At 70.2% G+C, this 56,518-nt stretch carries 55 protein-coding genes and 3 pseudogenes (2 of these 58 cut by a window edge); 26 read left to right on the top strand and 32 right to left on the bottom strand.

Annotated elements, in window-relative coordinates; genetic code table 11:
- A protein-coding gene (locus tag AB0F17_RS26450; protein WP_358027619.1) for an alpha-galactosidase crosses the window boundary here: on the bottom strand, positions 1-1,507 show its 5' portion. 617 nt of this gene lie to the left of the window's left edge; 1,507 of the gene's 2,124 nt are visible here — the first part of the coding sequence; its start codon is at positions 1,505-1,507; its stop codon lies beyond the left edge, outside the window.
- 225 nt (positions 1,508-1,732) lie between these two features.
- Between AB0F17_RS26450 and AB0F17_RS26445 the strand changes: the two genes are divergently transcribed.
- The 6 genes from AB0F17_RS26445 to AB0F17_RS26420 all read left to right on the top strand — a co-directional run bounded on the left by AB0F17_RS26445 (position 1,733) and on the right by AB0F17_RS26420 (position 6,735).
- Positions 1,733-2,467: a ThuA domain-containing protein gene (locus tag AB0F17_RS26445; RefSeq protein WP_358027616.1), complete on the top strand. Its 735-nt coding sequence runs from the start codon at positions 1,733-1,735 to the stop codon at positions 2,465-2,467.
- Entirely contained in the window at positions 2,464-3,456 is a 993-nt protein-coding gene (locus tag AB0F17_RS26440) for a Gfo/Idh/MocA family oxidoreductase (protein ID WP_358027613.1), read from the top strand. The genes AB0F17_RS26445 and AB0F17_RS26440 overlap by 4 nt, the downstream gene beginning before the upstream one ends.
- 5 nt (positions 3,457-3,461) lie before the next feature.
- Positions 3,462-4,292, top strand: a complete 831-nt coding sequence (locus AB0F17_RS26435) for a sugar ABC transporter permease (RefSeq protein ID WP_358027610.1) — start codon at positions 3,462-3,464, stop codon at positions 4,290-4,292.
- A gap of 83 nt (positions 4,293-4,375) precedes the next feature.
- Positions 4,376-5,197: a carbohydrate ABC transporter permease gene (locus AB0F17_RS26430; RefSeq protein ID WP_358027608.1), complete on the top strand. Its 822-nt coding sequence runs from the start codon at positions 4,376-4,378 to the stop codon at positions 5,195-5,197.
- Complete coding sequence (locus AB0F17_RS26425) at positions 5,194-6,417, top strand: extracellular solute-binding protein (protein ID WP_358027606.1); 1,224 nt, start codon at positions 5,194-5,196, stop codon at positions 6,415-6,417. Before AB0F17_RS26430 ends, AB0F17_RS26425 begins: the two co-directional genes overlap by 4 nt.
- A 51-nt stretch (positions 6,418-6,468) precedes the next feature.
- On the top strand, positions 6,469-6,735 hold the full coding sequence (locus AB0F17_RS26420; protein ID WP_358027885.1) for a hypothetical protein: 267 nt from the start codon (positions 6,469-6,471) through the stop codon (positions 6,733-6,735).
- Positions 6,736-6,783: 48 nt separating this feature from the next.
- Here the strand turns inward: AB0F17_RS26420 and AB0F17_RS26415 are convergent.
- The 9 genes and pseudogenes from AB0F17_RS26415 to AB0F17_RS26375 all read right to left on the bottom strand — a co-directional run.
- A pseudogene (locus AB0F17_RS26415) lies at positions 6,784-7,020 on the bottom strand (cytochrome C oxidase subunit IV family protein); the annotation flags it as partial.
- A gap of 4 nt (positions 7,021-7,024) precedes the next feature.
- Positions 7,025-7,654 (bottom strand): cytochrome c oxidase subunit 3, encoded by a 630-nt coding sequence (locus AB0F17_RS26410; RefSeq protein ID WP_358027603.1) that lies wholly within the window; start codon positions 7,652-7,654, stop codon positions 7,025-7,027.
- Complete coding sequence (locus AB0F17_RS26405) at positions 7,651-8,370, bottom strand: hypothetical protein (protein WP_358027600.1); 720 nt, start codon at positions 8,368-8,370, stop codon at positions 7,651-7,653. Before AB0F17_RS26405 ends, AB0F17_RS26410 begins: the two co-directional genes overlap by 4 nt.
- Before the next feature lie 107 nt (positions 8,371-8,477).
- The gene (locus AB0F17_RS26400; RefSeq protein WP_358027598.1) at positions 8,478-9,353 is read right to left on the bottom strand and encodes a glucose 1-dehydrogenase; all 876 of its coding nucleotides are present in this window, start codon (positions 9,351-9,353) and stop codon (positions 8,478-8,480) included.
- On the bottom strand, positions 9,316-9,513 hold the full coding sequence (locus tag AB0F17_RS26395) for a ferredoxin (protein ID WP_358027595.1): 198 nt from the start codon (positions 9,511-9,513) through the stop codon (positions 9,316-9,318). The genes AB0F17_RS26400 and AB0F17_RS26395 overlap by 38 nt, the downstream gene beginning before the upstream one ends.
- Complete coding sequence (locus AB0F17_RS26390) at positions 9,513-10,733, bottom strand: cytochrome P450 (RefSeq protein WP_358027593.1); 1,221 nt, start codon at positions 10,731-10,733, stop codon at positions 9,513-9,515. The genes AB0F17_RS26395 and AB0F17_RS26390 overlap by 1 nt, the downstream gene beginning before the upstream one ends.
- 329 nt (positions 10,734-11,062) lie before the next feature.
- A complete protein-coding gene (locus AB0F17_RS26385; protein ID WP_358027590.1) occupies positions 11,063-11,377 on the bottom strand; it encodes an iron-sulfur cluster assembly protein in 315 nt (104 codons plus the stop codon).
- Complete coding sequence (locus AB0F17_RS26380; RefSeq protein WP_358027588.1) at positions 11,374-12,450, bottom strand: amidohydrolase family protein; 1,077 nt, start codon at positions 12,448-12,450, stop codon at positions 11,374-11,376. The genes AB0F17_RS26385 and AB0F17_RS26380 overlap by 4 nt, the downstream gene beginning before the upstream one ends.
- The gene (locus tag AB0F17_RS26375; RefSeq protein WP_358027585.1) at positions 12,447-13,070 is read right to left on the bottom strand and encodes a TetR/AcrR family transcriptional regulator; all 624 of its coding nucleotides are present in this window, start codon (positions 13,068-13,070) and stop codon (positions 12,447-12,449) included. Before AB0F17_RS26375 ends, AB0F17_RS26380 begins: the two co-directional genes overlap by 4 nt.
- Before the next feature lie 58 nt (positions 13,071-13,128).
- Between AB0F17_RS26375 and AB0F17_RS26370 the strand changes: the two genes are divergently transcribed.
- The 3 genes from AB0F17_RS26370 to AB0F17_RS26360 all read left to right on the top strand — a co-directional run bounded on the left by AB0F17_RS26370 (position 13,129) and on the right by AB0F17_RS26360 (position 16,099).
- Positions 13,129-14,700, top strand: a complete 1,572-nt coding sequence (locus tag AB0F17_RS26370) for an AMP-binding protein (protein ID WP_358027583.1) — start codon at positions 13,129-13,131, stop codon at positions 14,698-14,700.
- A gap of 89 nt (positions 14,701-14,789) precedes the next feature.
- Positions 14,790-15,908 (top strand): aromatic ring-hydroxylating dioxygenase subunit alpha, encoded by a 1,119-nt coding sequence (locus tag AB0F17_RS26365; RefSeq protein WP_358027581.1) that lies wholly within the window; start codon positions 14,790-14,792, stop codon positions 15,906-15,908.
- Complete coding sequence (locus tag AB0F17_RS26360; RefSeq protein ID WP_358027578.1) at positions 15,905-16,099, top strand: ferredoxin; 195 nt, start codon at positions 15,905-15,907, stop codon at positions 16,097-16,099. The genes AB0F17_RS26365 and AB0F17_RS26360 overlap by 4 nt, the downstream gene beginning before the upstream one ends.
- Positions 16,100-16,169: 70 nt before the next feature.
- On the opposite strand, the gene AB0F17_RS26355 is transcribed toward AB0F17_RS26360, so the two are convergent.
- Positions 16,170-17,306 carry an acyl-CoA dehydrogenase family protein gene (locus AB0F17_RS26355; protein WP_358027575.1) on the bottom strand — a complete coding sequence of 379 codons (1,137 nt, stop codon included), beginning with the start codon at positions 17,304-17,306 and terminating at the stop codon, positions 16,170-16,172.
- Positions 17,307-17,476: 170 nt separating this feature from the next.
- On the opposite strand from AB0F17_RS26355, the gene AB0F17_RS26350 reads away from it, so the two are divergent.
- The 11 genes from AB0F17_RS26350 to AB0F17_RS26300 all read left to right on the top strand — a co-directional run bounded on the left by AB0F17_RS26350 (position 17,477) and on the right by AB0F17_RS26300 (position 27,633).
- A complete protein-coding gene (locus AB0F17_RS26350) occupies positions 17,477-18,679 on the top strand; it encodes a CoA transferase (protein ID WP_358027572.1) in 1,203 nt (400 codons plus the stop codon).
- Entirely contained in the window at positions 18,676-20,415 is a 1,740-nt protein-coding gene (locus AB0F17_RS26345; RefSeq protein WP_358027570.1) for an AMP-binding protein, read from the top strand. Before AB0F17_RS26350 ends, AB0F17_RS26345 begins: the two co-directional genes overlap by 4 nt.
- 11 nt (positions 20,416-20,426) lie before the next feature.
- Entirely contained in the window at positions 20,427-21,626 is a 1,200-nt protein-coding gene (locus AB0F17_RS26340) for an FAD-dependent oxidoreductase (RefSeq protein WP_358027567.1), read from the top strand.
- Positions 21,623-22,072 carry a nuclear transport factor 2 family protein gene (locus tag AB0F17_RS26335; RefSeq protein WP_358027565.1) on the top strand — a complete coding sequence of 150 codons (450 nt, stop codon included), beginning with the start codon at positions 21,623-21,625 and terminating at the stop codon, positions 22,070-22,072. Before AB0F17_RS26340 ends, AB0F17_RS26335 begins: the two co-directional genes overlap by 4 nt.
- 32 nt (positions 22,073-22,104) lie before the next feature.
- Positions 22,105-22,860, top strand: a complete 756-nt coding sequence (locus AB0F17_RS26330) for an enoyl-CoA hydratase/isomerase family protein (RefSeq protein WP_358027563.1) — start codon at positions 22,105-22,107, stop codon at positions 22,858-22,860.
- The gene (locus AB0F17_RS26325; protein WP_358027560.1) at positions 22,857-23,369 is read left to right on the top strand and encodes a MaoC/PaaZ C-terminal domain-containing protein; all 513 of its coding nucleotides are present in this window, start codon (positions 22,857-22,859) and stop codon (positions 23,367-23,369) included. Before AB0F17_RS26330 ends, AB0F17_RS26325 begins: the two co-directional genes overlap by 4 nt.
- Positions 23,362-24,549, top strand: coding sequence for a thiolase family protein (locus tag AB0F17_RS26320; protein WP_358027558.1), 1,188 nt, complete (start codon positions 23,362-23,364; stop codon positions 24,547-24,549). The genes AB0F17_RS26325 and AB0F17_RS26320 overlap by 8 nt, the downstream gene beginning before the upstream one ends.
- The gene (locus tag AB0F17_RS26315; protein WP_358027556.1) at positions 24,546-24,983 is read left to right on the top strand and encodes an OB-fold domain-containing protein; all 438 of its coding nucleotides are present in this window, start codon (positions 24,546-24,548) and stop codon (positions 24,981-24,983) included. The genes AB0F17_RS26320 and AB0F17_RS26315 overlap by 4 nt, the downstream gene beginning before the upstream one ends.
- Positions 24,980-26,155, top strand: coding sequence for a thiolase family protein (locus tag AB0F17_RS26310; protein WP_358027554.1), 1,176 nt, complete (start codon positions 24,980-24,982; stop codon positions 26,153-26,155). The genes AB0F17_RS26315 and AB0F17_RS26310 overlap by 4 nt, the downstream gene beginning before the upstream one ends.
- 3 nt (positions 26,156-26,158) lie before the next feature.
- Positions 26,159-26,965 carry an enoyl-CoA hydratase-related protein gene (locus tag AB0F17_RS26305; RefSeq protein ID WP_358027552.1) on the top strand — a complete coding sequence of 269 codons (807 nt, stop codon included), beginning with the start codon at positions 26,159-26,161 and terminating at the stop codon, positions 26,963-26,965.
- A gap of 62 nt (positions 26,966-27,027) precedes the next feature.
- Positions 27,028-27,633, top strand: coding sequence for a TetR/AcrR family transcriptional regulator (locus tag AB0F17_RS26300; RefSeq protein ID WP_358027550.1), 606 nt, complete (start codon positions 27,028-27,030; stop codon positions 27,631-27,633).
- A gap of 53 nt (positions 27,634-27,686) precedes the next feature.
- Here the strand turns inward: AB0F17_RS26300 and AB0F17_RS26295 are convergent, their stop codons facing one another.
- Entirely contained in the window at positions 27,687-28,379 is a 693-nt protein-coding gene (locus tag AB0F17_RS26295) for a TetR/AcrR family transcriptional regulator (protein WP_358027548.1), read from the bottom strand.
- 185 nt (positions 28,380-28,564) lie between these two features.
- Between AB0F17_RS26295 and AB0F17_RS26290 the strand changes: the two genes are divergently transcribed.
- Genes AB0F17_RS26290 through AB0F17_RS26280 form a run of 3 tightly spaced genes read left to right on the top strand, consistent with a single transcriptional unit; the run spans position 28,565 to position 31,361 of the window.
- Complete coding sequence (locus tag AB0F17_RS26290; protein WP_358027546.1) at positions 28,565-29,497, top strand: sugar phosphate isomerase/epimerase; 933 nt, start codon at positions 28,565-28,567, stop codon at positions 29,495-29,497.
- Positions 29,494-30,516: a Gfo/Idh/MocA family oxidoreductase gene (locus AB0F17_RS26285; RefSeq protein ID WP_358027544.1), complete on the top strand. Its 1,023-nt coding sequence runs from the start codon at positions 29,494-29,496 to the stop codon at positions 30,514-30,516. Before AB0F17_RS26290 ends, AB0F17_RS26285 begins: the two co-directional genes overlap by 4 nt.
- Positions 30,513-31,361: a hypothetical protein gene (locus AB0F17_RS26280; RefSeq protein ID WP_358027542.1), complete on the top strand. Its 849-nt coding sequence runs from the start codon at positions 30,513-30,515 to the stop codon at positions 31,359-31,361. The genes AB0F17_RS26285 and AB0F17_RS26280 overlap by 4 nt, the downstream gene beginning before the upstream one ends.
- Positions 31,362-31,535: 174 nt before the next feature.
- Here the strand turns inward: AB0F17_RS26280 and AB0F17_RS26275 are convergent, their stop codons facing one another.
- From AB0F17_RS26275 to AB0F17_RS26265, 3 genes are read right to left on the bottom strand one after another with little or no spacing between them, the layout of a single operon-like run.
- Entirely contained in the window at positions 31,536-32,426 is an 891-nt protein-coding gene (locus tag AB0F17_RS26275; protein ID WP_358027539.1) for a dioxygenase, read from the bottom strand.
- A complete protein-coding gene (locus tag AB0F17_RS26270; protein ID WP_358027536.1) occupies positions 32,423-33,505 on the bottom strand; it encodes a maleylacetate reductase in 1,083 nt (360 codons plus the stop codon). The genes AB0F17_RS26275 and AB0F17_RS26270 overlap by 4 nt, the downstream gene beginning before the upstream one ends.
- A gap of 33 nt (positions 33,506-33,538) precedes the next feature.
- Positions 33,539-34,759, bottom strand: coding sequence for an FAD-dependent monooxygenase (locus AB0F17_RS26265; RefSeq protein WP_358027534.1), 1,221 nt, complete (start codon positions 34,757-34,759; stop codon positions 33,539-33,541).
- A 192-nt stretch (positions 34,760-34,951) separates the two neighbouring features.
- On the opposite strand from AB0F17_RS26265, the gene AB0F17_RS26260 reads away from it, so the two are divergent.
- Positions 34,952-35,659: an IclR family transcriptional regulator gene (locus tag AB0F17_RS26260; protein WP_358027532.1), complete on the top strand. Its 708-nt coding sequence runs from the start codon at positions 34,952-34,954 to the stop codon at positions 35,657-35,659.
- A gap of 16 nt (positions 35,660-35,675) precedes the next feature.
- Positions 35,676-35,897, top strand: a complete 222-nt coding sequence (locus tag AB0F17_RS26255; RefSeq protein WP_358027529.1) for a hypothetical protein — start codon at positions 35,676-35,678, stop codon at positions 35,895-35,897.
- A gap of 52 nt (positions 35,898-35,949) precedes the next feature.
- Here the strand turns inward: AB0F17_RS26255 and AB0F17_RS26250 are convergent, their stop codons facing one another.
- The 9 genes from AB0F17_RS26250 to AB0F17_RS26210 all read right to left on the bottom strand — a co-directional run bounded on the left by AB0F17_RS26250 (position 35,950) and on the right by AB0F17_RS26210 (position 44,591).
- A complete protein-coding gene (locus AB0F17_RS26250; protein ID WP_358027527.1) occupies positions 35,950-37,191 on the bottom strand; it encodes an Nramp family divalent metal transporter in 1,242 nt (413 codons plus the stop codon).
- Between the two features lie 31 nt (positions 37,192-37,222).
- Positions 37,223-38,122: a PDR/VanB family oxidoreductase gene (locus AB0F17_RS26245; protein ID WP_358027524.1), complete on the bottom strand. Its 900-nt coding sequence runs from the start codon at positions 38,120-38,122 to the stop codon at positions 37,223-37,225.
- A gap of 38 nt (positions 38,123-38,160) precedes the next feature.
- Entirely contained in the window at positions 38,161-39,051 is an 891-nt protein-coding gene (purU, locus tag AB0F17_RS26240) for a formyltetrahydrofolate deformylase (protein ID WP_358027881.1), read from the bottom strand.
- A 46-nt stretch (positions 39,052-39,097) separates the two neighbouring features.
- Positions 39,098-40,591 carry an aldehyde dehydrogenase family protein gene (locus AB0F17_RS26235; RefSeq protein ID WP_358027522.1) on the bottom strand — a complete coding sequence of 498 codons (1,494 nt, stop codon included), beginning with the start codon at positions 40,589-40,591 and terminating at the stop codon, positions 39,098-39,100.
- Positions 40,592-40,665: 74 nt separating this feature from the next.
- Entirely contained in the window at positions 40,666-42,093 is a 1,428-nt protein-coding gene (locus AB0F17_RS26230; protein WP_358027519.1) for an FAD-dependent oxidoreductase, read from the bottom strand.
- Between the two features lie 165 nt (positions 42,094-42,258).
- Positions 42,259-43,170 (bottom strand): MFS transporter, encoded by a 912-nt coding sequence (locus AB0F17_RS26225; RefSeq protein WP_358027516.1) that lies wholly within the window; start codon positions 43,168-43,170, stop codon positions 42,259-42,261.
- 12 nt (positions 43,171-43,182) lie between these two features.
- Positions 43,183-43,509: an MFS transporter gene (locus tag AB0F17_RS26220; RefSeq protein ID WP_358027513.1), complete on the bottom strand. Its 327-nt coding sequence runs from the start codon at positions 43,507-43,509 to the stop codon at positions 43,183-43,185.
- A 244-nt stretch (positions 43,510-43,753) separates the two neighbouring features.
- Positions 43,754-44,149 (bottom strand): VOC family protein, encoded by a 396-nt coding sequence (locus AB0F17_RS26215; protein WP_358027510.1) that lies wholly within the window; start codon positions 44,147-44,149, stop codon positions 43,754-43,756.
- Positions 44,150-44,168: 19 nt separating this feature from the next.
- The gene (locus tag AB0F17_RS26210; RefSeq protein WP_358027507.1) at positions 44,169-44,591 is read right to left on the bottom strand and encodes a Rieske 2Fe-2S domain-containing protein; all 423 of its coding nucleotides are present in this window, start codon (positions 44,589-44,591) and stop codon (positions 44,169-44,171) included.
- 613 nt (positions 44,592-45,204) lie between these two features.
- On the opposite strand from AB0F17_RS26210, the gene AB0F17_RS26205 reads away from it, so the two are divergent.
- Positions 45,205-46,023 (top strand): IclR family transcriptional regulator, encoded by an 819-nt coding sequence (locus tag AB0F17_RS26205; RefSeq protein WP_358027505.1) that lies wholly within the window; start codon positions 45,205-45,207, stop codon positions 46,021-46,023.
- On the opposite strand, the pseudogene AB0F17_RS26200 reads toward AB0F17_RS26205, so the two are convergent.
- The 8 genes and pseudogenes from AB0F17_RS26200 to AB0F17_RS26165 form a co-directional block, all read right to left on the bottom strand.
- A pseudogene (locus AB0F17_RS26200) lies at positions 45,996-47,161 on the bottom strand (thiamine pyrophosphate-dependent enzyme). The gene AB0F17_RS26205 and the pseudogene AB0F17_RS26200 sit on opposite strands and share 28 nt — an antisense overlap.
- 335 nt (positions 47,162-47,496) lie before the next feature.
- Positions 47,497-48,651 (bottom strand): acyl-CoA dehydrogenase family protein, encoded by a 1,155-nt coding sequence (locus AB0F17_RS26195; protein ID WP_358027503.1) that lies wholly within the window; start codon positions 48,649-48,651, stop codon positions 47,497-47,499.
- Positions 48,652-48,730: 79 nt separating this feature from the next.
- Positions 48,731-49,765 (bottom strand): LLM class flavin-dependent oxidoreductase, encoded by a 1,035-nt coding sequence (locus AB0F17_RS26190; RefSeq protein WP_358027500.1) that lies wholly within the window; start codon positions 49,763-49,765, stop codon positions 48,731-48,733.
- Positions 49,762-51,216 (bottom strand): amidohydrolase family protein, encoded by a 1,455-nt coding sequence (locus tag AB0F17_RS26185; RefSeq protein ID WP_358027498.1) that lies wholly within the window; start codon positions 51,214-51,216, stop codon positions 49,762-49,764. The genes AB0F17_RS26190 and AB0F17_RS26185 overlap by 4 nt, the downstream gene beginning before the upstream one ends.
- Complete coding sequence (locus AB0F17_RS26180; RefSeq protein WP_358027495.1) at positions 51,213-51,431, bottom strand: nitrilase-related carbon-nitrogen hydrolase; 219 nt, start codon at positions 51,429-51,431, stop codon at positions 51,213-51,215. The genes AB0F17_RS26185 and AB0F17_RS26180 overlap by 4 nt, the downstream gene beginning before the upstream one ends.
- Positions 51,432-51,507: 76 nt before the next feature.
- A pseudogene (locus tag AB0F17_RS26175) lies at positions 51,508-53,622 on the bottom strand (molybdopterin cofactor-binding domain-containing protein); the annotation flags it as partial.
- 203 nt (positions 53,623-53,825) lie between these two features.
- On the bottom strand, positions 53,826-54,755 hold the full coding sequence (locus tag AB0F17_RS26170) for a hydroxymethylglutaryl-CoA lyase (protein ID WP_358027493.1): 930 nt from the start codon (positions 54,753-54,755) through the stop codon (positions 53,826-53,828).
- A gap of 77 nt (positions 54,756-54,832) precedes the next feature.
- Positions 54,833-56,518 carry the 3' portion of an ATP-binding protein gene (locus tag AB0F17_RS26165; protein WP_358027491.1) on the bottom strand. 660 nt of this gene lie beyond the right edge of the window, so the window shows 1,686 of its 2,346 coding nt (coding positions 661-2,346); its start codon lies off the right edge, out of view; its stop codon occupies positions 54,833-54,835.

Here is a 56,518-nt window from a genome sequence, read left to right as displayed (position 1 = left end):
CGGTGTGCTCCAGGACCCCGAGGTCGACGCGGGCGCCCCCGGAGGAACACGACTCGATCTCCAGCCCGGGGAACGCGGCGCGCAGCTCGTCCATCAGCCGATAGGCGGCCAGCGTCTGCCGGTGGACGCCGGGTGCCTCGATCAGGTCGCGGTTGTGGTCCCATTTGAGGTAGCCGACGCCGTACTCGGTGATGACCGCGGACATCCGCGCGAGCACGTGGTCGAACGCCTTCGGATGGGTGAGGTCGAGCACCTGCTGCCCGCGCGAGGCCGGTGGCAACTGGGGCCGCGCCCGCATGATCCATTCGGGGTGCGCGACCGCGAGCTCCGAGCGCGGGCTGACCATTTCCGGCTCGAACCACAGCCCGAACGTCATGCCGAGCTCCTTGACCCGATCGACCAGCGGATGCAGCCCGTCCGGCCAGCTCTGCTCGTCCACGAACCAGTCGCCCAGCCCCCGATCCGGCCCGTTCCTGTGGTGGAACCAGCCGTCGTCCAGCACGAACCGCTCCACGCCGATCGCGGCCCCCCGCTCGGCCAGGGTGAGGAGCGTGGCAAGGTCGTGATCGAAGTACACGGCCTCCCACACGTTGAGGCCCACCGGCCGAGCGGACCCGGGATGGTGCGGCCGTTCTCTGAGGTGCCGGTGAAACCGGGAGGCGAGCTCGTCGAGTCCGTCCGCCCATCCGAAGAACAGCTCGGGCGACTCGTAGGTCTCTCCCGGCCGCAACACGATCTCCCCGGGCAGCAGGGACTCGCCGCCGCCCAGCGTTCTGAAGCCCTCACCCGTACGCTCGGCCCAGGTGCGATGGTTGCCGCTCCAGGCCATGTGCACCGCCCACACCTCCCCCGACCGGAACCCGAACCCAGCGATCCCCGCCACCACCACGGTCGCCGCGTCCGCCCCGGTGCGGCCCCGCCGCCCTTCGCGAAGATGCACCCCCATGGTGAACGGGCCCCGCTGCGGCTGTCGCTCTCGCGACCAGCGCCCGGCCAGGTCGAACAACTCTCCCGCCCGCTCGGGCACCGGCAACACGGCCGACACCGCGTCGACCCGATAGGCGTCATCCCCGTCATTCCGTACGGCCGTGCGCAACCGGACCAGCCCGCTGCCGGTCAGCTCGATGGTGAGTCGTAGCCCGAGCGCGATGCTCGGATCGGCCGCCTCGACGGTGAGCCGCCGCGCCTCCTGGACGGCCGTGTTCACGGTGAAGCGAGGTGCCCACGCCACACCCCCTCGGGAGCCGGACAGTCCGGGGATGCCGAACCAGCCGGTGTGGCTCTCCGGCAGCACGGAGTGCGAGACCGGGCCGTCGATGAGGTTGTCGACGTGCGGTGGGACGGCGGCCTCGGCCATCGCGTTGAGCTCGGCCTGGTCGCACGGGCCCGGGTCGGCGCCCCAGTGCACGACGGTGGGGAGCCCGGCGGACCGGAGGTCGAGGATCAGGGCGACGCCGGCGGATCGTAGCTGAACGACGCGCCGCGCGGCGTCGGAAGACTCTGTCATCCTGACCTTTCTCATCTGTCATCGGATGTATCAAACATAGATCATCGCAGTGTGAGCAATCTTCGCACTCCCGCCAATCTCAAAGTCTGAGACGTTTTCCCTTGCAGCAGGCCAACTCTTGTCTTGCTTAACATCGCATCCTATTATGTCGAGAGCTTACATAAGTAGGCACGACTTCCTGCGATACATCCTATGTATCGGCTTGGCGGATGGGTGCGAGAACGAATGAACGTGACCGTGTGGAACGAGTTCTTCGAGGAGAAGACGTATCCCAGCGTTTCGTCGGTGTATCCCGACGGGCTGCACGTCGTGCTCAGACAGGCGCTGGTCGAACACCTCGGCCCCGAGGCCGACGTGCGCGTCGCGCTCCAGGAGGAGCCCGACCACGGTCTCGGCCAGGCCGTGCTGGACGACACCGACGTGCTGCTGTGGTGGAGTCATCTCAAGGACGACGAGGTCTCCGACGAGGTGGTCGAGCGGGTCAGGCAGCGCGTGCTCGCCGGCATGGGCCTGCTCATCCTGCATTCCGCCATCGGATCGAAGATCGCCAAGGCCCTGCTCGGCACGTCCGGCGCGATGACCGGCTGGCGTCACGGCGACAGTGAGCTGCTCTGGACGATCCTGCCGGGCCACGACATCGTCCGCGGCGTCCCCAACCCCGTCGTCATCCCCGCGGGTGAGATGTACGGCGAGCCCCTCGACATCCCCACGCCGGACGAGCTCGTCTTCATCAGCTCCTACCAGGGCGGCGAGGTGCTGCGCAGCGGCTGCGCCTTCCAGCGGGGCAGGGGCCGGATCTTCTTCTTCGCCCCCGGGCACGAGGAGTCCCCGATCTACTTCCAGCCCGAGATCAGGCGCGTGCTGGCCAACGCCGTGCAATGGGCCGCCCCGCCCGTACAGGCCCAGCCGAAGGCCACCAGACAGGGCGAGTACCCGAAGAACTGGTGGGTCCAGGCATGACCGATCTGATCCAGATCGGCCTCGGCCCCTGGGGGACCGACTGGGCCACCAACATCATTCCGCAGTTGGCAGACGCCAGGGTGACCGGCTGGGTGGACGCCTCCTCCGACGCGCGTGCGGCGTTCGTCGCCGCGACCGGCGCCGACCCGGGCACCGTGTTCGCCACCGTGCGGGAGGCGTTCGAGGCGACCGGGGCCGTGGCCGCGATCGCCCCGGTCGCGATCGGCGCGCACGCGGCTGTCGCCAAGCAGGTGCTGGAGGCCGGTGCGCATCTGCTGCTGGAGAAGCCGTTCGCGCTGGACGCGGCCACCGCCCGGGAGCTCGCCGACCTCGCCCGGGAGCGCGGCCTGGTCTTCGGCATCGACCAGAACTACCGGATCTTCCCCGGCGCCCCGGTCGTCCGCGCCCTGCTCGAACGGCGGGCCGTCGGAACCATCCGCCGGGTCTCGCTCGAATGGCATCGCGACCATTCAGGCGTCAGGGACGCCAATTCCCTGGTCGAGCTGGCCATCCATCATTTCGATCTGATGCGGTACCTGTTCGGGCGCGACGCGGTGGCGATCACGTGCGTGCCGGTGGCGCCGGTGCGCTCGGCTCAGGACCATACGCCGGGAGCGAGCCTCATCGTCGAGCTGGACGGCGGGCTCACTGTCGACTACGTGCTGTCGAGTCAAGGGATCGACGCGCAGACGCCCTGGCCCGGGGTGTGGCGGATCTCCGGTGACGAGGGGCTCATCAGGTGGGGGGCCGCGCCCGACGACCACCGGGCCGTGTCGATCACCGATGGAGCCGGGAACGTGACCCCGGTCGAGGTGCCCGAGCTGCCGCTGTTCGAGCGGGCCGGGGTGCTGCGGGCGTTCATCGACGCGGTCGAGGGCTCGGGCGTGCCGACCTCGCCGGCCGCCGACAACGCGCACAGCGTCGCGATGCTGGAGGCCGCGCTGACCTCGGCGTTCACCGGGGAACGAACGCGGGTCGAACGATGGTGACGGCCGTGGCCGACCGGGTCGCGGCGCGCCAACGGCGGCAGAGCGGTGGCAGCACACTGTTCGGTCGCAGAACCATGCTGTTCCTGCTGCCGGGAGCCGTCTATCTCGCGGTGCTGTCGGTCTACCCGCTCATCGATCTGTTCCGCACGGCGTTCTCCGACGTGAGCGCCGCGAACCTGCTGGGAGAGCGGCCGTTCAACGGCCTCGACAACATGTGGCGGGTGATCGGCGATCCGTCATTCGGTCACGTGGTGCTGCAGACGCTGGTCATCGTCGTGATCGTGCTCGTCGTCGGGCTGGCCGGCGGGTTCGCCGCCGCCCTGGTGCTGCGCCCGCGGACCCGGCTGAGCGGCGTGACGCTCGGCGTGATGGTGTTCGTCTGGACGCTGCCGGCGGTGGTCGCCGGGAATCTGTGGAAATTTCTGTTGGAGTCGGGCGGTCCGGTCAACTCCGTACTGGTCTGGCTGCACGTGATCCAGCAGCCGGTCCCCTGGCTCGCCAACGGCACGCTGGCGATCGTCGTGCTCGGGCTGGTCAACGCCTGGATGGTGGTGCCGTTCTGCGCACTCGTGCTGCGCGCGGCACTGCTCGACGTCTCTCAGGAACTGCTGGAGGCCGCCGCGCTCGATGGCGCGGCCGGCTGGAAGGTGACCAGGCACATCGTGCTGCCGCTGCTGCGGCCCGTCATCTCGATCCTCGGCGTGCTCGTCGTGATCAACGCCTTCCGCTCGTTCGACCTCATCTTCGTGATGACCAGCGGTGGGCCCGGCACCGCCACGACGACGCTGCCGTTCCTGGGCTACCAGCAGGCTTTCAAGTTCTTCGAGTTCGGGTAGGGCTCGTTCACCGCGACGTTGTCGCTGGTCATCGTGCTCTTTCTGGGCGCGGTCTACCTGCGGATGAACCGGCGGGAGGGCTGATGACCGACGCCAGGCGCAACACCACGGTCACCGTGCTCGGCTGCGTCGTCCTGCTGGCGATCTACGCGCTGCCGCTGTACTGGCTGCTCGCCACCTCGTTCAAGAGCCTCAAGGACGTGTTCGCCGGATCGGCGGCCGTGATCTTCACACCGACCCTGCAGGCGTACGTCGACGTGTGGAACGGCGGCTTCGCCACCTCGGCGGCCAACTCCGTGATCATCGCCGTGTCCACCACCGTCATCGTGCTCGTCATCGCCGTGCCCACCTCCTACGGCCTGGCCCGGCTCAGCGGCGCCGTGGTGACCGGCGGGCTGGCCGTACTGATCATCCTGCAGATGGTGCCGGCGACCTCGACCCTCATCCCGCTGAACCGGCTGCTGGCCCAGTGGGGGCTCACCGGCAACCTGTACGGCGTGGCGATCGCGATCGCCGCGACCAACCTGCCGTTCAGCATGCTGCTCCTGCGGCCGTTCTTCGCCGGCGTGCCGATCGCCATCGAGGAGGCCGCAGCCAGCGACGGCGCGAGCAGATGGCAGCGGTTCGTGAAGATCGTGCTGCCGATCACCCGCAACGGGATCGCCACCGTGGCGACCCTCACCTTCATCGGTGCGTGGGGCGAGTTCCTGTACGCGATCACCTTTCTCAACGACCCGGGCCAGTACCCGGTCAGCGCGCTGCTCGCCCAGCAAATGTCCTCCTACGGGGTGAACTGGCCGGGCCTCATGGCGGTCTCCGCCCTGGTCTCGGTCCCGACCGTACTGATCTACCTGTTCGGGCAGCGGCTGCTGGTCGGCGGCATCACGATGGGAAGCGTCCGTTGATTTCTGCAAAACTCCGCAGCGTCGCCGCTGCGGTGGCCCTCTGCGCCCTCGCCGCCTGCGGAACCTCCGGTTCCGGCGGTTCGGGCAACGTCAACCAGGTCACGTTCTGGCACTACTACGCCCAGGGCATCCCCGCCACCGCGAAGTTCACCAAGGACCTCAACGACATCTACGCCAAGGCCAAGCTGCCCAAGCCGCTGAACAGCGTCTACGTGCCCGGTGAGCAGCTCACCCAGAAGGTCATCGCCACGGCGGCCAGCAAACAGGGCCCCGACATCTTCGTCCAGGGCGGCGCCGACCTGCTCCAGCTCATCAAGGCCGGCGCGATCACCGATTTCACCGCCCAGTACGACAAGTTCAAGGACAAGGACCAGATCCCCGACTCGGCCGTCATCAGGCAGGACGGCAAGGTCTACGGCGTGCAGGGCTTCAGCAACACGACCGCTCTCTGGTACAACAAGAAGATCCTGGCCGAGTTCGGCATCGCGCCGCCCGCCACGATGGACGAGCTGACCGCCGCCCTGGAGAAGATCGGCAAGAAGTACATCGGCATCGGCCTGCCCGGCCAGGGCGATCAGGACGTCAATCCCTTCTCCTTCATCACCGCGTACGGCTTCGACTACGCCAAGCCCGACGCGGCCGCCCTGGAGAACGCGTTCAAGCTGGTCGGCGGCTGGGCCGAGAAGGGCTACGTGCCCAGGGACGCCGCCACCTGGACCCCCGACGTCGCCTTCCAGAAGTTCGCCGCCGGCGGCATGGCCTTCGTGCTCGGCGGCAACTGGCAGTACGGCAACGCCAAGAAGACCGCGTCCTTCGAGTACGGCGTCGTGCCCGTGCCCAACGGGACCGCCCCGGCCAAGGTCTACCAGTTCGGCGACAACGTCCACATGAGCGCGTTCACCAAGGACAAGGACGCCGCCTTCAACGCCATCGCCGCCATGTTCCTCAGCAAGGACGGCGAGCTGGCCGCCCTTGAGGCGGGCAGCATGCCGGTGCGCAAGGACCTGGCCGACACCAAGGGCATGCAGGACCCGATTTACAGCCAGTTCCTCAAGGCCCTGCAGAACGGCGTGCCGTACCTGCTGCCGGGGTTCGGCACCGAACTGACGCAGATGCGCACGCCGGTGACCGAGGCGTGGAGCGCCGTCCTCGCGGGACAGTCCGCCCCGAAAGACGCCGCCGCCACCGCGGTCGCCGCCATCCAGCGCGCCGCCAAGTAGGGCCCCGCGACGCTGCGCCTGGAAAGCGACGAGGTGCTCGACCAGGTCGGCGTGCGACCGCGACCGGGCGACCGGGTGTTCATGCGGGAGGCCGAGGACTCACGCAACAAGATCGGTGAGGCCGGGATCACCAACTGCGCGGCCTGCTCGGGCGGGCAGAAGGTACGCAACATCGGCGGCGGACCGGACCAGGGCAGCGTGCCGGACGCGTATGTGCTGTTCGAGGACGTCACGGTCCCGGAGGCGAGGACGTACACGCTGTACATCGACTTCACGGTCAACGGCAGCCGCTCGTACGATCGCGTCTCCCTTGGGTGAGGCCGAGTCACCGATGTCCGTGAGGATGAACATCGCTATGAGGATCACGCACACCACCACGGTCCACCCACCGAACAACAGGTGCAGCGCTCGGGGGGCCTCCCTCAGTTCCATGAAGTACCGTCCGACGAGGTAGACCTTGACGAACGCCAGGACGAGCACGACCACGGTGGCGAACTGGCGGGTCCCGTGGCCGTCTCCGAGGTACCAGGAGGTCGCGGTCGCGCCCATGAGGACGAGCCAGGCGACTATGGCCCTGTTCCTGCCGCTGGAGGTCGTGGGCAACTCTTCACCTCATCAGGTAGAGCAGGGCGAACAGGACGATCCAGAGCAGGTCGATGAGGTGCCAATAGCATGCTCCGGCCTCAAGGTGGCGAAGGTCCCTTCTGCTCAGGACCGGCTTGCCGGCGATCCGGTACATGATCGCCAAAGCGACCATGCCGAGCAGGAGATGCAGCAGGTGGATGCCGGTGAGGACGAAGTAGTACATGTAAAAGCTGTTCGTCGACGGCGTATGGCCGGCTTCGATCGCGCTCGAGTACTCCAGGAACTTGTTCACGACGAAGCCGGCACCGCACAGCAGGGTCACCAGGATCATTCGTGAGCCGCGGACAGAGGCTCCATGGCGCGACGCGTTCAGGCTCAGCGCGACGAACATCGAGCCGGTCAGCAGCAGGAGCGTGTTCCCCGCGCCGAACGCGAGGTTCATGTGCTCTCGGGCCTGCTCGAAGAGCTCGGCCGCCCGTGACCGCTCATAGACGAACACACCGAAGAACACGGCGAAGATGAGCATGTCTCCAAAGATGAAGACCCAGATGCCGATCTCGCCTGGTACGTGGCCGGGCCCCCGAAGACGCCGGCCGGGCGCCGTCGGGGGCTTGGCCGCGAACGGATCCGCCGACCAGGCATGCATGGTCATGAATCGGTGGCCGGCTCTTGCTCGTTGACGAAGCCACGCCTGACGTTCTGCATCGACAGGTAACTGAAGTACAGCACCCAGATGCCGAACACGACGAACGGGATCCACAGGCACACCACACCGGTCCAGCCGAACGGCCCCTCCTTGAAGAACCAGACCGTGCCGCCCGGGATGAAGCACACGCCGGCCCAGATACTGAAGTAGCCCGTCCACCGGGGGAACACCGGAGCGTCGGTCTTGTCCAGCAGGATGTTCAGCCCGAGCGCGATGGCCCAGATCGTGAACGGCATCCAGGTTCCGAGCAGGATGATGTACCCCGCGTCGTTGAACGCCTGGGTGATCTCCGGCGACACTTCGCCCGCGCGGAAGGCGGCGGTCGCCCACAGGCCGCAGTTCACCACGATCTGCGCGGTGCCCGCGGCCATGCAGGTCAGCTGGACGTACGTCAGCGCCGGGTAGAGCCCCTCCTTACGCCGCGTCTGGACGGCCATGCAGACCCCCCAGACGCCCATCAGCGCGTACGCCAGACAGGAGAAGACCAGCCCGATGCGGATGGAGGTGGCATTCTCCTGGTAGAACCGCGCGACCTGCTGTGCGGAATCGCTCGGGTGGATCGCGGGCGGGAAGTATCTGGCGAGCCAGACGCTCCCGATCAGGAACAGGACCACGATGGCCGGGCCGCACCATGCGATGAGCAGTTGCGAGTTGCGGCTCATGCTGCGACGGTCGGCCTCCGTCGGGACAGATAACCCTGGGCCCGTTCCTGTGGAGGTCGGGGCTACATCGGCAGCGCTCACGAGCTTCTCCTTCCCTCGATCGACTGTTACTGCGCGGTCAGCGCTCCGTCGATGACGTGCTCCTGACCGGTGATGTACGACGAGTCGTCGCAGGCGAGGAACAGCACCAGGCTGGAGACCTCGTCCGGATCGGCCATGCGCCGCAGCGGGACCTGCTCGGCGATGCCACCGCCGCTCTCGTCGGTGGCGGCGACCATCATGGGCGTCTTGATGTAGCCGGGATGCACCGAGTTGACCCGGATGTTGTCGGGGCCGTACTGGACGGCGACGTGCTTGGTCATGCCCCGGGACGCGAACTTGCTCCCCACGTACGCCAGGTTCGGTGTGCCGACGATGGAGACCAGGCCGGCGATCGACGAGATGTTGACGATCGCGCCGCCGCCGGCCCGCAGCATCGACGGTATGACGGTCTTCATGCCATAGAACTGGGAGTGCTGGTTGACCGCGCACACGGTGAGGTAGTCGGCCTCGTCGAGCTCCGCCGTCGCGGCGATCGGGCCGATGATCCCCGCGTTGTTCACCAGGATCGTCACCGTCCCGAAAGCGCTTTCGGCCTGCCGCAGCACCTCCTGCCATTCGGCCAGGGACGTCACGTCGTGCCGGAGGAACAGCGCGTTCTCCCCCAGCTCCTTGGCGATCAGCTGCCCGCGCTCCTCGTTGATGTCGGTCAGCACGACCTTCGCGCCTTCGGCGACGAACCGCCGCGCGTGCGCCTCGCCCATGCCCTGCGCGGCGCCGGTGATGATGGCGACCTTGCCGTCGAGCTTGCCCATGATGATGTCCTTCCTTGCCAGGTCGCGGGCCGCCCCGTTGGCGGGCGGCCCCTTCCTGTCGGTGATGGTGGAGTGTGAGGTGGTCTGGCGATCACGCGTGCAGGGTGATGGCCCGTTCAGGGCATCCATGGGCCCCGGTCCTGGCCGGGGCCTCCCGGCCGGCGGGAACCTCGGCGGGCTCGTCGAGGTGGAGGTTGAACCCGTCGTCGTCGGACTCGTAGACCTCCGGCGCGAGCAGGTAGCAGCGGCCGTGCCCGGAGCAGAGCGACCCGTCAACGGTGTACTTCATCAGCTCGCGTCGTCCCGGCGGCCGGGCTGGAAGACCAGAGGGAGGTTGTTCATCGCGCGGGTGAGACCAGTGGTGTAGGTGACCTCGGCTCCCGGCTTCAGCGAGAAGTCGGGCATGCGCCGCAGGAGCTCCCGCATGACGACCTTGCCCTCGAGCCGGGCGAGGTGGGAGCCGATGCACCGGTGGGGGCCGAACCCGAAGGCGGCGTTCACCGGGAGGTCGCGGTCGAGGTCGACCGCCTTCGGGTTGTCGTAGAAGCGGGGATCCCGGCAGGCGGCGGCGTAGTTCAGCATCACCCAGTCACCCTTCTTGAAGGTGTGCCCGCCGACCTCGACGTCCTGCCTGACGATTCGGCCGAGTGCCACGACCGGCGCGTAGACGCGGACGAACTCCTCGGTCGCCTTGTCGTGCAGGGCGGGATCCGCGGCGAGCCGGGCGCGGTCCTCGGGGTGCGTCGCGAGGTGGTGGGTCATGCCGGCGAGCAGGTAGGTCGTCGTTCCCAGGCCGCCGGCCAGGAGGTCGGTCACGACACTGACCTTGTGCTCCCACGGGCACGGCTCGCCGCTGTCGAGCTCCACCCCCTTCAGCACCGCGTCGACGAAGTCGCCCCGTGGTTCCTCCCGCAGGCGTCGCTCCAGGTAGGCGTTGATGTAGCCCAGCGCCGTGCCCCAGCCCTGGGCGCGGCCCTCCAGCGGGCCGAACAACGCCTCGTCGATCGCCTTGATGAGGGGCGGCAGGTCGTCGATCGGCACGCCCATGTAGCTCGAGAAGAAGACGCGGCCGGGCAGGGTGGCGGCGAAGTCGGTGACGAAGTCGCACTCCCCGCGCTCGATGAACTGATCGATCAGGTGGTTGGCGTGCTCCCGGACGGAGCCTTCGTAGGACCGCACGGCGCGGGGACTGAAGTAGCCGTTGAGGGCGGCGCGCCACCGGTTGTGGTAGGGCGGGTCGGACTCCTCGGGATACATGAACGGCATTCCCTCGGGGCGGTTCGGCTGGAAGCCCTCGGCGCTGCTGAACGTCTCCCAGCTCTGGCCGACCGTACGGACGTCCTCCTGCCTGTTGACGACGTAGTAGCCATGCCCGACGTTGCTCCTCGCGACGGGGCAGTGCTGCACCAGATCGTCGATGACCTCGACGAAGTCCTCGTTGAACTCCGGGGAGTCGAGATCGAAATCGTGGAAGTGGTCTCGGGTCGAGTGTGGTCGAGTCGCGGTCACGGGGAGGCCTCCGTGGGTTCTTGACAGGGAGATGCCGGTGCTCGACGCCCCGATCGCCCCGCCGACGGTAGCGGCCAGGGGGTGTGGCGGGCGTCACACGCTCAAAACAAATGTTTGTCTACTGTGAGGAAGGTGTCAATAGCGCCGGATGATTGGACTCCACGAAAGACCAGCGAGCGACGCCGGATCAAGGCGCATGCCATGACGATGACCTGCTCTTTTATCGCGAGAATCGCGGATCGAGCGACGGCTTTCGCCAGGCTCGGCGCCGCGCGCCGCCGCCGTCCAGGCCGTCGGCGGGCCGAGGTTTAACAATCAGTTGTTTGTTCTCAGGCCGAACCGGGCCGCCGGAGACGGTCGGGGGTCCACAGGGTGGTCGTCGAGGCCACGACCTCGACGGTCTCGACCCCGGGCAGCTCGCGCAGGACGTCGACGATGTAGCGGCGCAGGCCGGTGAAGTGCACGCATGACGAATCCGTCAGCACCAGCTCGATCCGGACGCGGCCGTCCGCGCACTCGACCTTGTCCACCAGCCCCATCTGGCAGATGTCCAGCGGCGAGCGCATGAGAATCCCGCAAGGCTCGGGGATCTTGCTCAACTGGGCGCGGATCGTCTCCTCCGACGGCGTCGCCCTGGTGGTCACCGCCCGCTCCGAACACGGAGCCGGCTCCACGGCTCAGGAGTGACCGCCGCCGCCCGCCGCACGGCGAACTCGTCGGCCGCCACCCGCTCACGCACCTCGCCCTCGTCGAGCCCGAGCATCCGCATCGCGTTGCCGCCGAGGATCTTTCTCCGGTCGGCGGCGGTCAGCTGCGGGATGCCATGCTCGGCCAGCACGTGCTCGGGGAACTCGTAGCCGTCGAACGCGGCCAGCAGTGGCGCGGGGTGGCTGAGGTTGGCGCCGCTCGCGTACAGCAGCTGGCCGACGCCGGCCGTGCCGATGAGCGTGGCGAGGATCTTGGCGAACGCGTCCGGCCGGACCACCGCATAGGCGAACACCGATTCCAGCGTCGCGTACAGGTTGGGGTGGCGGGCCAGCAGCGCCGCCGTCTTGTCCAGGAACGCCGCACCGGCATGCACGATCTGGAACGTGAGCTCGGGAAAGCGCGCCGGCGCGGCCTCCAGGTCGTCCACGTCGAACGCGCCGCGCGGCGCCGGCGGCAGCCAGAGCGCCTTGTGCACGGCCACGTGGCGGACGCCGAGATCGCGCGCCGCCTCCAGCAGGGGTGTCGCGAAGTCGGGCCCGTCGATCCGCCAGCCCTCCGCCCTGCCGCCGTAGAAGAACGCGGGGTAGAGCTTCAGCCCGTCCACACCGAACTCGCGAACCTGCCGCTCCAACTGGGCGATCGCCGCGTCGGTCACCGGGGTGTCCACGGTGGCGTACAGCCGGAACCGGTCCGGGTGGCGGTCGCGGTAGGCCGCGGCCCGCTCCGGGTCGGTCACGTGCCCCTTCGCGAAGCCGAGGTTCGGCAGCGCGTGGATGACCGCCAGGTCGCCCGGGCTCTCCACGAACAGCGCGTCCGCGATGGCCTCGTACGGGAAGTCCGCGAAGAACTCCTCCCGGCTGAGCTGGAACTCCCGGTGTTCCTCGCCGGTGGCGAGCAGATGCGCGGCGTACACCGACTCCAACTGCTCGCGGCCGAGCGGGTCCTGGTTGGCGGGCGCGAGGTTGTACGGATGCACCACCGCGTCCACCACGACACCGTCGTCGATCATCTGTCCTCCTGAGGGTCGGCCCGGATCAACGGCCCGTTCAGCAGCGCGTCCGCGAGCTTGTCGCCGATCTCGTCCGCCGTCGCGGGACCGTCGGGTGAGAACCACTCCGGTGTCCAGTTGAGGGCGCCGAGCAACCCGAACACCACCATGCGCCCGTCGAGGCCGGCGTCGAACACCCCGGCACGCACACCGTCACGCAGCGTCTCGGTGAAGAACCGCTCGTAGCGGGCGCGCTTGTCCAGCAGTCGCGCCCGGTTCTCGTCACCGAGGTAGCGCCACTGGTGGAACACGATCAGCGTCCGCTCGGGGTTCTCGGCGACCACGCGGACGTGCGCCTTGATCGCTTCCCGCAGCAGGACGCGAGGATCGTCGCTGATCGCGCGCACCTCTTCGAGCATCTGGTTGAAGTGGTCGACGCCGCCCTCGATGATGGCGAACAGCAACGACTCCTTGCTGACGATGTGCGCGTACAAGCTTCCCGGGAGAATCCCGACGGCCCTGGCGATGTCGCGCATCGAGGTGCCGGTGTAACCCCGTTCACCGAACAGTCGGGTCGCCTCCCGGAAGATCGTCGCGTATCCGTCGGATTCCTGCTCCCCTGCCGCAACCGTTTCCTGCACAAACAAATGTTTGTATAGTCACTTCGCTGGTGTCAAGATGAGACGGGAGTGAGCGCCGATGAAGCATGTCAGCGCGCGTCACGCGATCACCGCGGCGCAGGTCCTCTGGACCGGGGCCGAGCTCTTCGCGGACCGGGCGTGCGTGACCGATCTGGACGCCACGGCCGCGGGCGAGTCCCTCGGCTACGAGGCCGTGGCGGTCCGCGCGGCGGCCACCGGGGGCGCGCTGCGCGCGCTCGGCCTGCGGCGCGGCGACCGCGTGGCCATCCTGCTGCACAACGGCCAGGCCTACGTCGACGTCTTCCTGGGCGCGCTCGCGGCGGGGTTGATCGTCGTCCCGCTCAACGTCCGGCTCACCCGCGAGGACTACCTGCACATGCTGACCGACTCCGGCTCGCAGGTCCTCGTCACCACCGCCGAGTTCGGCGATCGGCTCCCCCGCGACGGGGAGGTTCACGGCCTCACCGTCGTCCTCGCCGGACCTGCGGGGTCCGGATCGCTCCACGATCTGGCGGCGGACGCGACCCCCCTTCCCGGGCCCGAGCCGGCCGGGGAGAGCGAGGTCGCCAGCCTGATGTACACCTCCGGCACGACCGGTTCGCCCAAGGCCGTCATGCTCACGCACGCCTCGTGGCGCAGCGTCGCCGCCACGGCCATCGACGTGCTCGGGTTCGCCGACGGAGAGGTGACGCTGCACGTGGCCCCGCTGACGCACGGCGCGGGCTTCCTCTTCCTGCCGACGCTGATGACCGGCGGCCACAACCTGCTCTGCCGCTCCTTCGACGCCGCCCGTACCGCCGCCCTGATCGACGGCCATGGTGTCACCGGGATGTTCGTCGTTCCGTCGATGATCAGGATGCTGCTGGACGCCGTGCCCGCCGGGTTCACCGCCCCACCCTCCTTCCGCCGCCTGTACTACGCGGGTTCCCCCATCGACCCCGAGACGTTGCGCGAGGCGACCGCGGCGTTCGGCGGGCGCGTCGTCCAGTCGTTCGCGCAGATGGAGTCACCCATGTTCGTCACGGTGCTCGACCAGGAGGACCACCGCCGCGCGCTCGGCGACCCGGACCTGCCGCTGGTGCGCTCGGCGGGCAGGGTCCTGCCCGGCGTCGAACTCCGCGTCGCCGACGACGCCGGCGCGCCCTTGCCCGCCGGCGAGCCCGGCGAGATCCTGGCGCGGGCCCCGCAGGCGATGGCGGGCTACTGGAGGCGGCCCGAGGCCACGGCCGCGGCCCTGCGCGACGGCTGGCTGCGTACCGGGGACGTCGGCTACCTCGACGAGGACGGCTACCTGTTCCTGGTGGACCGCAAGAAGGACATGATCGTCACCGGCGGCTCCAACGTCTACGCACGGGAGGTCGAGGAGGTCCTGCTCGCCCTGCCCGGCGTGCGCGAGGCGGCCGTCGTCGGGCTGCCGCACCGCATCTGGGGCGAGGCGGTGACCGCCGTGCTCGTCGCCGACGGCGTTCCGCGCGGCGAGGAGGAGATCATCGCGGATTGCCGCGCGACGCTCGCCGGCTACCGGGTCCCCAAACGGGTCGTGTGGGTGAACGAGCTGCCCCGCAACGCCTACGGCAAGGTCCTCAAGCGCCGGCTGCGCGAGGAACTCTCCGCCTCGGACCCGCATTGACACCCGGATCGGCCTGGGGAATAGTTGAAACAAATGATTGTTTGTTGATCTAGGCGTGCCAGAGCCCGGACGTGAGGAGTGGGCAACCTGTGTCCCAGAACACCGAGTTGACTCCGGCCGAACAGCAGTATCCGTTGCCGCCGAGCCTGCTCGACAAGTCCGTCTACACCGACCCCGGCCGGTACGAGCGCGAGCTCACCGAGGTCTTCCACCACGCGTGGTTCCCCGTGCACCCGTCATCGGACGTGGCCCGTCCGCGTGACTACGTGGTCTGGGATCAGATCGGGCAGTCGGTCGTGATCACGAGGCTTCCCGACGGCACGGTCAGCGCCTGGCACAACGTGTGCCAGCACCGCGGCGCCCGGCTGGTGAACGGCTCGGGCAACTGCGGCACCGCACGCTTCACCTGCCCTTGGCACGGCTTCGTGTACGGGTTGGACGGCGCGGTGGGCAGCGTGCCGCTGCGCGGCAGCTTCGACGCGGCCGAGCTGGACGGCCTCCGGGCGCCCGCGGTCCGGAACGAGGAGTGGGGCGGGTGGATCTGGCTCTGTTTCTCCGATGACGTGCCGCCCCTGCGCGAGTACCTCGGTGTGATCGGTGACGAGCTCGCCGGATACGGGCTGGAGGGGTTCACCACCAAGTTCCGCACGTCGGTGCGGCTCACGGCCAACTGGAAGATCGTCGTCGACGGGTTCAACGAGACCTGGCACGTGCCCTTCACCCACAAGGACACGCTCGCCGGGCTCGTGATGTGGCGGGACGCCGTTCTCAAGATCACACCGCCGCACACCTGGATGACCCTGCCGATCCGCGGCTTCACCGACAAGGCCGCGCACAACGGAGATCATCGCACTTCGCATCTCTGCCACTACCTGGTGTTCCCCAACACGATCTTCAGTTGCTTCCCCACGCATCTGCAGATGTGGAGCGCGTGGCCGATCTCGGTCGGCGAGACACTGCTCTGCGCGTACGAGGTGGTCGGCCCGCCACCGAACGGCATGCCGGCCGAGAAATGGGAGCGCCACAACCAGCGGGACTGGGACCAGTTCCTCGAGGTGCTCGGAGAGGACTCCGAGGTCATCAACGACTTCGCCACCGTGATCGGCTCGCTGGGCTTCACCCGGAACATGTTCAACACGGCGGAGAGCAGGCTGACCGCCTTCCACGAGGAGATCGCCAAGCGGCTCGGAGAGGGAGCGCCACGATGACCCTGATCAAGGTGGACCGCTCGACCTGTCAGGGGTACGGCAACTGCGTTCTCGCGCTGGCGTCGGTCTTCGACCTCGACGAGGAGGGGCTCGTCGAGCTCAAGCGCGACGACGTCGAGCCGGGCGAGCTGGACGGGCTGCGGCGGGCGGCCTACGACTGCCCGACCGAATCCATCACGTTCGTCGAATAGCGCGGCAGGAGCCATCGTGGCCACGTCCCGCCTCGGGACGTGGCCACGGACTGGCGTCAGAGGGCCCCTCCTACAGACCCATCTCCTTGGCGATGATGCTGCGCTGGATCTCGTTGGCGCCGCCGCCGACCATGGCGTGCTTGGCCTCGCGGAAATAGCGCTCCATGTCGTACTCGGGCAGTTGGGCGTATCCCCCCAGGGCCTGCATGCCGTTGAAGGAGGTCTTGAACGCGGTGTCGGCGGCGAACACCTTCGCCATCGACACCTCCTTGAGCGCCCGCTCGCCCCGGGCCATCTTCGTCGCCGCGTTGTAGACCAGCAGCCGCGCCGCCTCGACCTCGCACTCGTTCTCCGCCATCCGATGCTTGAGCACCTGGAAGGAGGACAACGACCGGCCGAACTGGGTCCGGTCCTTGGTGTAGCGAATGGTGTCGTCCAGCGCGGTGCGCGCGTTGCCGACGTAGGACGCCGCCAGGCTCAGCCTCTCGTACTCGAGGTGCTCACCGATGTAGGCCCACCCGGTGCCCGGCTCGCCGATGATGTTCTCCCTCGGCACGCGGACGTCGGTCAGGAAGATCTCGGTGGTGCCGAGACTGCGGCGCACGATCGTGTTCAGCTTCCGGATGTCCACGCCCGGCGCCGTGTTCGGCACCAGGATGAGGCTCAAGCCCTGGTGCTTGTCCGGGCCGGTCCTGGCCAGCACCGTGATGATCGTGTTCGGGAGGTGGGCGCCGGAGCAGAACACCTTGTTGCCGTTGAGCACCCAGTGGTCGCCGTCCGCGACCGCCTTCGTCTGCAGGCTCGCGGCGTCCGACCCGGCGCCCGGTTCGGTGATGGAGATGCTGAACTTCGTGCGGCCCTGCAGGAACCCCGGCAGGTACGTCTCCCGCTGCTCCTCGGTGCCGTGGTTGGCGATGTTCGTCGCGGTGAACATCGACGTCATCACCGCCGCCGCGAAGTCGAGGCTGTACTTGGCGATCGCCTCGCAGAAGATCGCGTACATCACCGGGTCGGCGGCCAGGCCGCCGTACTGCTCGGGGATCAGCAGGCCGAGCCAGCCACGGTCGGCGATCTTCTGGTACGCCTCGTCCGGGAATTCGCGGGACTCGTCGTGCTTGCGGATGTACTCCCGGCCGACCTCGCGCTCCATGAAGCTGTGCAGCGTATCGCTCCACAGCTGCTGCTCTTCGGTGAACCGGAAGTCCATCCTGGGCCCCTTCGCCTGTCGTCTCGCGTGGTCACGCCCGCGGCACGCGGGCCATGGCCTTCCACGCTAAACCCGGGCGACGTCGCATAACAAGTGTTTGTTTTCATTCGGCGATCGTCTATGGTGAGGCACGAGCACTGGCGGTCACCACACTGTCCCGGAGCTGCACTGTGAGCCTGGAACACACCTATCGCGCCCTTCGCGTCCTGGACCTCAGCGAGAACATCGCGGGGCCACTGGCGTGCATGGTCTTCGGCGACCTGGGCGCCGACGTCGTCAAGGTCGAACGCCCGGAAACCGGCGAGGCCACCCGTGACCTACCGCCCCGGTGGGACGGCGAAAGCACGGTCTTTCTCACCATGAACCGCAACAAACGCAGCGTCGCCCTGGACATCCGGACGCCGGAGGGCCGGGACGCGGTGTTGCGCGTGGCCCGCGGCGTCGACGTCGTCGTGGAATCCTTCCGTCCGGGCGTGGCGGACCGGCTGGGGCTCGGCTTCGAGGACTTCCGCCGGGTGAGCCCGAGCGTGGTGCACTGCTCGGTGAGCGCCTTCGGCGAGCGTCCACTCGGTCACGACCGGCCCGGCTACGACGCCCTCATCCAGGCGTTCACCGGCATCATGGCGATGACGGGCGAGCAGGACGGCCCCCCGGCCAGAGCGGCGCCGTCGATCGTGGACATCTCCACCGGGCTCTGGTCCACCATCGCGATCCAGGCCGCGCTCGCGCGGCGCACCGACGGTCGCGCCGAGCACCTGCGGGCGAGCCTGGTGGACAGCGGGTTCTTCCTCCTGTCCCACCAGATCATGGGATATCTGGGCAGCGGCGCCTTCCCCGGCCGGCTGGGCTCCGCCGCGCCGAGCACCGCACCGTACGAGGCGTTCGGCACGGCCGACGGCTCGATCATGGTGGCGGCCGCGACCGACCGCCTGTTCGCGCGGCTGTGCGCGGCGCTCGAACTCGACCACCTCGTGACCGACGACCGGTTCCGCACGGTGGCGGACCGGGTCGTGCACCGGTCCACGCTGAGCGAGATCGTCGAAGACCGGCTCCGTACGGCGGGTTCGGCGCACTGGCTGGAGCGGATCGCGGCCGCGGGCGTGCCGGTGGGGCCGGTCAACGACCTCGCCGCCGCACTGGCCCACCCCGTGACCAGCGAGCGCGGCATCGTCCAGGACGCCCTCGACGGACGGATAGCCGGGCTCAAACAGGTCCGGTTGCCCATCGACGAGGACGCCCGATGCGCGATGCGCCAGCCCCCGGCGCTGGGCGCGCACACCGAGGAAGTCCTCGCCGAGGCCGGACTGTCCGAGGCCGAAATCGATCGACTCCATGTACCGAAGGTGATGAAAAGGACGGTGCGCCAGGGATGAGCAGTGTTGCCCCCGCCGCACGACGAGCGGCGCTCGAAGCCCGGCACCCGGTGTGGGTTCCGCGCACGACCGCCCAGCAGCTCGACGTGACCGCGGCCGCGTTCCCCGACCGGCCCGCGATTCTCGGCGACCACGTGTACACCTACGCCGAACTGCGGGACTGGACGGTCCGGCTGGCCGCCGGACTGCTCGCGACCGGGGTGGAACCCGGTGATCACGTGGCCGTCGACCTGGCCAACTTCCCGGAGGCCGTCGCCCTCAAGTACGCGGTGGCCAGGGTCGGAGCGGTGTCGGTGTCGATCAACTTCCTGCTCCGCCATGAGGAGCTGCGATACGTCCTGCACCAGTCGAACTCCATGACGCTGGTCACGATGGACCGCTTCCGCGACCTCGACTACCTCGACGCGCTCGACCGCATCGCGCCCGGCTGGGAACGTAACGGCGGGGGCGCGGCACTGCCGCGGCTGCGCGCGGTCTTCGTCCTGGGCACGGAGGGGCCACCGGCCCGCGGCAGGACGCTGGCCGACCTCATCGCCCTCGGCGCGTCCGTCCCGGACGAGACGGTGCTGCGGCGGAGCGCCGCGGCCGACCCGTTCGCCGCCTCGGACCTGCTGTACACCTCCGGCACGACCGGGAAGGCCAAGGGCGTGCTGCTGCAGCACGACGCCGTCCTGCGGACCGCCTATGCCAGCGCGTACACCCGTGCCTTCCAGGATGGGCGGCGCATCCTGTTCGCGCTGCCGATCTATCACGTCTTCGGGTACATCGAGGCGACCGTCGCCGCCTTGTTCGTCGGAGGGGCGGTCTGCCCCCACACGGTGTTCGACGCCGACCGGATGCTCCGGGCCGTCTCCGACCATCGGATCGACGAGCTGATCTGCGTGCCCGCGATGACCACGGTCGTGCTCGACAAGGCGCGCTCCGGCGACTACGACCTCAGCTCGCTCACCACCATGTTCTCCTCGGGCGCGGCCCACCACCCGGCGATGTGGCAGGAGATGGTGGACGTGCTGGGCGTCGACGAGCTGTTCACCGCCTACGGTCAGACCGAGACGAGCGCGTCCACCCTGTGCACGCAGCCCGGTGACCCGCTCGACCGGTTGCGGTGGACCAACGGGTGCGTGAAGCCGGCGGGCGTGGCCGGCGAGCCGGCACTCGGCGGTGTACTCGGCGTGTACCGCGTCATCGACCCGGGCACCGGTGCCGAACTGCCCCGCGGTGAGATCGGTGAGCTGGTGGTGCGGGGGCCGCTGGTGACCCAGGGCTACTACGACATGCCCGAGGAGACGGCCGCGTCGTTCACCGCCGACGGCTGGTTGCGCACCGGCGACCTCGGCCGCTTCGACGAGCAGGGCTACCTGGTGCTCACCGGGCGCCGCAAGGAGTCCTACCGGTGCGGGGGCGAGCTCGTCGTCCCCGGCGAGGTCGAGGCGGTGCTCGCCGAGCACCCCGCCGTGCTCGCCGCGCACGTGGTGGGCATCCCGCACGAGCGCATGGGCGAGGTGGGCTGCGCGTGGATCGTCGCGGCGACCGCGGAACCACCCGATCCCGAGGAGCTCATCGACCACTGCAAGCAGCGGCTCGCCCGCTTCAAGGTGCCGGCCTCGGTCCTGTTCACCGAAGCGGACCAGGTGCCGACCACGGTCACCGGACGGGTCCGGAAGTTCCAGCTCGCGGAGCGCGCGGTGCTCGAACTCCGCGCTCGGGCGGCGGTCACCCCAGCGGCACGGCCGTGAACGGCCCGCACGTGAACGGGCCTCACGCGAGCGGCTCGCACGTGGTCATCGTCGGCGGCGGCCTGGCCAGCGTCCGGACCGCGCAGGCCCTGCGCGACCTCGGCCACCGCGGCCGGGTCAGCCTCGTGTCCGAGGAACCCGACGAGCCCTACGACCGGCCGCCGCTGTCGAAGGAGTACCTGCTCGGCACGCGCGGCGCCGCCGACATCCGCCTCGCCGACCCGGACGAGTACGCCCGGCGGGACATCGAACTCCTCCTCGGCCGCGCGGTGGCCGGCATGGACCTGCGCACCCGGACGCTGACGTTCGCCGACGGCGGCGAGATCGGCTACGAGCGGCTGGTCGTCGCCACCGGCGCCCGGCCGCGCCGGCTCCCGGACCTGCCGGAATCGGGCAGGGTGCACTATCTGCGGACCGCCGCCGACTCCCGGCGGCTGGCCGGCGTGCTCACCGACGGCGCCCGGGTGGCCGTGATCGGCGCCGGGTTCATCGGCCTGGAGGTGGCCTGCGCCGCGCGGCTGCGGGGCTGCCGCGTCACCGTCGTCGAAGCCGCGGCGCAGCCGATGGCACCGATCATCGGCGCCGAGCCGGCGGCCTGGCTACGACGCTGGCACTCCGGGCGGGGCCTGGAGTTCCGCTGCGGCACCACGGTCGAAAAGAGCGAGGAGCGGCCCGGCGGGCGGCTCCTGTGGCTCGGCGACGGCACCGTCGTCGAGGCGGACGTCGTGGTCGTGGGCGTCGGGGTCGTCCGCGACACCGCCTGGCTGGCCGCCGCCGGGCTCGAAACCCACCACGGCCTGGTCTGCGACGAGACCGGGCGCACCTCGGCGGCGGACGTCTTCGGGGCGGGCGACATCGTCTGCCGGCACACGGCGGGTCGGTGCCGGCCGACAGGCCACTGGACCGCCGCCTCCGACAGCGCGGCCAAGGTGGCCGCGGCACTCCTCGGTGTGCCGCCCCCCGACCTCGGCGAGGACGGGTTCTTCTGGTCCGACCAGGCGGACCTGAGACTCCAGTTCGTCGGCGCCGCTCCCCCGACGGCGACGGCGACGGTCGTGTCCGGAGACTTCGACAGCGGGAAGTTCGTCGTCCACTACACCGAGGGCGACCGGCTGACCGGAGTGTTCGCGGCCAACGCGCCACGCGACTTCCTCCGCGGCCGTCTCGCCCTTCGCGCCATCCGGCCGGCCATCGACGAGGTACGGACATGACACCGACGACGTCCCCGCTCACCACCGAGCAACGCCAGGAGATCACCGACCTCTACGCGCGTTACTCCCACGCCTTCGACGAGTGCCGGGCGGACGAGCTCGCCGCGCTGTTCACCGAGGACGGCGTCTTCGCGCGCGAGGGCGCCGCGCCCGTCGCCGGCAGGGAGAGCCTGGCCGCGCTGGTGCGCGCGGCGGCCGAGCGTGCGCCTGGAATGCGGCACGTCGTCAGCAACGTCCTCGTCGAGGCGGCCGCGGGCGGCGCCGTGGGGCGGGCGTACGTCGTCGCCCTCGTCGTGGGCGACACCGATCTGCGGCTGGCGACCTTCGGCCGCTACGACGACGAGTTCGTGCCCACGCCGGAGGGCTGGCGGCTGCGCGTCCGGCGGTTCACGCCGTTTGTCCCCGCGGTGTTGGCGAACGCCGTCCTTGCTGTTACCGTTCCTTGAAACAACTGTTTGTTTTTGGCGGAGGTTGCCCCATGGCCAGGATCAATCCGTCGTTCGACGAGTACTCCAAGAGATATGAGAACGTCCGCCTCGAGCGCGAGAACGGCATTCTCCAAGTAACCCTCCACACCAACGGCGACAGTCTCGTGTGGACCAGCCACGCGCACGACGAGCTCGCCTACGCGTTCACCGACATCGCCTGCGATCCGGAGAACAAGGTCGTGCTGCTGACCGGCGCGGGCGACGCCTTCTGCGCGGAGATCGACTTCTCCAGCTTCAACCTCGGCACCGCCGCCGACTGGGCGCACATCATGTTCGAGGGCCAGCGGCTGCTCACCAACATGATGAACATCGAGGTGCCGGTCGTGGCCGCGATCAACGGGCCGGCGCTGATCCACCCGGAGATCCCGATCCTGTCCGACATCATCGTCGCGGCGGACACGGTCAGGTTCAAGGACGGCCCCCACTTCCCGTCCGGCATCGTGCCCGGCGACGGGGCCCACCTCGCCTGGACGCACGTGCTCGGCTCGACCCGCGGCCGCTACTTCCTGCTGACCGGCCAGGAACTGGACGCCCGGCTGGCCCTGGACTACGGCGTGGTGAACGAGGTCGTCCCCGCCGACCACGTGCTCGCGCGCGCTCGCGAACTCGCCGCGGACATCGCCGCGAAACCCGACCTGGCCCGCCGGTACGCGCGCGCGGTGCTCACCCGGGAGATCAAGCGGCTGATCCACGACCAGCTCGGGTACGGCCTCGCGCACGAGGCCCTGGCAGCGCTGAGCCTGTGAGCGCCACCACCTTCAACCGGCTGCGGCACCACTTCGAGGACTTCTCCGTGGGCGACATGGTGGTCTCCCCGGGCCGGACGGTCGACATCTCGGACATCTCCGCGTTCGCCGGCCTCACCGGGGACCATTACCCCCTCCACGTCGACGAGGAGTACGGCCGCGGCACCCGCTTCGGCGGCCGGATCGCCCACGGCCCTCTCACGTTCAGCCTGGCCGTGGGCCAGATCGCCCTGTCCGGCTTCCTCGGCGACGCGATCGTGGCCTTCCTCGAATGCCAGAACATGCGGGCGCTCGCGCCGGTGTTCCCCGGCGACACCATCCGGGTGCGTGCCGAGGTCGCCGAGGCCGAGGCCGGCAAACCCAAGTACGGCGTGCTCCGACTCGACTACACCGTCCTGAACCAGAAGGACGAGGAGGTCATGCGCTTCCGCATGGTGCTGCTCGCCCGCCGCACAGCGCCCGCCCCCGCAGAGCCCGCCCGCAGCGAGCAAGGAGGCCCTGGTGAGTGACGCTGACGAGGCCGCGTTCATCGGGGTCGGCGAGCTGCCGTCGGGCCGGTACCCGCACCGGCCCTTCATGGGGTCGCTGGTCGACGTCGCCGTGGCGGCGGTGCGGGACGCGGGTGTCTCGATGTCCGACATCGACACCATCCTGCTCATCCCCTGCCTGCACTCCCCCGCCGACCAGGCCGACCTGGTGTTCTCCCGTGTGGTCGAAGAGCTCGGGCTGGCCGGGCGCGCCAAGGCGAGCTACATGATCCACTCGGGCGGGTCGACGAGCGACAACGCGACGCGCACCGCGGCCGGACTGATCGCGAGCGGGCACGCCCGCAACGTCCTGGTGCTGCAGGCGGAGAAGTGGGGCTCGGCGCCGGTCAACGAGATGATCGACATGCTGACCGCGAACGGCATACCCCGCGAGTGGGAGAAGCCGTCCGGACTGTCGTTCAACGCGGTCGGCGCGCTCATCACCAACCGTTACCTGGCGGCCAGCGGCTCCACCGCCGCCCAGATGGCGTCGGTGTGCGTCGCGCTGCGCGAGTGGGCCCGGCTCAACCCGAACGCGATGTACAAGGACAAGCCGCTGACGGTCGAGCAGGTCCTGGCGTCCAAGATGGTCTCCGACCCCCTGCGCGCGCTGGAGTGCCCGATGCTCGCCGACGGCGCGGTCGGCTTCGTGCTGACGAGCGCCGCCCGGGCGCGGCGCTCGCACGATCGCTGGGTGCGGATCGCCGGATCCGGCGGCTGCGTCTCCCACTACAGCATCGGCCAGGAGCGCGACCTCGCCGTGCTCGGCTGGCCGAAGGCCGCGGCCGAGGCCTACGAGCAGGCGGGCTGGGGGCCGGACGACGCCGATCTGGCCGAGGTGTACGACTCCTATCCCGCCGTGCTCACCATCGCGCTGGAGGGTCTCGGGCTGGCCAAGCCCGGCGAGGCGGCCAGGACGTTCGCCGCGGGCGACTACTCCCCCGGCGGCCGGCTGCCCGTCAACACCAACGGCGGTCTGCTCTCCGCCGGTCACACCGGCGTCGGCGGCGGCACGGCGTTGCTGGCCGAGGCCGTTCGCCAGCTGCTGGGCAGGGCGGGGCCGGACCGGCAGATCGCGGGCGCGAGACGCGCGGTCTGCGGCGGGTCGGGCGGGACCTACATGGACAGCCAGGTGCTCCTGCTGGAAGGGGTTGCACGATGAGTGATTCAGGGAGCGATCCAGGGAGCGACCCGGGCATGGAGCCGCTCACGCGTCCCTACTACGACGCGCTCGGCCGCGGTGAGCTGTTCCTGCAGCACTGCAACGCATGCGGGCGCGACAACATGTACCCGCGCCACCGCTGCCCCTTCTGTTACGAGGCCGATCTCGGATGGGCTCGGGCGTCGGGCACGGGTGTGCTGCACAGCTTCGCGGTGACCCGCTTCGGGGCGCCGACCGGCTTCGAGTCGGAGACCCCGTACGCGCTCGGGGTGGTCAAGCTCGCCGAGGGCGTACAGGTGCTGGGCCGATTGTGGCCTGACGAGGACGGCGGATGGAGCGCTTACCGGTGCGATACGCGGGTGCGCTTCCAGCCGGCGGCCGAGGACGAGATCGCGCGGCGACCGGTGCCGTGGTTCGCGGTGGTGCCCCAGTGAGCAGAGTGCTGATCGCCGGTGTCGGCATGATCCCCTTCGGGCGGGACGTCCGTCGCAGCGAGCGGATGATGGTCGAGGCCGTCACCGAGCTGGCGCTCAAGGACGCCGGTGTGACGGCGTCCGAGGTGCAGCGGGTGTTCCTGGCCAACGCGGCGGCCGGGCTGGTGTCCGGACAGGAGATGATCCGCGGCCAGGTCGCCCTGCAGTCCACCGGTCTGGCCGGCGTGCCGCTGGTGAACGTGGAGAACGCGTGCGCGTCCAGCAGTTCGGCCACCAACCTGGCGTTCGAGGCGGTGCTGGCGGGACGATGCGACCTCGCGGTCGTCATCGGCGTCGAGAAGCTGTCGCACCAGGACAAGTCCCGCACCTTCGACGCGTTGCGCGGCGCCACCGACGTCGACACGTTCTCGCGCCCCGAACCGGACAAGCCTGCCTCGAACTCGGTGTTCGTGAACGTCTACGCGGAGGAGGCCAGGCGTTACCTCGCCGAGTTCGACGCCGGCATCGAGGACTTCGCGGCCGTCGCGGTGAAGAACCGCGGGCACGCCGCCCTCAACCCGCTCGCCCAGTACCGGACACCCCAGACGCTTGAGGAGGTCCTGCACGGCCGGGTGGTCGTCGACCCGCTGACCCTGCCCATGTGCTCGCCGACCACCGACGGCGCCGCCGCCCTGGTGCTGTGCTCGGAGGACTACGCCCGCCGCTCGGGCATCACCGGGTGCGAGATCCGGGCGACCCGCCTGGCCGCCGGGCGCGGTCAGGGATCCCAGCCGGTCGCGGTGGCCGCGGCCGCCGCGTTCGAGGACGCGGGCCTGGGGATCGACGACATCGACGTCCTTGAGCTGCACGATGCGGCCGCCCCCGCCGAGATCCTCCAGTACGCCGAGGTCGGGCTGTGCGGGCCGGGCGAGGGGCACCTGCTGGTGCGTTCGGGCGCCACCGCGCTCGGTGGCGCCTTGCCGGTCAACGTGAGCGGCGGGCTGATGAGCCGGGGTCACCCGATCGGCGCCACCGGCTGCGCGCAGCTCGTGGAGCTCTACGACCAGCTCACCGGCCGCGCGGGACGCAGGCAGGTGGCGGGCGCCCGGGTCGGCATGGCCGTGAACGCGGGCGGCTGGCTCGCGGGCGCGTACGCGGCGTGCGTCGCGAGCATCCTCGTGAAGGCCGGATGATCCATGGCGGCCACCGAGCTGGAGACGCTGTACTACGAGCGAGTCGCCGACGGGGTCGTCCTGCTGACCCTGAACCGGCCGGAGCGCGGCAACGGGGTCGTCCCGGAGATGGCCGCCGATCTGCTCGCCGCCCTCACCGACCTGGAACGCGACACCGCGGTTCGCTGCCTGGTCATCACCGGCGCGGGGCGGCAGTTCTCCGCGGGGGCCGACCTCAAGGCCATGCGCGCCTACCTCGAAGAGGTCTTCCCGGTCACCCGGGAGCCGTACAACGCGCGGGTGCTGTTTCCGGTGACCCAGCGCCTCGTCTCGTCCCGGCTGCCAGCCATCGCCGCGATCAACGGGGGCGCCACCGCGGGCGGCCTGGACTTCGCGCTCGCCTGCGACATACGCATCTGCTCCACGGCGGCCAAACTCGGCGAGACGTACATCAACCTGGGGCTGCCTCCCGGGAACGGCGGGTCGTGGTTCCTGCCCCGGCTCGTCGGCTCGGGCATGGCCGCCGAACTGGCCCTGACCGGTGACGTCATCGACGCGCGGCGAGCACTGGACATCGGCCTGGTCAATCGGGTCGTCGAGCCGGCGGAGCTGATCTCCGCCGCCGTCGAGCTGGGAGCCCGCATCGCGGCCAAACCGTGGCGGGCTCTGGAGGCCACCAAGCACGCCCTGCGCTCGACGTGGCAGGTCGACCTCGCCACCTCGATGAGCAACAGCTACTGGGCGGTCTCCGCACTGCACAACGGCCCCGATCTGGCCGAGGGCGTCGACGCGTTCCTCGAACGCAGGCCACCGCGATTCGACCGCGGCTGAGCCGCGCCGCGCGCACGGCGACCCACCGTACAATCAGTTGTTAACCGAACGTGGGAGGACGGTTGGCAACGCGGCAGGAAAGACAGGCCCAGCGAGGCGGACCTGTATCACCGGAACGCATCGAAGAAGCGGCGATCAAGCTCTTCAGCGAGAAGACCTACCCGGTCGTGGGCATGCGGGACATCAGTGACGCCGTCGGACTCCTGCCGGGCAGCCTCTACGTGCACATCAGGAAGAAAGAGGACCTGCTCCAGCGCATCGTGGAGAACGGCATCCAGCGCTACCTCGACGCGATCGAGCCGGTGGTGGAGTCGGACCAGACCGCCCCGGAACGCCTGCGCGGCGCGATCAACGCGCACATGCGCGTCCTCTCCGAATCCCTGCAGCAGACCCGCGTCGCCTTCCACCAATGGACCTACCTCGCCCCCACCGGCAAGCGCCGCGTCGTCAAGCTCCGCCGCCGCTACGATGCCCTCTTCTCACAGATCATCGATGAGGGCATCGAGGCCGACGAGTTCAAGGCGGTCAAGAGCGCGCGCGTGACGGTGCTCGCCATCATCGGCATGCTCAACTCGGCCACGGAATGGTTCTCCCCCACCGGCGACCTCACCGCGGAGCAGATCGCCGAGGTCCTCGCGGACGGGCTGCTCACCGGCCTGGAGGTTTGACAGGAGGCTGGGTCGATCCTGGTCATGGCGTAGCGCCGGGGTTGTCGTGGAGATCAGTCCGATGATGCGCCGGGGCCATGTCGCGTTGCCCAACGGTCTGGGGGTGACCCAGAGCTCGTACGAGGCATGTACCTCCCCTGCCCCCAGCGGTCCAGGGTGTGGTCGAGGTGCTGGTCGAAGAGGGCGACGAGGTCCACGGTGGGGTCCAGGAGCCACTGGATCTCCAGTCCGTCCATGGTGGCGCAGAGGGCGCGGATCTCCGATTCGGCCTGGTCATGGGTGATGGGCGGGATCTCTCCCGCCTGCGCCACGCTGATCAACCGCTCGGCCAGCATGTCGACGATCTTCCCGTAGCGCTGCTGGATGAAGGCCCGCGCCGGGTGCTTCTCGTTGGAGGACTCTCCGGTGAGGCGGATGAAGAGCTCCAGCAGACCGCGATGCTCGACGTGGTACCTCATGAGAGCGCGTAGATCGTTGAACCCCCGCAGCCCGGTCCGTTCTCCCGTGCCGAGCGCGGCGGTCTCCCTCGCCCACCATTCCAGGACGGCGGCGAGCAGGTCTTCCTTGTCCTGGAAGTGACGCAGCAGGGCGGCGGGTGAGACGCCCACGTCCGCGGCGATCTGCCGCATGGAGGCCCCGTCGTAACCGTGCGCGCTGAACGCCTTCGCCGCGGCGTTGACGATCTGCTCGCGCCTTTTGATGCCGCTTCGGTACGGCCCGCGCGGGCTTCCTCCGCTGTTCGCCACTGACAGTCTCCCGAGAAATCCGCAGACGCTCTCTTGCGCAAAAGCTATCAGGCGTTTACGTTTGCCGAAACGTAAACGACTGATCACTTTTGGATCGGGGTCGGCGTTACCCTGCCCGCCACCTGCACGGGAGTGCAGGCCACCCCGTGGTGCCCGCCTGTCTGTTCATCGGAACGGATTTCCCCATGCGATCTCACGAACCCATCCCCACCATCGAACCTGCCCGCGCGGGCACTGCCGTCTCACGAAGTCCCCAGCTCGGCATCAACCCGCTGCCCTGGCTGCTCAGCCCGTCCGGCCTGACGCTGGAGGTGGCCACGCTCCGCACCGCCTTCGCCGAGATCGCCGAGACCGGCTTCACCGCCGTACAGGCCGACATCCCAGAGGGCCTGACCCCGGCCGGCTACCTCGCCCTCCTCCAGGAGTACGGCCTCGCCCCGGCACCCGGTTACTTCCAGGGCGCCTACGACGACCCCGAAGCGATGCCCGCCCTCCTCGAAAGCGCCCGGCGGCACGCGGGTTCCCAGACCGCGCTCGGCATGACCGAGGTCTTCATCGCCTCCGCACTGGCGGCCGAGCGGCTCGCCACGCCGGCCGTGGGTGCCGCGTCCGACCCGGCGCGGCTGGACACCGTCATCGAGAACCTCGCCCGTACCTGCGAGGTCATCGTCGCTGAAGGCCTGCGTCCCTGCCTGCATCCACACGTCGGCACCTGGATAGAGACCGAGCGGGAGACCCGCGCGGTCCTGGACGCGATCGCGCCCGGCCTGCTGGCGTTCGGTCCTGACACCGGGCACCTGCGATGGGCCGGTGCCGACCCCGCCGCCCTGATCGCCCATTACCGGGACAGGGTCGGCGCCGCGCACCTCAAAGACATCCACACCGCTGTCGCCGCCCAAGGAGGCGACTACTGGGAGGCCACCTTCGCGCGGCACCTGTGGACCGAGCCCGGCCAGGGCGACGTGGATCTCGAGGCGGCGCTCGCGGCCCTGCCCGAGGACTTCGCGGGCTGGCTGGTGATCGAGGTCGACGTACCCGACCACAGAACCGCGAAGGACAGCGCCGTCCTGTCTCGCCGATGGACGCTCACCCACCTGGGAAAGGAATGCCGCCGATGACGCTCGGCATCGGAATCATCGGAGCCGGCCCGGTCACCCAGGCCATCCACCTGCCCGCCGTCGCCGGGCTGTCCGACCGGCTGCGCGTGGCGCACGTCATGGACGTCGACGCCGCCACGGCGGCGGCGGTGGCCGCCCGCGCCGGGGCCGCGTACAGCACCACCGTCGAGGAACTGCTCGCCGACCCCGCCGTGGACCTTGTGGCTGTGTGCAGCCCGCACCAGTTCCACGCCGAACAGGCCGAAGCCGCCTGCCGCGCCGGCAAGAGGGGCGTCCTGGTGGAAAAGCCGCTGGCCACCACCCTGGACGAGGCCCGCGCGATCGCCGAGGCGAGCAGGGACAGCGGCGTACCCGTCGTGGTGGGCGCCATGCACACCTACGACCCGGCTTGGCTGGCCGCCGAACGGGCCTGGGGCGATCTGCCGGAAACCGTCCGCCGGGTACGCTCGCGCATCGTCCTGCCGCCCAACGCGCGCTTCGAATCGGCGGCCACGCAACTGCACACCGACCCGGTCTTCCCGGCGCGGAGCGGCGGTCCGGCCGCCGCCATCCGCGGCGCGATCCTCGGCCTGGCCATCCACAACCTCCCGCTGGTACGGCGCTTCCTGCCGGAGATCGAAAGCGTCGACCTCGTCCGGCCGCTCCAACCGTTCGGCTACGTGCTCACCATGCGGGGCGGCGGGCGGACCGCCGAACTGATCGGCTACCTGCACGGCGGCTGGCGTCCGGAATGGACCTTCGAGGCCTGGGGTGACGAGGGCGAGCTGCGGCTGGATTTCACCCCCTCCTACGTACGCGCCGGCTCCGCGACGGCCGAACTGCGCACCGGCGCGGGCACGCGGCTCTTCGGGCCGTACCCCGACAACGGCTACGCCGGCGAATGGCGGCACCTGGCAGCCGTGGCGACCGGCGCGGAACCCGTCCGCTACGGCACCGCCGACGTCGTCGCCGACCTGGCCTACGCGCTGAACCTCGCCGACCGCGCCGCCGCCCTGCTGCTCCAAGGAGCCACCGCATGACCGGTCCCATCCCGGTGACCCTCGTCCAGGACGCCGACCGCCCGGCGCTGCACGCCACCCTCGCCTCGCTGCCCAAGGACTTCCGCCCGTTCGCCACCGGCGGCGCCGTCGTGGCCGTCGCCGACCTCGACGCCCTGGCCGCCGCTCTCACCGACCGGCCTCGCGGCATCCTGCTCACCGACGTGACGACCGGTGCGCTCACCGATGACACCGATCGCCTATCGCACCTCACCGATGCCGCCTACGGCGCACATGACCTCACCGATGCCACCCACCAAGTACATGACCTCGCCGACCGTGCCGCCGCGGCGGGCGTCCCGGTCGTCGTGGCCGCGACCTGGGCGCTCAACCCGGCGATCACCGCGGCCGCCGACACCCTGCGCCAGGACCTCGCCCAGGCGGCCCTCATCGAACTGACCGCGACCGTCCCGCCCGGGCGGCCGCCGGCGGACATCCTGCTCGACCAGCTCGCACTCCTGCGCACCGCGCTCGGGCCCGCGACCGACGTCGAACTCCTCCAAGCCGACGACCACGGGCACACCGCACACGCCCGGCTCGGCCACGTGCCCGTCCACCTGGCCGCCGCCATCTCCCCACGGGGCACCGCGCGCGCCCGGCTGAGCCTGCTCGGGCCCGCCGTCCAGTGGCGCGTGTCCTTCCCCGACCCCGCCACCGCGCGCCCGGCCGACGTCGTCCGCGCCGACGCGCACGGCGAACGCCGGCTGCCCACCCTCTACGAGAACGCGGTCCGCGCCTCCTGGCGCGCGCTGCACGCCGCCGTCACCGATGGCGCCGCGCCACCGTACTGCCTGCGGGACCTCGCCGACGACCTCCACCTCCTCTGAGCCTTCTTCACACAGACGAACCCCCCGTTCCTCCCTTGGAGGCCGCCGTGTCCGCTTCGCCATCCCCCGCCCTGACCGTCATCCCCATCCGCAAGGTCCGCTGACAGGCCCGACGTGTCCGGCACCGTGGAAGTCGGTGCCTCGATGAGCCTCCGGAGGCGGCGCGGGCCGCGGTCAGACGCTTCGGGGCTGGAGCACGATGTCGAAGCGGGCGCCGGCCCAGGAGCGTTCGCCGAGGTGCCGCCCGTCGGGGGTGGGGACGCCGACGGCGTGCTGGACGAAGTCCACGATGAGCGAGTCCCTGACGCCGAACACGGCATCACGGGTGAGAAAGTCGTCGCCGCGGACGAAGACGTGCGTCACGAGTGTCCGCTTCCCGGGGGCGTCGACCTTGAAGTGCAGGTGTGCGGCCCGCAGGGGAGAGCGGCCGACGGCCTCGAGAAGCGCGCCGACGGGACCGTCGTGCGGGATCGGGTAGGGCACCGGGGTCAGGCCCCAGAACCGGTAGTGCCCGTCGTCGTCGGTGAACAGGTGGCCGCGCGCCGCGGTGCGGTCGTCACCGTACTGGACGTCGTAGAAGCCGTCTTCGTCGCATTCCCACACCTCGACCCGGGCACCCGGAACGGGCTCGCCGTCGGTGCCGGTGACGCGGCCTTCGACCCAGCACGGCTGCCCGGCGGCCCCGCCGGAGATGTCACCGCCGAGCGGGACCTCCGGGGAGCGTTCGACGAAGAACGGCCCGACCACGGTGGCCTCGGTGGCGTTCACAGAGGCTTCGTTGTTGATCGCGATGGTCTGCATGGACGCGCCGAGCACGTCGGAGAGCAGGATGAATTCCTGCCGCTTGTCGTCGGTGATGTGCCCGGCCGCGGTGAGGAACTCGATCGCCGCATTCCACTCCCCCTCGGTCAGGCGCACCTCACGAAGAAATGCGTGCAGGTGCCGGGTCAACGCCTGCATCAGCTCCGTCAACCGCGCGTTCTCCGCGTGGTCGAAGGAGGCGACGACCTGCTCCACCAAGGCCTGCTCACGCGCCCGCTGCTCCGGCCGTACCTGCTCGCTCATGCGCCACCCTCCTCAGCCATGATCACCTGCGGGTCGTCCCCTCGCCACGCGGCCCGCAGCAGCTGCCGCAGCTCGCCGGCCGTCACCGGACGCGGGTTGCCCACCGGAACCGCTTTCAGGATCGCCGGTATGACGGCCTCGATGTCCGCCTCACCGAACCCGTAGTCCCGCAACGCCCTCGGCGCGTCGACCGCACTCCGCAATTGACGCAGGCCCTCGACCGCCGAGGCCGTCCCGAACGCGACGGCCATCCGCCGCTCGGCCTCGGGCGCCGCGGCCGCGTTGAAGGCCAGCACGTACGGCAGCACCACCGCGTGTGTCTGGGCATGCGGGAGGTCGCAGGCACCGCCGAGCACATGACAGATCTTGTGATGCAGGCCCGACCCGGCCGAGGAGAAGGCGCGCGCGGACAGGTATGCCCCGTACAGCAGCACCTCGCGGCCCGCCAGCCCACCCGGCTCGGCCGCCACCGTCGGCAACCCGGACGTCAGCGCGCGAATCCCCTCCACCGCGAAGGCCGAGTTGATCGGGTCAGCGCGCGGCGCCCACATCGTGTCGACACAGTGCGCCAGTGCGTTCAGCCCGGAGGCGACACTCATCGGCACCGGCAACGACAGCGTCAGCGTCGCGTCGTAAACGACCGAGCGGGGCAGGACCCGCGCGTCCACGCCGGTGGTCTTGCGTGCCCTCTCGGTCAGACCCCACACACTCGTGGCCTCCGAGCCCGCGTACGTCGTCGGGACGGCTACGATCGGCAGCCCGCTGGTCAGGGCGACCGCTTTCGCCAGGCCGGTGGTGGATCCGCCGCCGACGCTCACGATGAGGTCCGCCTCGTGCCGAGCCGCGGCGGCGCGCGCCCGCTCCGCCACCTCGACGGGGACGTGCATCACCACCTCGTCGAAGCGGACCGCCACCGGCAGGCCGACGGTGGTCTTCTCGGCCAGGCCGGCCTCGGCCGGGGCCGCGATCACCATCAAGCGCGCCGCGCCCAGCCGCTCCACCTCGGCTCTTACCAGCGCGGCCGCTTCTCCGGCGCCGAAGCACACGCGCTGCGGCAGGCTTTCATGTTCGAAACGCAACAGGTATCTCCTTTCCGCTCGCCGGTGGCGCGCTCAGTGTCCGGCCGAGCCTTGCCGCAGTTCGAGTTCGGCGTCGTGGCCGTAGATCCACCCGTTGTGCGCCAGTGGATCCTCGCCCGCGAACTGCCTGTCCCGTGCCTGCTGGGCGGCTCCATCAGGGAGGTGGTTGGTCTCCGCTCTGCCCCGGCTGAGTTCCTGCAGCCGGATCGCCCGGGGCCGCCGGATGTCCTCATAACGCCTCAGCGCGGCGACCGGGTCCCCTGGCTGGGCGGCCAGGCAGCCGGCCAGCACGGCCGCATCCTCGATCGCCTGAGCCGCGCCCTGCGCGAAGAACGGGAACATCGGATGCGCCGCATCCCCCAGCAGCGCGACCGGCCCAGCGGTCCAGCGGGGCAGCGGATCGCGGTCCAGCAGCGCCCAGCGTCCGGTGTGCTCCGCCGCCGCGAGCAGCGCGCTCAGCTCGTCCGACCAGCCCGCGAACTCGGCCCGCAGGTCCTCGATCCGCCCCTGTGCCGACCACGACTCCGTCATCCAGTCTCCCGCCGGAGCGATCGCCACGACGTTGACCACCTTTCCCCCATTGATGGGGTAGTGCACCAGGTGCCGGCCGGGGCCCAGCCACAGGGTCTGCACGGGGCGCCGCGCGAACGCCGGCGCCTGCTCCGCTGCCACCAGGCAGCGGTAGGCGCCCAGCCCGGAGAATCGCGGCGGGCCCGCCTGCGCCACGTACTGGCCGACGTCCGTGTGCACCCCGTCGGCACCGATGACCACATCGGCCACCGCCCGGGATCCGTCGGTGAACGTCAGCTCCAGCCCCTTGTCGAGCCGGCGCAGTTCGGCGAAGCGGTGACCGAGCCGTACCCACGACTGGGGAACCGCCGCCCGCACGACGTCGAGAAGATCCGCGCGGTGCGTGACGTAACACTGCTCGCCGTATCGCCGCTCGCACTCCTTCCCGAGCTCCTGCGAGAACAGCACGCGCCCGTCCGCCCAGCGCCGGAACTCCCACCCGGTCTGCAGCGCGACCGCGCGTTCCTCCAGCCGCTCGATCCCGCCGAGCCGGCGCAGCAGGCGTACGGCGTTCGGGGGCACGACGAGTCCGGCGCCGACTTCGGCGAGCGCGGGGGCCTGCTCGAACACGGTCGCCTCGATCCCGGCGCGATGCAGGAACGCGGCAGCGGCGAGACCGCCGATGCCGCCGCCGACGATCGCGACGTGTGGACCGGCCGGATTCGGGGTGTTCGTGATGGGCATGTGCCAGACCTCCATTGGCTGCTGCGGCGCTCACCCTGAAAGGTGCCGCATCGGGTTCGGGCCGGGCAGCGTGATGTCCGGTGAATGGACATCCGGTGCGGCGGCCCGGACAATGGCTCAGCAGCGGTGCGATGAAGGGATGCGAAAACGGCCAACAGTCCCGACCGTGGCCGCACGGTCATCTCCCGGGCCTTGGCGATCCTCGGTGCCTTCACGACGGACCGTCCCGAGCTGACGCTGGCTCAGATCTGCCGGCGAACCGGCCTCCGGCACGCCACCGCGCATCGGATCGCCGGCGAGCTGGCCGCGTGGGGGGCGCTGGAACGCAAGCCGGGCGGGGCCTACGTCGTCGGACTGCGCCTGTGGGAGCTGGGCGCGCTCAACCCCCGTGCGCTCCCGCTGCGGGTGCTGGCGATGCCGGTCATGGAGGACCTCCACGCCGCCACCCGGCAGCACGTGCAGCTCACGGTCCTCCAGGGCAGCGAGGCCCTGGTCGTGGAACGGATCTCCACCGCCCACGCGGTGCCGATCGTCTCGCGGGTAGGGGGCCGGCTGCCGCTGCACGCCTCCGCCGCCGGCAAGATCCTTCTCGCCCACGGCGACGAAACCCTGCTCGACACCATCATCGGCGAAGGGCTGTCCCGGTTCACCCCCGCGACCATCACGGACCCGGACGAGCTGCGTGTGACGCTCGCGGAATGCCGCAGGACCGGTGTGGCCATCGTCCGGGAAGAGATGAGCCGCGGCGCCTATTCGGTCGCCACCCGCATCACCGACTCCAAGGACCGCGTGATCGCCGCCCTGTCGGTGGTCGGCGCCGACCCGGCCACCCAGCGGCTGATACCCGCCGTCGTCGTGGCCGGACGCAGCATCTCCCGCGAGCTGCGCTCGGCGAGATGAGCAGGTCGGCTCCGGGATGTACAGCTGGCACTACCGGAGCATGCTGTCGCTCGCACCGATCGACGTCGAGCACGCCGAGATCGGGACGGAACTGACGGTCCTCTGGGGCGCGCCGGGCACGCGGCAGCGGGAGATCCGCGCGACCGTCGCCCGCTACCCCTATCTCGACCTGCCACGCAACGAGAAGGTCGACGTCTCGACGATCCCCGGCCTACCCGCGGACAACGCGGTGTCCTGACCGGCATCCTCTGCCGTTCACCCGTGCGTGCCGAGGCACGCACGGGCTCGGTCTATCTGCCGGTGAACGTCAGGTAGAGCAGGACGACGTTCAGCGTCACGATGGCGATCGCGACGGCGACAGCGGTGATCCGCAGCGTGCGGGTGTTGGTGAACACGCCCATGAGCCGGCGTCTGCTCGTCAACCACGCCAGCGGGATGATCGCGAACGGGATGCCCATGCTGAGCAGCACCTGGCTCAGGACGAGGGCCCTGGTCGGGTCGACGTCCAAGGACAGGATGACCAGGCCGGGTATCAGGGTGAGCGCGCGGCGTACCACAAGCGGGATCCGAGCGCGCAGCAGCCCTGACATGATCGTCGCGCCCGCGTAGCAGCCGACCGAGGTGGAGGCCAGCCCGGAGGCGAGGATCCCGACGGCGAAGGTGATGCCGACGGCGGGGCCGAGCGTGCGGTAGATGGCGGCTTGCGCGCCTTCGATCGTGTCGACGTCCGGGACGCCGTGCAGATTGGCGGCGGCCAGCAACAGCAGCGCGATGTTCACCGACCCCGCGATGACCAGGGCGATGCTCACGTCCCATCTGGTCGCCCGCAGCAGGCGCCGGATCCGGCTCGGGTCCGGGTCGAAGCCGTGGCGATCGCGGGCGAGCGAGGAGTGCAGGTAGACCGCATGGGGCATGACCGTCGCGCCCAGCATGCTCGCGGCCAGCAGCACCGTCGGCGTACCCGCGAACTGCGGCACCAGCCCGGCGGCGGCGTCTCCCCAGTCGATGGTGCTGACGAACAGCCCCGCGACGAAACCGACCGCGATGATCGCCAGCAGCCCGATCACGACGAGCTCGAAGGTGTGCTGGCCGTAACGCGATTGGACGGCGAGGATCCCGATCGACACCACCCCGACGATGAGGCCGCCGAGCGGCAGGGGGATCCCGAACAGGATCCCGAGCGCGATCGCGCCGCCGATCACCTCGGCCACGTCGGTGGCCGCGGCGACCAGCTCCGCCTGCGCCCAGTAGGCCAGCCGGCCCGCTCGGGGCAGCCGGTCTCCGAGGAGCTCGGGCAGGCTGCGCCCGGTGACGAGCCCGAGCTTGGCCGACAGGTACTGGACGACCACGGCGACCGCGTCGGCCGCGACGAGCACCCATACCAGCAGGTACTGGTATCCGGCGCCGGCGGACACGTTGGCCGCGATGTTGCCGGGATCGACGTAGGCGATGGCGGCGACGAACGCGGGCCCGAGCAGCCGCACGAGCTTCCGTTCCGGCCGCACCGGGGTCAGCACCGGCTGCTCGATCATTCTCGCTCCTCGATCACAGAGATGACAGAGTTCACAGATCGAGGACGAGCCGGGGGCTTCGAGAGCGGGAGACGCAGATCATCATCGTCTCTCCGGACTCCCGTTCCTCGTCGCTGAGCACCGAGTCGCGGTGGTCCGGCTGGCCTTCGAGGACTTCGGTCTCGCAGGTGCCACAGATCCCCTCCGCGCAGGAATAGAGCACGGAGACACCGGCCGCTCGCGCCGCCTCCAGGACGCTTCGCTCCGGCGGCACCTGAAGGGTCATACCGGACTGGGCGAGGACCACCTCGAACGCGGTGTCGGCCGGCTCGTCCTGCGCGGCGGCCAGCAGCGGCTCGGGCCCGCAGCAGTAGACCAGGGTGTCGTCGTCGGGCCGGCCGAGGTAGGCGGCGAGGTCGAGCAGGCCATGCCGGTCCTGCGGACGGATGGTCACCGCGTCTCCGTAGGGCTCCAGTTCGTCCAGGAAGGGCATCGAGGAGCGGGTCCGGCCGCCGTACAGCAGTCGCCAGTCCGCCCCGGCGGCGTGCGCCGCGGCCACCATCGGCAGCAGCGGCGTGACGCCGATCCCGCCGGCCACGAACAGGTAGCGCCGGGCCGGCCGGAGGGCGAAGTTGTTGCGCGGCCCGCGCACCCGTACGGACGTACCGGCGTGCAGTTCGTCGTGCACGTACGACGAGCCGCCGCGGCTCTCCGGCACGCGCAGCACGCCGATCCGCCAGGCCGTGCGGTCGCCGGGCGCACCGCAGAGCGAGTAGTGGCGGACGAGGCCGTTGTCGAGCAGCAGGGCGACATGAGCGCCGGGCTGCCACTCCGGGAGCGGCTCGCCGTCCGGGTGGCGCAGGGTCAGCAGGACCACACCCTCCGCGGCCTCGACCCGCCGCGTGACGGTGAGCCCGGCCTCGTATCCGGCAACGGTGGGGTTGCCCTTCATGCGCTGATCTCGCTCATGACCCGACGCTCCTCTGTCGCTCAGAAGACGACTGTGCTGTTGCCGTGCCGCACCACGCGGTCCTCGCAGTGCCATTGGACGGCTCGGGCGAGCACCGTCCGTTCGATTTCCGCGCCCAGTCTGGTCAGCTGCTGGACCGACTGCTCGTGCGTCACCCGCACGACGTCCTGCTCGATGATCGGGCCGGCGTCGAGCTCGGCCGTGACGTAGTGCGCCGTGGCTCCGATGAGCTTGACGCCGCGCTCCTTCGCCTGCTCGTAGGGCCCCGCACCGATGAACGCCGGCAGGAAGGAATGGTGGATGTTGATGACGGGGACGCCGACGCGCTCGATGAATTCGCTGGACAGGATCTGCATGTAGCGCGCCAGGACCACGAGGTCGCACGTGCCCTTGAGCAGCTCCAGCAGCCGGGCCTCCGCTTCGGGCTTCTGTCCCTTCGACACGGGGACGTGGTGGTAGGGCAGCCCGGCCGACTCGACCTCGCCGCGCAGGTCCTCCCAGTTCGAGGCGACCAGCACGATCTCCGCCTCGAGATCGCGGCGCCGCCAGCGCCAGAGCAGGTCCTGCAGGCAGTGGTCGTAGCGCGACACGAGGACGGCCACCCGTTTGGGCTGGGCGGCGTCCCAGAGCCGCCACACCATGTCGAACGGCTCGGCGACGGCCATGCCGAACCGCTCGGCGAACCCGTCCCGCCGGCTCTGCGGAAGGGCGAACTCCGTCCGCAGGAAGAACGTGCCGCCCTCGGTGTCCGTGGAGTACTGGCCGGAGCGGAGAATGTTCGCTCCGGACTCGAACAGGAATCGCGAGACCGCCGAGACGATCCCTGGTCTGTCCGGGCACGAGATGAGCATGCGCAGCACCTGTGCGGGCTCGCCCTTGACCGGCTTGCCGGCCCGCTCGGGAGCGGTCATGACGGACATGGCGGCGCCTCCTTGGGATGACACGGTCCGATCCGGCTCAGAGCGCCGTCACGACCGACTTCGTTTCGAGGTAGTTGTCGAGCACCTGGGATCCCATCTCGCGGCCCCAGCCCGATTCCTTGTAGCCGCCGAAGGGCATCGCGGCGTCGAACACGTGGTAGGTGGTGTTGATCCACACCGTTCCGGCGCGCAGCAGCCTGGCGGTGCGATGGGCCTTCGACAGGTCGCGGGTGAAGACGCCGGCGGCGAGCCCGAAGCGGGTGTCGTTGGCGCTCGCCACGATCTCCTCGAGGGAGTCGAACGGCATCGCGCACACGACCGGCCCGAAGATCTCCTCGCGGACGACGCTCATGCCGGGTGTGGTGTTGGTGAGGACCGTCGGCTCCACGAAGAACCCGCGATCGCCGACGCGGTGGCCGCCGACGACGACCTCGGCACCCTGGGCACGACCGCTGTCCACGTAGCCGAGGACCTTGGCGAACTGCTCGTGCGACACCAGCGGACCCAGATCCGCTCCGGGATCCGTGCCGGGAGCGACCTTGAGCCTCGCGGCCTCCTCGGCGACCCGGCCGACGACGTCGTCGAAGACCGACCGGTGCACGTACAGCAGGGACCCCGCGGTGCAGGACTGGCCCTGGTTGTAGAAGATGGCGCCGGCCGCGTGCACCGCCGCGTTCTCCAGGTCGGCGTCGGCGTGGACCACGATCGGCGACTTGCCGCCCAGTTCGAGCGTGAGCCTCTTGAGGTTGCCCGCGGCGGCCTCGACGATCTTCTTCCCCACCTCGGTGGAACCGGTGAAGGCGACCTTGTCGACGTCGGCGTGCGCGGTCAGAGCCGCGCCGGTGTCGCCGAATCCGGTCACGATGTTCACGACGCCGTCCGGCAGCCCGGCCTCCTGCAGCAGCTGTCCGAGCCGCAGCGCGGTGAGCGGAGTCTGCTCGGCCGGCTTGAGCACCACCGTGCACCCGCAGGCGAGCGCGGGGGCCAGCTTCCACGAGGCCATGAGCAGCGGATAGTTCCACGGGATGATCTGCCCGACCACCCCGACCGGCTCCCGTTGGGTGTAGGCGAGGTACTCGCCGGGCATCGCGAGCGACGAGATGGGCACCGTCGCGCCCTCGATCTTCGTCGGCCAGCCCGCCATGTACCGGAACAGGTCGGCCGCGCCTCGCACGTCGCCGAGCGCGATGGTGTAGGGCTTGCCGTTGTCGAGGGTCTCGAGCATCGCGAGTTCGTCCACGTGCTCTTCCAGGAGGTCGCCGATCCGCCAGAGCAGCCGTCCGCGTGCGGAGGGCGTCATCCGCCGCCACGGGGAGCCGTCGGCGAACGCGGCTCGCGCCGCCCGGACCGCGCGGTCGACGTCCTCGGCCCGCCCGCGGCCGACCTCGGCGAGCACCTTCTCAGTGGCCGGGTCGACGGTCGCGAAAGTCTCGCCCGCCGCGGCCTCGATCCACCGCCCGCCGATGAGCAGCTTGTGGGGCGAGCGGACGAAGGCGTCGGCTCTGTCGTGTACGGCTTGAGCAATGGTCATGGCATGCCCTCTTCCCGCAGTCCGGGGAACGCGAACGTGTGATTATGATGCCATATAGTGGCAGCGCTTTTCGCCTATTGTCGCGTGACGTCGCAGTTGGCGTCCCGTGCGCGGGTCTGAGATGACGTTCCGAGTGCCACGCCGACCATCTCGGGGCGGCGGACGATTTTGACCCGGGGGCGCCCGAGCGGCTCGCCGCGGCCGACCTCGTGGCGGTCGATCGCCTCCCAGCCGCCCCACCGCACCAGATCGGGGACCCGTCCGGCGAGCCAGGCCGCGATCTCGCCGGCGTCGGGCCGCGCGGGCTCGTTGAGCGCGCCGGCCTCGGCGTCCTCGGCGATCCGGGCGACGGTGTCGGCCGCGTCCTTCTTGTTCGTGCCGATCACGCCGCTGGGTCCGCGTTTGATCCAGCCGGCCGCGTACTCGCCGGGCAAGGGCGCGCCGTCGTCGCCGAGCACCCGCCCGCCCGCGTTGCGGATGACGCCGCGCCGCTCGTCGAACGGCACGCCGGGCAGCGGCCGTCCGCGGTAGCCGATCGAGCGCAGCACCAGCCCGCACTCGATCACCTCCTCCTGTCCGGTCGGCACCGCGTACAGGCGGCCGTCCGCACCCAGCTCGATGCGGTTGCGTACGACCCGCACGCCGCTGACCGAGCCGTCCTGGCCGCCGAGGATCTCGACCGGCGAGCAGGAGAACGTGAGCACCACGCGGTGCGTCTTCCCGGCGAGCGGGCGCCAGGCGTACTCGCGGAGGATCTCCATGTTGCGCCGCGTGCCGGCGTCGGCCGCGCCGGATTCGAGCCACGCCGCGCTGTGCGGGTCGAGCTGGACCGCGGCGGGGTCGACGACCACGTCGGCACGCGGCAGCTCGCCCAGTTCGCGCAGCTCCGGGTCGGTGAACGACGCCTGCGCCGGACCGCGCCGGCCGAGCACCACGACCTCGCGGACCGCGGCCCGCTCCAGAGCGCGCAGGGCGTGGTCGGCGATGTCGGTCCGCGCCAGCTCGGCGGGGTCGGCCACGAGCATGCGCGCCGCGTCGAGCGCGACGTTGCCGTTGCCGATCACCACCGCCCGCTTCGCCGACAGGCCGAAGCCGCGGTCGGCGAAGTCGGGATGCCCGTTGTACCAGGCGACGAACTCCGTGGCGGGATGCGAGCCGGGACGATCCTCGCCGGGGACGCCCAGGCGGTTGTCATCCGCGGCGCCGACCGCGTAGACCACCGCGTGGAAACGCTCGAGCAGCTCGTCGCGGGTGAGGTGGCGACCGAGCTCGACGCCGCCGAAGAAGCGGAAGCCGGGCCGGCCGGCGATCCTGGCGTACACGCGCGTGACGCCCTTGATCTTCTGATGGTCCGGCGCCACTCCCGCCCGCACGAGCCCGTACGGCGTGGGCAGCGCGTCGATGAGATCGACCTCGAAACCGGAGCCGAGCAACTGCTCGGCGGTGTAGAAGCCGGACGGTCCCGCGCCGATCACTGCGGCGCGAGGCGGGTCCTTTCGCATGCCGTGGCCTCCTGAGCGGGGTTGTGCGGGGGCGAGCCGGTGGACCGTGAGCGAGGATTCGATCACCGAGAGTGATCGCGCCTGGCGAAGGTTCACCGGCTCGTTCTCGTATGCGTCCGAGTCTGCTCGGACCTGGCGATCAGCCGCGTTTCAGTGGGGTGCGGCTCATGGCGAGCCTGCCGGGGCCGAACCGCGTCGGCCTCGGAGCAACAGGATGACCGCGCTGACGACCCCGATGAGGATCGGTATGGTCGTCAGCAGGATGATGTTCCGCGCCGGGAGCGCGAGCGCGAGCAGCAGGCCGGCCACGGCGGGGCCGACGATCGACCCGATGCGCCCGAGTGCGGCCGTCCACCCGAGACCCGTCGTGCGGATCCGGTCCGGATAGACGCTGACGGCCATCGCCATCATGGCGATCTGGCTCGCGAAGACCCCCAGCCCGGCACCGCCGAGCGCCACCAGCAGCGGAGTGTGGCCCAGATCGACCCGCGCGACGACGACCATGCACACGGCCGCGATCACGGGCATGAGGACCAGGCTGCGCCCGATGCCGATCCGCGCGGTGTGCGGAACCAGCAGCAGCCCGCCGATGAGGCCACCGAGGCTGACGAAGGCGAGCCCGAGCGGCGCCTCCGACTTGGCGAAGCCGTAGTCGATCAGCAAGGTCGGCACCCACGACAGCAAGGTGTGCACGGCGATGAACACGAAGAACGCGAACGTCCACAGCAGGATCGTGCTCCCGCGCAGCCCGCGCTCGACCAGCCGGCCGACGTGCGGGTCCTCACGCGTCGTCGTCTCGGCCGCATCGATCTGGACGTCAGCGGGAAGCTTCCAGGCCGAGAACGCGACCAGGACGAGCGGCGCGATCCCGCCGATCAGGAACACCCCGCCGACGCCGAACGCCGTGACCAGCGGCCCGCCGAGGAAACCGCTGATGCTCACCCCGACCGGGATACCCAGCAGGACAGCCGTGGTGACGGTCGCCCTGCGTTCGGCCGCGCTGTGGCCGGTGGCGAACGAGACGGCGATCGGCACCACGGCACCGAGCCCGATCCCGGCCAGCAGGCGGGCCGCCACGAGGAGGGGGATCTACTGCAGCGACAGGACCACCGCGCACAGCAGGGTGCTGACGCCGAACACCGCGAGGCCGATGAGCACCAGGTTGCGCCGGCCGACCCAGGCCGCCGCCGCGCCGGAGACGAGGTAGCCGAGCACCACTCCGATGCTCGTCAACGTGAGCGGCAGGGTGAACTCCGCCGGGGTCAGCTTCCAGTCGGCCGCCAGCGTCGGCACGCCGAGCGAGAGGACCGCCGTGTCGAAGCCGTCGAAGATCACGGCCAGGAACGCGAACGTCACGATCGGCCAGTGCACGCCGACAGGGCTGCTCTGGCGGGTCGTGGCGGCCCCGGCGGTCATGCCGCCGCTCCGCACACGGTCGTACCGGCGATGTAGGACATTGGGGGGTATTGCTTACTCGCGTCGTGAATTTTCACGATCGCCTCCACATCTCGTGGTTCTGTCAACCGTTCTCCGACGCCGCGGCCCCGTCATGGGTATGTCAGGATCGCGATGTCGAGCCTTGCGCCGGCCTCTCCCCCGAGATGCCACGTGGGCCTCCGCCCGGCCGGGATCGCCGCTGGATCCCCGGGCTTCCCCGTGGCTAGCGACTGCTGCGTGCCTGGAATTCGTCGAACTTCTCGCGTCCTCGCTCCACGAGGCCCATGACGTTGCCCTCAGGATCGGCGAACCGCGCGATGCGCGGCCCCTGGCTGAGGACGGTCGGAGCGCCGGCTGCGCTCCCGCCCAGGGCCTCGATCCTGGCGAGCACGGAGTCGATGTCGTCGACCTCGACCCACACCGTGACACGTGGGGTGGGATCGCCCTGCTCCTGCGGCTTGACCACTCCGGTGAGGTCGCCGGCCTCGCCGGTCTGCAGGAACGACGACGCCGGATCGGGATGCCGGGGGGAACCCCAGCCGAAGGTCTCGGTGTAGAACCGGGCGAGCGCGTCCACGTCCTTGCCGACGATGCTGAAATGGACGATCGGGTTACTCATCCGCGTCTCCCTTCACGCGCTACGCATAGAGCACGACGTAGTCGTCCTCGATGGACACCGAGAAGGTCTCGGCGACCATCCGCACTTCCTCTCCTTCCGGTTTCACCAGCTCCGCGCCGGCCTCGACGGACACGCCATAGCTGCGCACCCTCGGGTCGCCCGGAGCGTAGGCCTGACCGGTGGCGGCGTCCCACTGCCAGCCGTGCCACGGGCAGACGATCAGTGGCGCGCCGTCGTCGACGGTGACGACGCCCGGCGCGTCGGAGATCAGCTTCTGCCGCAGATGGCCGAGGCACAGCTCCGCTCCCTGGTGCGGGCAGCGGTTGCGGACCGCGTAGAAGGAGTCGTCCACCCGGAACACGCCGATCTCGCGAGAGGTTACCTTCACGATCCGGCGCGACCCGGCGGGGAAGTCGGACAACGGCGCCACCACGACCCTCATCGACCCGACACCTCGTCGTGGCCGAAGGTGAGCACTACGTAGTCGATGCCGTGCTGGTCGAGATGCTGCGGCTCGGCCATCTCTGACCTCCATAGTCGTTGCGGATCGGCCGGATCTGGAGCCGCGCCGACTGCTGGGCGTCGGACGGGCCTGTACGCGGTAGCCGGGGCAGGGGCTGGAGCCGTCTCAGCAGCGTCCAGCAGGGGCCGGGGCGTATCCCGCTTTTCGGTCATGTACTCTTGGTTTTCATATAATGGCAATTCAGCGTTTGGCCTGTCAAGGGTAAAGCGGCCGTTCACGCCTCATGACCGCTGGTCAGCCCCACTGGTGGCGCCGCGCACCCGTCGGGCAGCAGCACCACCTCGACGCAGGGCCGGACGATGACGTAGGCCATCGAGGCTTCTCTTCCGCTACAGTGATCGCCGTGGGCAGCGCCCTCCAGTACGATCACCCGCCGCCGATGATCTCCGACAGCTCTTCCTGGCTGCGGCCACCCGGTGATGGGCATACCATTATATGACAAGCGACCGCAGCGACAAGGTCGCGGATCCCGGCCCGGCACGCGTAGGGGTGGGTTCGGCCCGCAAGCCTCGATTCTGGTGGTAGGTGGAGAGTGCCAAAAGTCCGTTCCGAAACGACGCAGCCCCTGCGCTCCGCGCAGCGGATGCTGGACGTACTCAACTCCTTCTCGATCCCGAAGTCCTCGCGCACGCTGACAGAGATCAGCGACGAGCTCGACCTGGCGCCCAGCACAGTGCGCCGCCTGCTGCTGGTCCTCGAAGGTCACGACCTGCTGGTCCTCGATCGCGAGACGGGCCGCTACGGCATCTCCCCGCGCATCGCCCGGCTCGAGGTGATCGCGAGGGCGCGCAGCCTGATCGCGGTCGCCTCCCCGATTCTGGCGAGGCTGTGCGACGAGACGAACGAGACGCTCATCCTCGACGCGCTCGACGGCGGGGACTGCGTGCATGTCGACGTGCACCACGGACACAAGCTGGTCTCCGCCTACAACCCTGTCGGCACCCGCTTCCCCTCATGGTCGGGGCTGGCCAGCGGCCAGGTGCTCCTGGCGTGGGCGTCCGAGCAACGGCTCCGATCGCTGGTGCCCGAGCCGAGCGAGTGGAACGCCGATGCCGGCGGCCGGTTCGCCACCTACGACGAGCTGCTCGCCGAGCTGCAACGCGTGCGCCGGCGGGGATACGCCATCAACGATCGCGGGACCGACCCGGAGGTCTGGGCCGTCGCCGCGCCGGTCTGGTCCTCCCGGCACGCCGTCGACGCGGCGATCTCGATCGTCGTCCCGAGCTCCCGAGCCAAGCGCGGCTACACCCAGCAGATGATCGCGGCGATCAAGCAGGTCGCCGACGAGGTCACGGACGCCTGGGGGCCCATGGCCAAGGAGGCCTACGGCGATCCGCCGTCCCCGCGCTGAGCCGCTTGCCTTCCGCGTGCGGACGGCTGGATGAAGGACCAGGGCGAGGCTTCCCGGCGAGGATCGACGGGCACCTCGATGAGCGCCGGCTCGCGGCGTTCGAGCGCCCGATCGAGGGCGTCGGCGAGCTCGGCCGGCGTGCGGGCCCGTTCGGCGCGCATGTCGTAGCTGCGCGCCAGAGCGACGAAATCCGGATTGCGAGCTGCGCGCCCAGGACGCGGCCGCCGTAGCTCTGTTCCTGGTCGCGCAGCACGTTGCCGTACGCCTGGTTGTTGAACACGATGGCGACGACGTCGAGCCCGTACTGCATGGCGGTCGCGAGCTCCTGCAGCGCGAACTGGAAGCCGCCGTCGCCGGAGATCGAGACGACCGGCCGATCCGGATGCGCCGCCTTCACCCCCAGCGCCGTCGGGTATCCCTGGCCGAGCGCGCCGAACGCCCCGAAGCTGACGAACGTCCTCGGCCGGTAGACCGGGAAGGCGTAGCACGAGGCGAACCCGGCCTGGCACATCTCGTCGACGAAGAAGCCGTCGCGCGGCAGCACCTTCCTGATCGCCGCGAGGTGGCCCGCATGGGGCGCGGCACGCTGGATCTCGTCGTGCTTGGCCGCCTTGAGCGCTTCGAACTCCGCGCGTCGCGACGGCCGCCGGGTGCCCGCGAGCAGCCGGGTCAGCGCCGCCGTCGTCGCCGCCGCGTCTCCGACCAGCCCGACGGCGGCCCCGGTGCGTCCGGCGTGCTCGGGATCGAGGTTGATGTCGATGATCTCCAGGTTGCCGGGCCGGTCGGGCCAGCGGTACCACAGCAGCTCCAGCCGGCTGCCGATGCCGACGAGCACGTCGGTCTCGGGCCACCGTTCGAAGCCCTCCGCGCAGGTGAAGCCCAGATGGTGATCGCCGGGCACGATGCCGCGGCCGCTGCGGTAGGACACGACCGGTGCCTGCAGCCGTTCGGCCAGCTCCAGCACCTCGGCGGCGGCGTCGAAGGCGCCGCTGCCGACCATGAGCATCGGATTGCGGGCACCGGCCAGCAGCTCCGCCGCTCGCTCCAGCGCCCCCTGCTCGGCAGGTGCCGCCGGCTCGGGCTCGGGCGGTGCGGGGAAGGCGACGTCGGCGCGCTGGTCGAACACGTCCCACGCCATCTCGAGCGCCACCGGGAGAGGGCGCCCGCTCCTCGCCTGGCGCAGCGCCTCGGCCACCAGTGCCGGCGCGTCGGCCGGCCCGTCGATCCGCTCGGCCCATTTCGTGAGCGTCCGCAGTGTCGCCAACTGGTCCGGCATCTCGTGCAGGTGGCCCAGGCCGGCGTGCAGGAACTCCGACGGCACCTGGCCGGTCACGCACACCAGGGGCGTGCTGCCCGCGTACGCGGCGGACAACCCCGCGGCCTCCTCGGCCGTCCTGGCCAGCGCTCCGTCGGGCACCCGCAGGCCGGCCTCGCGGACGAGGCGTTTGCCCTCGTGCTCCAGCAGTTGCGCCGTCACCTGAGCAGTTCCCGGGCGATGCCGTTGCGCTGGATCTGCGGGGTGCCGCCGCCGAGCGGGCCGTAGCGGGCCCAGCGCAGGTAGCGCCCGGCGGGGAACTCGCGCAGCCAGCCGTGGCCGCCGAAGATCTGCAGGACCCGGTCGGTCACGCGCAGCGCCATCTCGTTGGAGAACACCTTGGCCACGGCGGCCTCGGAACGCGTCGGGAAGCCCCCGGACGCCTTGGCGGCCGCGCGCCACACGAGCTGCCGCGCCGCCTGGATCTCGACCTCGTTGTCGGCCAGCATCCACTGGATGCCCTGATGGTCGGCCAGGCGCTTGCCGCCCTGGTGACGCTCCTTGGCGTAGGCCACCGCGGCGTCCTGCGCGCCCTGGGCGATGCCGATCGAGATGGACGCGTTCAGGCACCGCTGCCCGTTGAAGGCGGTGAGCATCCGGCGGAACCCGTCCTCGCGCACCAGGACGTTGCCCTTCGGGATCCGGACGTCGTCGAAGTACAGGCTGTAGAGCGCCTCGCCGCCGAGCGTCCGTTCCGCGCCGCCGATCGTGAAGCCCGGCGTGTCACGTTCGATCAGCACGGCGCCGATGGGGTGGGTGCCGGGCTCGTCGGAGAAGCGGACGTACACCACGAAGAGGCCGGCGACGTCCGCGCGGGAGCAGAAGATCTTGCCCCCGTTGATCACGACCTCGTCGCCGTCGTCCCGCGCGGTGGTGCGCATCGCCCCGATGTCGGAACCGGCGTCGGCCTCGGTGATCGACACCGAGCAGATGAGTTCTCCGGCGGCGACCTTCGGGAGGTAGCGGCGCTTCTGCTCGTCGGTTCCGTAGGCGGCGATCGCCTGCGTCTGCACGCCGATCTCGCCGAGCGCGGCCATGGCGGTGACGTAGCACGACCGGCCGAGCTGTTCGAGGATGAGCGCGCCTTCCAGCCACGAGCCCCCGCCGCCTCCGTACTCCTCGGGGATCGTCGCCCCCAGGAGACCCGTCTCGGCCAGGAGCCGGATGTTGGCCCAGGGGAACTCTCCGCTCTCCTCCCATTCGAGGTTGCGCTTCTGGAAATTCTCTACGGCGACGCGGCGTGCGACTTCGCGGATCTCGTACTGCTCGGGTGTGAGGTCGAACAGCTGGACCGCATCTACGGTTGGGCTCACGTGATCAGTTCTCCTGTGGGGATGGCCGCCGGGCGGATGGCCCGGCGCCGGGCTGGGCGGGAAACGGGTGATCGCTCGATCACGCGCCGGACGCGGGTGTCGACAGGACAGCCTCGCCGAGCGCCCGCTTGACCGGCTGGACGACCTCTTCGGCCAGCCGCTGCACGTACTCGATGCGTCCCTGCTGGTCGGAGGGCAGGTTGTAGGCGGTCAACGTGATGTGGTTCAGCCCCACCGCGTGCGCTTTGAGGATCTGCTCGACACAGTCCTGCGGCCAGCCGATGATCGCCCACTCGTCGAGGTCGCCCTCCAGGCGCAGGCTCGCCATGCCGGGCTCCTGCATGTCCCAGCCGCTGTACATCTTCATCGTCTTCTCGGCGTAGGCGTGGGCGCTGCGCAGGGCGGCTTCGCGAGAGTCGGCGATCATGATCGCCCGGCCCGCGCCGATGATGCCGGGCTGACGTTCGTGCTCCTCGGCCGTCCGCCGGTAGAGCTCGATCAGCGGCTCGATCTCGCCGAAGGAGGCCTGCGGGCCGTAGAAGACGCCCTCGGCGATCCGCGCGGCTCGCTTGGTCGCACCGATGCTCTGCGCCGCCAGGACGATCGGCGGGTGTGGCTGCCGGTAGGGCGAATAACCCATCTGACCGCCCTGAACGTTCCACCAGCGGCCCTCGAACTCGACGGGCCGGCCGCTCCACAGTGCCTTCATCAGGGCGATGCCCTCTTCGACGCGACTGGTCCGGTCCTTGCGTGAGACGCCGGCCGCGGTCAGTTCGAGCTCGCGGTAGCCGTTCGCGCAGCCGAGGATGAGACGGCCTCGGCTGAGGTGGTCGATCGTGGCGAACTGCTCAGCGACGTCGACCGCATTGTGCAAGGGGAGCACGAGCATCTGCGTCATGAAGCCGATGTTCTTGAACTCGGCGGCCATGTGGCTGATCCACGGGAACGGCTGTGGCCAGACCGTCGGCGCGGACATCCAGTGCTGCGAGGCGGAGATCCAGTCGAATCCCCCCTCGTCGGCGTAGCGGAGGCTTTCGAGGGCGTCCTCGAACTGCTCCGCCATCGGCCGTTCCCGAGAGCTCGTGAACTGCAGGCTCTGGATACCCAGCTTCATACTGTCACCTTGTTCTGCCGCGCCGCGGGACCTCGGCCGACGTATCGGCCCGCCCCCGCTTCCGCGGCGGTTTCGTAGTTGTCAACGATCACTCGGCCACGGACCAGCGTCGTGCGCGCCATTCCCCGTAGCCGTTCGCCTTCGTAGACGCTGACCTCGCACAGGCCGCGGTAGAAGAGCGAGTCCACGTCCGCCTCGCGCTCCGGGTCGACGATCACCACGTCGGCGTCGGCTCCCGGAGCGAGCAGTCCCTTGCGGGGGAAGAGCCCGAAGGCGCGCGCGGTGTTGGTCGACCCGGCGGCCACGAGCTGTTCCATGGTGAGGCGTCCACGGTGGACGCCGTAGGTCATCAGGACGGGGAGCAGGTGTTCCGATCCCCCGCGCACGCCGGGGCGGGCGGCCCAGATGTTGTCGTGCTTGCCGCCGCCCTTCTCCTTGGTCTGGCGGGTGCGTCCGCCCGTGCCGTCGTCGGTTCCCAGGCACGACATCGATCCGGCGGCCAGGCCGCCCCAGAGGGCCTCGTTGTCGCCTGGCGTTCTGAGCGGTGGGTTGACCTTTCCCCAGCAGCCGATCGTCGCCTCCATGCCGGCGTGGTGGGTCAGCCAGTGCGGCCCCGTCTCGCCGATGACCCGTGACCCTTCGGCCCGCGCCCGGGCGATCGCGCCGGCGGCCTCCCCGGTGGTCACGTGGACGACGTACAGCGGGCAGCCGGTGAAGTCCGACAGGGCGATCGCCTGCCGTACGCGTGTGACCTCGGCGATCGCCGGCCGTGCCTCGCTCCACGCGCCCAGGTCCCGGCGTCCGGTGCCGGCCAGCCGCTCGCTGCGCATCTCGACCATGTCGCCGTCCTCGGCGTGGGCCATCGCCAGGCCGGGCGAGCCCTGCTCGGCGATCCACGACATCGACTCGAGCAGTACGTCCGAGTCCACCGGCGAGAAGATCGAGCCCAGGCCCTTGTCCTCCAGGCCGCGCCTGCCGTAGGCGGTGAAGAAGTGCTTGAAGGACGTCACGCCCAGCGCCCAGGCCTCCGGCTGCGCGGCCAGGGATTCGCGCCGCATCATGAACGCGTGCAGGAAGCCGTCCACGTGCGACCAGCGGTCCAAGCACCCGATCGTGGTGCGCAGCTGCTCCCCCAGCGGCTCGTGCGAGCCGCCGACGAAGTGGCCGAAGCTCGTCACCCCTCCGTGCGCCATCCCGCGCGACTGGACCGGCAGGTTCACCTCCAGTCCCTCGGCGATCGACGGGTCCTCCTCGCTGGTCATGTGCACGTGCGGATCGATCAGACCGGGGATCACGAGCTGGTCCTGGGCATCGATGACGCGCCGGGCCTCCGGTAGCTGGACGTCCGGGCCGACGAACACGATCTTGTCGCCGTCGATCGCCACTCCGCCGTGCAGGCGCCCGTACGGGTTGACGACCCAGCCGTTGCGGATGACGAGGTCGACCTTCATGCCACCGCCACCAATGGCCCGTACAGGTCGCTACGGCGATCGGCGAACCGCGTCTGACGCGACCGCTCGCGCCGCAGCAGCACCGGGTCGAGCACCGCGTGGGCGGTGCCCTCGGCCTCGGCCAGCTCGGCCAGGAGCGTGCCGTCCGGCGCGGCGATCGTGCTGTGGCCGGCGAAGACGCCGCTGTCGGAGGGACCTGCCTGGTTGGCGGCCACGACGTAGACCTGGTTCTCGTAGGCCCGGGTCACCGCGATCGAGGAGTACAGGCTCGGGTTGGGGAGCCGGCGGCAGGTTCGTGTAGACGGCGTACGACTCGACCTCGACGTTCGGCGTCCGGTACGGGCCCGGGGTCGCGGCGCCGCCGTTGGTGATCAGTCGCGGGCTGATGTCGGCGTACGCACCGGCGTTGTAGAGCGCGCGCACCCTGCGGGCCACCAGCCGGCCGTCGGCCATGACCCCCGTCGTGAGCGTGATCCGCACCGCGTGCTTCGTCAGGCAGATCATGTCCTCGGCCCGGCTGAGCGTGAGCTTCACCGGCCGGCCGATCTTCCTGGTGAGCGCGGCGACGATCGGCTCGATCTTGGCGTAGACCTTCGCGCCGTAGCCGCCGCCGAGCGAAGGGACCTTCACCTGCACCTTCGCGTGCGGCAGGTCGAAAAGACCGGCGAGCTCGTGCTGCACCGCGTAGGGAGTCTGCGTCGAGCTCCACACCAGCAGCCGGTCGCCCTCGGTCCACGCGAGCGCCACATGCGGCTCCATCGGTACGTGCGCGACCGCCGGGCTCGTGAAGGCGTCCTGGAACACATGGTCGGCCTCGGCCAGGCCGCGCTCGACGTCGCCGTGCCGCAGCGCGAACCGGTTGCAGACGTTGCCGCCGTGCGAGCGCACCGGGATCACCGTGACGAAGCTGCCGGCAGGCATCTCGTCCCGGTCGTGGAGCAGCGGCGCCGCCTCCCGCAGCGCCTCTTCCACGTCGTAGACCGGGTCGAGGTCCTCGTACTCCACCGTGATCAGCGCGGCCGCCTCGCGTGCCGCCCGCTCCGTCAGCGCGGCGACCACGGCCACCGGCTCGCCGACGTAGCGCACCTTGTCGATCGCGACGACCGGCTGGTCGCGGATCACCGACCCGTAATAGGGATTGATGTCGGTGTGCGGCGCGAAGTCCTCACGGGTGAGGACGCCCACGACCCCGGCGACCCGCATGGCCGCGGAGTAGTCGATGGACCGGATGAGCGCGTGCGGCCGCTCGCTGCGGTGGACGGCGGCGTGGCACATGCCCGGCACGTCCATGTTGAGGACGTACTCGATCTTGCCGGTGACCCGGGCGTCCGCGTCGACCATGGGCACCGGGCGCCCGATCACACCGCCGCTGTCCACCTTCCGCGGAACATGCTGAACACTCCATACCTTCACCGCCCGTCGTCTCCCGTTCTCGATGTCCTCCAGGGCGCGTCGCACGAGAACCGGGACGAGGCGCTTGCGGTACGCGGCGGAGGCGCGCATGTCGTCGATCGGGTCCGACGCCTGGGCATAGGCCTCGGCGATCTCGGCGACGAGCGCGCCGTCGGCCAGGCTGTTGCCCCGGGCCATCGCCTCCGCCGCTGCCACCCGAAGGGGAACCGGCCGGGCGGCACGCACCGAGACCCGCAGGTCGAGGCATCGGCCGTCGGCGTCCCGCTGAGCGACGGCACACACGCTGAGGGCCGGGCGGTCCTCGAGCGACCGGGTGAGGTGCTTCAGGTATACCCAGTCCGCGTTCTCGGCGGGCAGCGGCACCTCGATGCCGGTCATGACCTCGTCGTCGGCGAGCGTCGTGCGGTGGTAGCCGAGCAGGAACTCGTCGAGGGTGAGCGTTCTGGTGACGCGCTTGGATCGCAACGTGACTCGCGCCCCCAGCGCGTGCAGCACACCCGGCGGGTCGTAGCCGTAGTCGGCGTCACTGACGTTGCCGCCCAGGGTCCCCACGTTCCGGACGCGTCTGTTCGCGACGAGCGAGACCGCCGACGTGAGCAGCGGCAGGGCCTGGCGGGCCGCGGCCGAGCGTTCCAGCCGCCGATGGGTCACCAGCGCGCCGAGCCGCAGGAGCCCGCCGCCTGCCTCGATCTCACGCAGCTCGCTCAGCCGCCCCATCGACAGGAGACCCGCGGGGGCGTCCTCGCCGGTCCGGATCCTGTTCATCAGGGCGGTTCCACCGGCCAGCAGCGTCATCTCGTTCCCGTGCCGCTCCCTGAGCTCGAGCAGCTCGTCCAAGGACTCGGGGAGGAGGACCTGCGGCCAGTTCACCGTCCCTCCGCGACCGCGTGCCACGTGAGGGGCCGGAACCGACGGGGGTTGAGTCCGAACATCATCTCCGCCTTCCAGTACCGGTTGTCGATCACCTCGGCAGCACTGATCTCGATGCGGCATCGCACCGTGCGTTCAAGGTTGGGGAACCGACAACATCCGCGACCGCCCGGGCCGGAACCACGAGCCGCTTCGCGCTAGGCATTGCCATAATATGGCATTCGCTCCGCGTTGGGAAGAAGCTCGGCCCACGCTTGACGCAGCCGCGCCCGTGGCGGGTTCTGGCTCGTATCCCCAGATCCGGGCACGGGTTGGGCGCGAGGGATTCAGCCCTGGGTGAGGGCCCGGACGGTTCGTGACGGGCTCGGACGGCGGAGCTCCTTGGCCAGCCAGTCGCTGGTCTCGACGAGCTTGCCGAGATCGACGCCGGTGTGGACACCGAGCCCGTCGAGCTGCCAGAGCAGGTCCTCGGTGGCCAGGTTGCCGGTGGCGCTCTTGGCGTACGGGCACCCACCGAGCCCGCCCGCGGAGGCGTCGACCGTGGTGACGCCGCGCTGCAGAGCCGCGAGGCAGTTGGCCAGGCCCTGCCCGTAGGTGTCGTGGAAGTGCACCGCGATCCGATCGAGGGGCACCTCGGCGGCGAGGAGGGCGTCGATCAGCGAAGCGACCCGGCCGGGTGTGGCGACGCCGATGGTGTCGCCGAGAGCGAGTTCGGTGCAGCCGAGCCCGAGGAGCCTCGTGGCGACGGATACCACCTGCGAGATCAGGACCGCACCCTCCCAGGGGTCGCCCCAGCACATCGACAGGTAGCCGCGCACGTGCAGGCCGGCTTCCCTGGCGCGGGCGACGACCGGCGCGAACATCTCCAGCGACTCGGTGACACCACGGTTGAGATTGGCCTTGGCGAAGCTCTCGGTGGCCGACCCGAACACCGCGATATCGGTGACACCCAGGTCAAGGGCCCGGTCGAGCCCGCGCCGGTTGGGCACCAGGACCGGGTAGCGTACCCCGGGCCTACGGTCGACCCGCCTGAGCACTTCCTCGGCGTCGGCGAGCTGGGGCACCCACGCCGGGTGCACCATGCTGGTCGTCTCCACCACGGTGTGCCCGGCGTCGACCAGCCGCTCAACGAGCTCCACCTTCACCTCGACCGGCACGAGCCCGGCTTCGTTCTGCAGCCCGTCGCGCGGGCCGACCTCGCAGATGGTCACGCGGCCAGGCAGCCCGGGCAGGGGGTCGACGCCGTAGTGGTTCATGCAGCTCCCTCTTCAGGATGGGCTAGGAACCATATAATGGCAGTCGATGCGTACGATCAGCGGCGGCGGCCCAGATCTCACGGATTGGCGCGTGGGAGGCGAAGGACGAAGCGTGCTCCGTGCGGCGATGCGTCCTCGACGTGGAGGGTGCCGCGGTGGGCGCAGGCGATGTCGCGGGCGATGGCCAGCCCGAGGCCGGTGCCGCCGTGGTGACGGCTGCGGGCGGTGTCGAGGCGGGTGAAGCGGTGGAAGATGTGCTCACGCTCGGCTTCGGGGACTCCTGGGCCGTCGTCGGTGACGCTGAGTTCGGCGACCTTGCCGCCGGCCCGGCGTACCTGGACCACGACATGGTGGGCGGCGTGGCGTTGCGCGTTGTCGAGCAGGTTGCGCAGCACCCGGCAGAGCTGCGTGGGAACGGCCTCGACCAGCACCCCGGGCATGAGTTCGAGTCGCGTCGGATGACGGTCGCCGGCCCGGCAGGAGGTCTCGGCCTCGGCGAGTCTGGCCAGATCAAGGGGCTCCACGGCAGGGGACGGCACGGCTCCGATCCCGGCCAGCAGGAGCAGGTCGGTGATGATGGCCTGCAGCCGATCCACATCGCCCAGCGCACGGTCGAGCAGCTCGGCCAGGTCGGTCTCGCCGGGATGCAGCTGCGCCTCCTCCAGTTGAGCCCGCAATCCGGCCAGCGGCGTGCGCAACTCGTGGGAGGCATCGGTCGTGAAGCACCGCTGGCGAGCGAGTGACTGTTTCAGCGACGCGGTGGCGTGTTCCAGTTTCAGTGACAGCGCGTGCTCGTGGGTGTGCTGGCGGGCGTTGTCGATGTACACGGCCGCGCGGCTGACCAGTTCCTCGCCAAGGGACAGGTCGTCCTCCTCGAAGGCGTCCAGCCGCTGGGAGCGGTAGAAGCTCACTACACCCAGGGTGACGCCGCGGGCTCTCATCGGCACGGTGATGAGCGAATGGATGCCCTGTTCGCGAACCTTGCGGCCGCGCGCAGGATCTTGCAGCAGCCAGCCGGACGCGGTGTCCAGCGTCGGTTCGAGTATCGGCTGCGCGGTGGCCAGGCTGCGCGCCTGCGGCGTGGACGGGACCAGGTGGATGAGCGCGCCGACGGGATGCAGATGGGACCTCGCGCGGACGGAGGCGAGCGCGACCCGGCGCATCCCGACGTCCGTGGTGGGAGGCTCGTCCCCACGCAGGACACAGTCGGGCATGTCGACGGCGGCGTAGTCGGCGAACCGCGGGACGGCGACCTGGGTCAGCTCTTCCGCGGTCCGGGTCACGTCCAGGGTGGTTCCGATGCGGGCTCCGGCCTCGCACAGCAGGCCGAGTCGTTCGCGGGCCTGCAGGACCAGCCGTCCGACTCCAGGCTCGCCCACGGCGAGCACCCACGCATCGCTTCCGTCGGACGCGGCGACCGTTGGGGTCGTTGGGGTCGTTGGGGCGGCCGGTGTAGGGGTGCCCGAGCCGACGGCGACCGATACCTGCCGCGGCGCGCCGCTCGCCAGAACGACTTCCACCGCGATGCCGCATGTCCCGGTGGAGCTCTGCACAGGACGGCTCAGCAGCGTGGCGATACCGCCCGCCGACAGTGGCACCGCCTCGACCGCCAGCTTCCCGGCGGAGATCAACCCTGCCGCCTTCTCCCGCAGGCGAAGGCGGTCGCGCCTAGTCAGCGGGGTGGCGGTCGAACCGATCTCGCCGATCAGTCCGTCGGCGTTCACCGGTAGGACGACCGCCTCCCCCGCGTGCGCCCAGCGCCG

This window comes from Nonomuraea sp. NPDC026600, assembly GCF_040638335.1.
In the GTDB taxonomy this organism is placed as follows: Bacteria; Actinomycetota; Actinomycetes; order Streptosporangiales; family Streptosporangiaceae; genus Nonomuraea.
This window is presented reverse-complemented; position numbering and strand designations above follow the sequence as displayed.

Coding starts and splice junctions, on each gene's coding strand:
- AB0F17_RS26445 (WP_358027616.1), top strand. CDS start 1,733: ATGAACGTGACCGTGTGGAACGAGTTCTTCGAGGAGAAGACGTATCCC.
- AB0F17_RS26440 (WP_358027613.1), top strand. CDS start 2,464: ATGACCGATCTGATCCAGATCGGCCTCGGCCCCTGGGGGACCGACTGG.
- AB0F17_RS26430 (WP_358027608.1), top strand. CDS start 4,376: ATGACCGACGCCAGGCGCAACACCACGGTCACCGTGCTCGGCTGCGTC.
- AB0F17_RS26410 (WP_358027603.1), bottom strand. CDS start 7,654: ATGACCATGCATGCCTGGTCGGCGGATCCGTTCGCGGCCAAGCCCCCG.
- AB0F17_RS26405 (WP_358027600.1), bottom strand. CDS start 8,370: ATGAGCCGCAACTCGCAACTGCTCATCGCATGGTGCGGCCCGGCCATC.
- AB0F17_RS26400 (WP_358027598.1), bottom strand. CDS start 9,353: ATGGATGCCCTGAACGGGCCATCACCCTGCACGCGTGATCGCCAGACC.
- AB0F17_RS26395 (WP_358027595.1), bottom strand. CDS start 9,513: ATGAAGTACACCGTTGACGGGTCGCTCTGCTCCGGGCACGGCCGCTGC.
- AB0F17_RS26380 (WP_358027588.1), bottom strand. CDS start 12,450: ATGATCGACGACGGTGTCGTGGTGGACGCGGTGGTGCATCCGTACAAC.
- AB0F17_RS26370 (WP_358027583.1), top strand. CDS start 13,129: ATGAAGCATGTCAGCGCGCGTCACGCGATCACCGCGGCGCAGGTCCTC.
- AB0F17_RS26360 (WP_358027578.1), top strand. CDS start 15,905: ATGACCCTGATCAAGGTGGACCGCTCGACCTGTCAGGGGTACGGCAAC.
- AB0F17_RS26355 (WP_358027575.1), bottom strand. CDS start 17,306: ATGGACTTCCGGTTCACCGAAGAGCAGCAGCTGTGGAGCGATACGCTG.
- AB0F17_RS26345 (WP_358027570.1), top strand. CDS start 18,676: ATGAGCAGTGTTGCCCCCGCCGCACGACGAGCGGCGCTCGAAGCCCGG.
- AB0F17_RS26335 (WP_358027565.1), top strand. CDS start 21,623: ATGACACCGACGACGTCCCCGCTCACCACCGAGCAACGCCAGGAGATC.
- AB0F17_RS26330 (WP_358027563.1), top strand. CDS start 22,105: ATGGCCAGGATCAATCCGTCGTTCGACGAGTACTCCAAGAGATATGAG.
- AB0F17_RS26315 (WP_358027556.1), top strand. CDS start 24,546: ATGAGTGATTCAGGGAGCGATCCAGGGAGCGACCCGGGCATGGAGCCG.
- AB0F17_RS26305 (WP_358027552.1), top strand. CDS start 26,159: ATGGCGGCCACCGAGCTGGAGACGCTGTACTACGAGCGAGTCGCCGAC.
- AB0F17_RS26290 (WP_358027546.1), top strand. CDS start 28,565: ATGCGATCTCACGAACCCATCCCCACCATCGAACCTGCCCGCGCGGGC.
- AB0F17_RS26285 (WP_358027544.1), top strand. CDS start 29,494: ATGACGCTCGGCATCGGAATCATCGGAGCCGGCCCGGTCACCCAGGCC.
- AB0F17_RS26280 (WP_358027542.1), top strand. CDS start 30,513: ATGACCGGTCCCATCCCGGTGACCCTCGTCCAGGACGCCGACCGCCCG.
- AB0F17_RS26275 (WP_358027539.1), bottom strand. CDS start 32,426: ATGAGCGAGCAGGTACGGCCGGAGCAGCGGGCGCGTGAGCAGGCCTTG.
- AB0F17_RS26265 (WP_358027534.1), bottom strand. CDS start 34,759: ATGCCCATCACGAACACCCCGAATCCGGCCGGTCCACACGTCGCGATC.
- AB0F17_RS26255 (WP_358027529.1), top strand. CDS start 35,676: ATGTACAGCTGGCACTACCGGAGCATGCTGTCGCTCGCACCGATCGAC.
- AB0F17_RS26250 (WP_358027527.1), bottom strand. CDS start 37,191: ATGATCGAGCAGCCGGTGCTGACCCCGGTGCGGCCGGAACGGAAGCTC.
- AB0F17_RS26245 (WP_358027524.1), bottom strand. CDS start 38,122: ATGAAGGGCAACCCCACCGTTGCCGGATACGAGGCCGGGCTCACCGTC.
- purU (WP_358027881.1), bottom strand. CDS start 39,051: ATGACCGCTCCCGAGCGGGCCGGCAAGCCGGTCAAGGGCGAGCCCGCA.
- AB0F17_RS26235 (WP_358027522.1), bottom strand. CDS start 40,591: ATGACCATTGCTCAAGCCGTACACGACAGAGCCGACGCCTTCGTCCGC.
- AB0F17_RS26230 (WP_358027519.1), bottom strand. CDS start 42,093: ATGCGAAAGGACCCGCCTCGCGCCGCAGTGATCGGCGCGGGACCGTCC.
- AB0F17_RS26220 (WP_358027513.1), bottom strand. CDS start 43,509: ATGACCGCCGGGGCCGCCACGACCCGCCAGAGCAGCCCTGTCGGCGTG.
- AB0F17_RS26215 (WP_358027510.1), bottom strand. CDS start 44,149: ATGAGTAACCCGATCGTCCATTTCAGCATCGTCGGCAAGGACGTGGAC.
- AB0F17_RS26210 (WP_358027507.1), bottom strand. CDS start 44,591: ATGAGGGTCGTGGTGGCGCCGTTGTCCGACTTCCCCGCCGGGTCGCGC.
- AB0F17_RS26190 (WP_358027500.1), bottom strand. CDS start 49,765: ATGAAGCTGGGTATCCAGAGCCTGCAGTTCACGAGCTCTCGGGAACGG.
- AB0F17_RS26185 (WP_358027498.1), bottom strand. CDS start 51,216: ATGAAGGTCGACCTCGTCATCCGCAACGGCTGGGTCGTCAACCCGTAC.
- AB0F17_RS26170 (WP_358027493.1), bottom strand. CDS start 54,755: ATGAACCACTACGGCGTCGACCCCCTGCCCGGGCTGCCTGGCCGCGTG.